Below are 57671 nucleotides of genomic sequence, written 5' to 3' on the forward strand. Positions count from 1 at the left end.
TTATTGAAGATTTTGCCGGTCACAATTATCTCGATGAGGGAAAACGTGGAAAAGCACAGCTTGCCAAGTACTACGAGTACAAGGCAGAGATCATTAACCACAATACGCATCCTCGAGAAGCAGCCAAGGTTTTTCCCACGGGCCTGTACGAGAACTATCCCAACTACAACAACTTCAAGCCCAATGGTGAGCATAAGGGATTCATGCATGCACACATGCGTGTGACGTGTGAACACCGTGCTTTTTTTCTGGTGAATGACAACACCAAACAAATCATCATCAAGCAAGTCGGCGCTCACGACCCGCAATGGTGATTAGCGGTGTGGTCCCGTTTTCGTAGCACAGTCTACGGGTCACCCGTTCCGTCCGTTGGCAATGTAGTGGCCTGGGTATGGATTAGAGCCGAATGCTGGCTTAACGCCCATTCCACGTGTTCTCTAACCAACTCTGACGGATAATCCCGTCGCGCCTTCAACGCTTCCAGCACCGGAATCGTTGAAGGCGCATTTCCCAGCCCCACCGCCAGATTGCGCAACCAGCGCTCATACCCGGCGCGCCGCAATGGCGAACCTTCGGTGCTGCTTAGAAACTTATCTTCATCCCACAAAAACAACTCGGCCAACTGTGCGTTATCCAGATTGTGCCGTGGCTTGAAATCGTTTTCCCCGGTCGGCCGGGCGAAACGGTTCCACGGGCAGACGATCTGGCAATCGTCGCAGCCAAACACGCGATTGCCAATCAACGGCCGCAACTCTTCTGGAATCGCGGTTTTCAGCTCGATGGTCAGATAGGAAATGCAGCGCCGAGCGTCCAGCACATAGGGGCCGACGAAGGCGTTGGTCGGGCAGATATCCAGACACGCAGTGCAACGGCCGCAATGTTCGCTGCTATGCGGTTCATCCACCGGCAACGGCAGGTCGACGAACAACTCGCTGAGGAAGAAATAACTGCCGGCCTTGCGATTCAGTACAAGGGTGTTTTTGCCGATCCAGCCCAGCCCGGCCTGTTCGGCGATGGCTTTTTCCAGCACTGGCGCACTGTCGACAAAGGCACGAAAACCGAACGGGCCGATCTCTGCCTGGATCCTGTCGGCCAATTGTTGAACGCGTTTACGGATCAATTTGTGGTAATCGCGGCCCAAGGCATAACGCGACACGTAAGCCTTTTCCGGTTCAGCCAGGCGTTTGGCCATTTCGGTATCGCCCGGCAAGTAGTCCATGCGCAGGGAAACCACGCGCAACGTGCCCGGCACCAGTTCTTCCGGGTGCGAGCGTTTGCTGCCATGGGCGCCCATGTAGTCCATTTCGCCGTGATAGCCGGCGTCGAGCCAGCGTTGCAGATGCTGCTCGTGCTCGGCCAGGTCCAGACCGCTGATGCCGACTTGCTGGAAGCCCAGCTCGCGGCCCCAATCCTTGATCGATCGGGCGAGGGCGGGCAGGTCTGTGGTGATGGCGGACATGAGGCGAGAGAAACCGGAGCTGAGGTGCGTATAATTCTGCCAGACATCGGAGCCCGAAGACGCATGCCGCAGACGAAAGATGAATTACCCGACGCGCTGTACCGTGCCGCGCAGGTGCGCGAACTCGACGCGCGGCTGATCGCCGCCGGCACGCCGGGCTTCGAATTGATGCAGCGCGCCGCCCGCGCGACGTGGCGCGCACTGGTGCGCAAGTGGCCGGCAGCGAACGAACTGACGGTGCTCGCCGGGCACGGCAACAACGCTGGCGACGGTTATCTGGTGGCCGGGCTGGCGCTGCGGGCCGGTTGGACGGTGCGCGTTCTCGCCGTCGGCGATCCGCAGCGTTTGCAGGGCGATGCCGCACTGGCCCATGCCGAATCGGTGGCTGCTGGTGTTGTGGTGCAAGGCTGGCAGGGGCAAAGCGAGCTGCGCGGTGTCGTCCTCGATGCCTTGCTCGGCACTGGCCTGAGCGGCGAAGTGCGTGAGCCCTATGCCTCGACGATCAAGGCGATCAACGCCTGCGGTTTGCCGGTAGCGGCGGTCGATATCCCTTCCGGGCTATGTGCCGATACCGGGCGTGAACTGGGTGTCGCGGTCCACGCCGATCTAACGGTGACATTCATTGCTATGAAGATCGGGCTGTTGACCGGCGATGCGGCGGATCATATCGGCGAACTGGTCTTCAGCGATCTGCAAGCCGCCGACGAAATTTTCAGTGACATTCCTGTCTGCGCTCAGCGCCTGAGCGCCGCTAATCTCCCAGCACTTGCGCCGCGTGCGCCGACCTCGCACAAGGGGCGCTTTGGTCATGTGTTATTGATCGGCGGCGATCACGGTTTCGGCGGAGCGATTGTGCTCAGCACGGAAATGGCCTTGCGCGGCGGCGCGGGCATGGTTTCGCTGGCGACTCGCCCAGAGCATGTGCCGGCGGCGCTGACTCGGGTGCCGGAGGCGATGGCGCTCGGCACCTCGTCAGCCAATCAGCTGATGAGTCTGCTGGAAAAGGTTTCGGTATTGGTGGTCGGGCCGGGACTCGGTCAGGCCAGTTGGGGCCGTGCCCTGTTGTCGGCTGCCGCCAATGCACCATCGCCGCAGGTGTGGGACGCTGACGCGTTGAACCTGTTGGCCAGCGATTTTGTCCAGTTGCCCAAGGATTGCGTGATCACCCCGCATCCGGGTGAAGCGGCGCGCTTGCTTGGCGTCAGCACCACTGAGGTGCAGGCCGATCGCCCGGCCGCTGCTCTGGCGTTGAGCAAAAAGTATTCAGCGGTAGTGGTTCTGAAAGGTGCCGGCAGTCTGATCGCCCATCCAGACGGGCGTCTGGCCCTCTGTCATCAGGGCCATCCGGCGATGGCCACAGGCGGGTTGGGTGATGTACTGGCCGGTCTCACCGGCGCATTGCTGGCCCAAGGCATGGGCGCGTTCGATGCGGCATGCCTGGCCGTCTGGCTGCACGCCAACGCGGGTATGCAACAAGGCAAATTCGGCCGTGGGCTGGCGGCCAGTGATCTGATTCCAGCCATTCGTCAGTTGTTGGAGGAGCAAGCACCGTGTCTGAAGTAACCCTGTACCTGGCCGATGAACAGGCGATGAGCGACTTTGGCGCACGGATCGCCCGCGTCACCCAGGGCCATGGCCTGATTTTTCTCGAAGGCAATCTGGGTATGGGCAAAACCACCCTGTCGCGGGGCATCATTCGCGGTTTGGGGCATGTTGGCGCGGTAAAAAGTCCGACATTCACATTGGTCGAGCCTTACGAGATCGGTGACATTCGTGCCTTCCACTTCGACCTGTATCGCCTGGTCGATCCCGAGGAGCTGGAGTTTCTCGGCATCCGTGACTACTTCGAAGACGATGCCCTGTGCCTGATCGAGTGGCCCGATAAAGGTGCAGGCTTTTTGCCAAAGCCCGACCTGACCATTACCATTAGCCCGCAAGACAGCGGGCGTTCGCTGAAAATTTTAGCCCAGGGCTCGCGTGGCGAGGCCTGGTGTGCCGCTTTGGCATTGGAATCCAATTAAATGATGGGGTTTGGTATGCGCTTTCGCGCGTTGGTGGCTGCCGCTGGACTGATGTTGATGGCAGTAACCGTCAACGCTGTGGCCGATTCAAAGGTCAACAGCGTGCGCCTGTGGCGGGCGCCGGACAACACGCGACTGGTCTTTGACCTCAGCGGCCCGGTGCAGCACAGCGTTTTCACCCTGACAGCCCCGGACCGGCTGGTAATCGACATAAACGGCGCCACCCTCGGCGCGCCGTTGAACGTGCAGACCGCGAACACGCCGATCACTGCGATGCGCTCGGCCCAGCGCACCCCGACCGACCTGCGCGTGGTCATTGACCTGAAAAAAGCCGTCACTCCGAAAAGCTTCTCGCTGGCGCCGAACGCGCAGTATGGCAACCGTCTGGTGGTCGATCTGTTCGACAACCCGGCCGATGCCGCGCCGCCGCCGGCCCCGACGCCATCGGTGGCAACCGTGCCGGCAGTGCCGGTGACCCCGACTGAACCGGCGATCAAGCTGCCGCCAGCCCCGGCCGGCAAACGCGACATTATCGTGGTGATCGACGCCGGCCACGGTGGCGAAGACCCGGGCGCGTCCGGCTCGCGCGGCCAGCGTGAGAAAGACGTGGTACTGCAGATCGCTCGCGAGTTGCAGCGTCAGGTCAACGGCATGAAAGGCTTCCGCGCCGAGCTGACCCGTACCGGCGACTACTTCATTCCATTGCGCGGGCGTACCGAAATCGCCCGCAAGAAGGGCGCCGACCTGTTCGTCTCGATCCACGCCGACGCCGCGCCGTCCGCAGCCGCGTTCGGGGCGTCGGTGTTCGCCCTCTCTGATCGTGGCGCTACGTCCGAAACCGCCCGTTGGCTGGCCGACAGTGAAAACCGGTCCGACCTGATTGGCGGTGCCGGCAACGTCAGCCTCGACGATAAGGATCGTATGCTGGCGGGCGTGTTGCTCGATCTGTCGATGACCGCGTCGCTGACCTCCAGCCTCAACGTCGGGCAAAAAGTGCTGACCAACATCGGTCGCGTCACGCCGCTGCACAAACAACGTGTGGAACAAGCCGGGTTCATGGTGCTGAAGTCGCCGGACATTCCGTCGATCCTGGTCGAAACCGGCTTCATCTCCAACGCCAACGAAGCGAACAAACTGTCCGCCTCGAGCCACCAGCAAGCGCTGGCCCGTTCGATCAGCAGCGGCGTGCGCCAGTTCTTCCAGCAGAATCCGCCACCGGGCACTTACATTGCCTGGCTGCGTGATTCCGGCAAGATCGCCCAAGGCCCGCGCGACCACCGTGTCGGCCCGGGGGAAACCCTGGCGATGATCGGCGTGCGCTATCAGGTCTCGCCGGCCACCTTGCGTGCTGCAAACAACCTGAAAAGTGACGAGTTGAAAGTCGGTCAGCACCTGACCATTCCAGGCACCGAACTGGCGTCCAAAGAATGAACCAGGTAATGAACACGGCGCGCATCGAGCTGCTCAGCCCGCGGCTGGCGAACCAGATTGCCGCCGGTGAGGTGGTTGAGCGCCCGGCTTCGGTGATCAAGGAGTTGCTGGAAAACAGCCTCGACTCCGGCGCCAAGCGTATCGACGTCGATGTCGAGCAGGGCGGCGTCAAGCTGCTGCGCGTGCGCGATGACGGCAGCGGTATTTCCGCCGATGACCTGCCGCTGGCCTTGGCCCGTCACGCCACCAGCAAGATTCGCAACCTCGAAGACCTCGAACAGGTGATGAGCCTGGGTTTCCGTGGCGAGGCGCTGGCGTCGATCAGCTCCGTGGCGCGTCTGACCCTGACCTCGCGCACCCGCGATGCCGATCAGGCCTGGCAGGTCGAAACCGAAGGCCGGGACATGGCGCCGCGCGTGCAGCCGGCGGCGCATCCGGTCGGCACTTCGGTGGAAGTCCGCGACCTGTTCTTCAACACCCCGGCCCGGCGCAAATTCCTCAAGACCGAAAAAACCGAGTTCGATCACCTGCAAGAAGTGATCAAGCGTCTGGCGCTGGCGCGCTTCGACGTGGCGTTTCATCTGCGCCACAACGGCAAGACCATCCTCAGCTTGCACGAGGCCCACGATGATGCGGCCCGCGCCCGGCGTGTGGCGGCGATTTGTGGCTCGGGTTTCCTTGAGCAGGCGCTGCCGATCGAGATCGAGCGTAACGGCTTGCATCTGTGGGGCTGGGTCGGTTTGCCGACCTTCAACCGCAGTCAGGCGGACTTGCAGTATTTCTTCGTAAACGGCCGAGCAGTGCGCGACAAACTGGTAGCCCATGCGGTTCGTCAGGCTTATCGCGACGTGCTTTTCAATGGCCGGCACCCGACCTTCGCGCTGTTTTTCGAGGTCGATCCCGCAGCGGTAGACGTCAACGTCCACCCGACCAAACACGAAGTGCGTTTCCGTGACGGGCGCATGGTCCACGATTTCCTGTATGGCACGCTGCACCGTGCGCTGGGCGATGTGCGTCCGGAAGATCAACTGGCCGGTTCGGTGACCACGGCGATCGTTCGGCCGAGCGGGATCGAGGCGGGCGAATTCGGCCCACAGGGCGAGATGCGTCTGGCCGCCAATGCGCTGCTGGAGCAGCCGCAGGCGCAACCGGCGTTCAACACGTCATCCGGGGCCAGCGCTGGCGGCGCTTATCAGTATCAATACACGCCGCGTCCGCAATCGGCGTTGCCTGCTGCCGAGGCGCAAGCCGCTTACAAAGAGTTTTTCGCGCCGCTGCCTGAAGCCAATGCCAGCGCGCTGCCAACCGGTCAGGAAGATATCCCGCCGCTCGGCTATGCACTGGCGCAGCTCAAGGGCATCTATATCTTGTCCGAAAACGCCCATGGCCTGGTGCTGGTGGACATGCATGCCGCCCACGAGCGGATCATGTACGAGCGCCTGAAAATCGCCATGGCCAGCGAAGGTCTAAGTGGCCAGCCGTTGCTGGTGCCGGAGTCGCTGGCCGTGAGTCAGCGCGAGGCCGATTGTGCTGAAGAACACGCCGCTTGGTTTCAGCGCCTTGGTTTTGAATTGCAGCGCCTGGGGCCGGAAACCTTGGCGATCCGGCAGATTCCCGCATTGCTCAAGCAGGCCGAAGCCAATCGACTGGTCGGCGACGTGCTTTCGGATTTGATGGAGTACGGCACCAGCGACCGTATCCAGGCGCACCTCAACGAATTGCTCGGCACCATGGCCTGCCACGGCGCGATCCGCGCCAACCGGCGCTTGGCCCTGCCGGAAATGAACGGCCTGCTGCGCGATATGGAAAACACCGAGCGCAGCGGTCAATGCAACCATGGCCGACCGACCTGGACCCAATTGGGCTTGGACGATCTGGACAAACTGTTCCTGCGCGGTCGTTGATGAGCCAGCTTCCTCCAGCGATTTTCCTGATGGGCCCGACCGCTGCGGGCAAGACCGATCTGGCCATCGAGCTGACCAAGGTGCTGCCGTGCGAATTGATCAGTGTCGATTCGGCACTGGTCTACCGCGGCATGGACATCGGCACGGCCAAGCCTTCGAAAGAGTTGCTGGCGCAATACCCGCACCGGCTGATCGACATCCTCGACCCCGCTGAAGCGTATTCAGCCGCCGATTTCCGTCGCGACGCGTTGCAGGCCATGGCCGAAATCACTGGGCGAGGAAAGATCCCGCTGCTGGTCGGCGGCACCATGCTCTATTACAAGGCTTTGATCGAAGGTCTGGCAGACATGCCGGCGGCCGATCCCGAGGTCCGTGCGCAGATCGAGGAAGAAGCTGCACGCCTCGGCTGGCAAGCCCTGCACGATCAACTGGCGCAGATCGATCCGGTGTCGGCGGCGCGCATTCATCCCAATGATCCGCAGCGCTTGAGTCGGGCACTGGAAGTGTATCGAGTCAGCGGGCAGAGCATGACCGCCCTGCGCGAGCAACAATCTGCGCAAAGTACTGAAGCAGCCGCTTCGGGACGCCAACAATTGCCCTATACTGTCGCGAACCTGGCCATTGCTCCGGCGAATCGTCAGGTTTTGCACCAGCGAATTGAACAAAGATTCACAAATATGTTGGAACAGGGATTCATCGACGAGGTCGTAGCCCTGCGTAAAAGAAGTGACCTGCATTCGGGGTTGCCGTCTATACGTGCGGTAGGCTACCGCCAAGTCTGGGATTACCTGGACGGCAAGCTGACATTGGCCCAGATGCAGGAGCGGGGCATCATCGCCACGCGCCAATTGGCCAAACGCCAGTTTACCTGGCTGCGCAGCTGGGACGATTTGCACTGGCTGGACAGTCTTGATTGCGACAATCTGCCACGCGCCTTGAAATACCTTGGGACCATCTCCATATTGAGCTGAGTCCTTGCAATTGCCGTCTATCCTTGGGGGTGTGACGGCCGAAGCCATCTGAATTTACCTGTTTTTATTATTGAATCCTTAAAGGAGTGCGGCACATGTCAAAAGGGCATTCGCTACAAGACCCTTACCTGAACACTTTACGTAAAGAGAAAGTCGGGGTTTCCATCTACCTGGTCAACGGTATCAAGCTGCAAGGGACGATCGAGTCGTTCGACCAGTTCGTGATCCTGCTGAAAAACACCGTAAGCCAGATGGTCTACAAACACGCTATCTCGACCGTCGTGCCGGTTCGTCCAATTCGTCTGCCTAGCGCAACCGAAAACGAACAGGGCGATGCCGATGCAGCGCCGGGTAACGCCTGATAGGAGTCTCCTTTGTTCTTTGAGCGCCACGGTGGTGGTGAACGAGTCATCCTCGTTCACTTGGATGGACAGGACCCTGAGGCGCGCGAAGATCCGCAGGAGTTTCAGGAGTTGGCAAATTCGGCTGGCGCCGAGACCGTCGCGTTTTTTAACGTGCCGCGTCATCGGCCAACCGCCAAATATCTGATCGGCAGCGGCAAGGTCGAGGAACTGCGCGACCTGGTCAAGGCTGAAGAAGCCGATCTGGTGATTTTCAATCACATCCTCACCCCCAGTCAGGAACGCAACCTCGAACGTGTTTTCGAGTGTCGCGTGATCGACCGCACCGGGCTGATTCTCGATATTTTCGCCCAACGCGCACGCACCCATGAGGGCAAGCTGCAGGTCGAACTGGCCCAGCTTGACCACATGAGCACGCGGCTGGTTCGCGGCTGGACTCACCTTGAACGTCAGGGTGGCGGTATCGGTATGCGCGGCCCGGGTGAAACCCAGCTGGAAACCGACCGCCGTCTGCTGCGGGTTCGCCTGCGTCAGATCAAGGGGCGGCTGGAGAAGGTGCGCAGTCAGCGCGAGCAGTCGCGCCGTGGCCGATCCCGTGCGGACATTCCTACCGTTTCGCTGGTGGGCTACACCAACGCGGGCAAATCGACACTCTTCAACAACGTGACGAAGTCCGAGGTGTACGCGGCCGATCAACTGTTCGCCACGCTCGACCCGACCCTGCGCCGGCTGGAGCTTGACGACCTCGGTCCGATCGTCCTCGCCGATACCGTGGGCTTCATTCGTCACCTGCCACACAAGCTGGTCGAGGCATTTCGGTCTACGCTCGAAGAGTCGAGCAATTCCGACCTGCTGCTGCACGTGATCGATGCGGCCGAACCGGATCGCATGTTGCAGATCGAGCAGGTGATGGTGGTGCTGGGCGAGATTGGTGCCCAGGACTTGCCGATCCTCGAGGTCTATAACAAACTCGATTTGCTCGAAGGCGTCGAGCCGCAGATCCAGCGCGATGCCGATGGCAAGCCGCAACGGGTCTGGCTCTCGGCGCGTGATGGCAGCGGTCTGGAATTGCTTGAACAGGCCATCGCCGAGTTGCTCGGCAGTGATCTGTTCGTCGGTACCTTGCGCTTGCCGCAACGCTTCGCTCGACTGCGTGCGCAGTTCTTCGAACTCGGTGCGGTGCAGAAAGAAGAATACGATGAAGAAGGTGTCAGCCTGCTGGCCGTTCGTTTGCCCCGGATCGAGTTGAATCGATTGGTAAGCCGCGAAGGATTGCAGCCGATGGAATTCATCGAGCAACACACTTTGCAATAAAAGCCTGACAAAGCGGTTGTGCCGCAACGGCAGGCATTCTGTAGCATTGGTCGGCGCGCCGTGGGTGCGTCTTTGCTTTATCAGATGGAGAGCGCTATGGCTTGGAATGAGCCGGGTGGCAACTCGAATAATCAGGATCCCTGGGGTGGCAAGCGCCGCAATAACGGCGACCGCAAGGGGCCACCGGATCTCGACGAGGCCTTCCGAAAGCTGCAGGAAAGCCTGAACGGGTTGTTCGGTGGTGGTAAGAAACGCGGTGATGACGGCGGCGGGTCGGGGCGCAGCAGTGGCGGCTTCGGCGGTCTGCTCGGCATCGGCCTGGTCGTGCTCGCGGCTGTCTGGCTGTACAGCGCGGTCTACGTGGTGGACGAGCAGGAGCAAGCCGTGGTGCTGCGCTTCGGCAAGTACTACGAGACTGTCGGCCCGGGTCTGAACATCTACTTCCCGCCGATCGACAAGAAGTACATGGAGAACGTGACGCGTGAGCGTGCGTACACCAAGCAGGGCCAGATGTTGACTGAAGACGAGAACATCGTCGAAGTGCCGCTGACCGTGCAGTACAAGATCAGCAACCTGCAGGACTTCGTGCTGAACGTCGATCAGCCGGAAATCAGCCTGCAGCACGCGACTGAAAGTGCGCTGCGTCACGTGGTCGGTTCCACCGCCATGGATCAGGTGCTGACCGAAGGTCGTGAATTGATGGCCAGCGAAATCAAGGAGCGTCTGCAACGTTTCCTCGATACCTATCGCACCGGTATCACCGTCACCCAGGTCAACGTACAGAGCGCAGCGGCACCGCGTGAAGTACAGGAAGCCTTCGATGACGTGATCCGCGCCCGTGAAGACGAGCAGCGTTCGCGCAACCAGGCTGAAACCTACGCCAACGGCGTTGTGCCGGAAGCCCGTGGTCAGGCCCAGCGCATCATCGAAGATGCCAACGGTTACCGCGACGAGACCATCTCGCGCGCCAAGGGTGAGGCCGATCGCTTCACCAAACTGGTCGCCGAGTATCGCAAGGCACCTGAAGTCACCCGTGAGCGTCTGTACCTGGACACCATGCAGGAAGTCTTCAGCAATACCAGCAAGGTCCTCGTGACCGGCAACAAGAACGGCCAGAGCAATCTGCTCTACCTGCCGTTGGACAAGATGATCCAGAACAGTTCGGGTAATGCACCGGTGACCGGTTCGGCCGCCAGCAACAACACGGACGTCACGCCGCATGTCACCGACGTGCCGCAGACGCGTACAAGGGAGACCCGCTGATGAGCAATAAATCGCTGATCGCCCTGATCGTTGGCGTCGTTGTGGTACTGGTGGGCTGGAATTGCTTCTACATCGTCGCTCAGACCGAGCGCGCGGTGCTGCTGCAATTCGGTCGTGTGGTTCAGGCCGATGTCCAGCCGGGTCTGCATGTGAAGGTGCCTTACGTCAACCAGGTGCGCAAATTCGACGCGCGTCTGCTGACGCTGGATGCACCGACGCAGCGCTTCCTGACTCTGGAAAAGAAAGCCGTGATGGTCGATGCCTACGCCAAGTGGCGGGTGAAAGATGCCGAGCGCTTCTACACCGCGACTTCGGGTCTGAAGCAGATCGCCGACGAGCGTCTGTCCCGTCGTCTCGAATCGGGCCTGCGTGACCAGTTCGGCAAGCGCACCCTGCACGAAGTGGTGTCGGGTGAACGTGATGCGCTGATGGCTGACATCACTGCGTCGCTGAACAAGATGGCGGAAAAGGAGCTGGGTATCGAAGTGGTCGATGTCCGGGTCAAGGCCATCGATCTGCCGAAGGAAGTGAACCGCAGCGTGTTCGAGCGTATGAGCACCGAGCGTGAGCGTGAAGCTCGCGAGCACCGCGCCAAGGGTAACGAGCTGGCCGAAGGCATCCGTGCCGACGCCGATCGTCAACGCCGCGTGCTGCTGGCCGAAGCCTATCGTGAATCCGAAGAGGTTCGCGGTGACGGTGACGCCCAGGCTGCTGCGATCTACTCCAAGGCCTACGGCCAGGACCAGGAGTTCTACGGTTTCTACCGTAGCCTGCGTGCCTACCGTGAAAGCTTCGCGAACAAATCCGACGTCCTGGTCCTCGACCCAAGCAGCGACTTCTTCCGTTATCTGGAAAAAGCCAAACCTTGATACGACGTTGACCTGAATCAGTCCGCCCGGCGGCTAAAACCTCGGGCGGGGTGATCCTTTCGGAAAACGTGTGTATGATGCGGCAGCCGGGAAATTCCCGGCTTTTTTGCGTCTGCACGTTTGATTGCTGTTTTTGTTGCAGACATCGGGTTTGAATAGCCCGGGCGTTTTTCGAGGAAAGTGATGGGCGAAGCCGCCAGCCGGCCTTTCGCTGCGTCGTTCATGCGCGTGCGTTTTGAACGCCCCGGTCATTTTCTGCTTCACTCAAGGCTCGCCTAGTGCTGGCCGCCCGGATCAAAGGGGAATGGCGTAATGGCAACGGTAGACCGCTGGCTGCTGCCAGATGGCATCGAAGAAGTACTGCCACCGGAGGCGGCGCGCATTGAAGTCGCGCGTCGTCAGGTGTTGGATCTGTTCCAGAGCTGGGGTTACGAGTTCGTCGTGACTCCCCATATCGAGTACCTGGAATCCCTGCTGACCGGCGCGGGCCAGGACCTGGATCTGCGTACCTTCAAGGTCATCGACCCGCAATCGGGCCGGCAGATGGGTTTCCGCGCCGACATCACGCCGCAAGTGGCGCGCATCGATGCGCACACCCTGCGTCGCGAAGGCCCGAGCCGTCTGTGCTACGCCGGCAGCGTCCTGCATGCTCAGCCGCGTGCATTGTCGTCCTCGCGCAGCCCGATCCAGCTGGGCGCCGAGCTGTACGGCGACGCCAGCCCGAGCAGCGATGTCGAAGTCATCAGTCTGATGCTGGCCATGCTGCAACTGGCCGATGTGCCGGACGTGCACATGGACCTCGGCCATGTCGGCATCTACCGTGGTCTGGCGCGCGCCGCCGGTCTGTCTGGTGAAGTTGAACAGCAGTTGTTCGATGCCCTGCAGCGCAAGGCCATCGATGAAGTGATTACCCTGACCGAAGGCCTGCCGGCCGATCTGTCGGGCATGCTGCGCGCACTGGTTGATCTGTGTGGCGGCCGTGAAGTGTTGAGCGCTGCCCGCGAGCGTCTGGCCAATGCGCCGGCGCCGGTGCTGGCGGCGCTGGAAGATCTGCTGGCGATCGCCGAGCGTCTTTCCGTGCGCTTCCCGCAGCTGCCGCTGTATTTCGACCTCGGCGAGTTGCGCGGCTACCACTACCACACCGGTGTGGTGTTCGCGGTGTTCGTGCCGGGCGTTGGCCAGTCCATCGCTCAGGGCGGTCGTTACGATGACATCGGTGCCGACTTCGGTCGCGCCCGTCCGGCGACTGGTTTCTCTACCGATTTGAAAACCCTGGTGACCCTGGGGCGTGCTGAGATCGAGCTACCGTCTGGCGGTATCTGGATGCCTGACAGTACGGATGCGGCACTCTGGCAGCAGGTTTGCCAGTTGCGCAGTGAGGGTCAGCGTGTCGTTCAGGCCTTGCCTGGACAACCTTTGGCCGCTGCCCGTGATGCGGACTGCGACCGGCAATTGATTCAGCAGAACGGGCTTTGGCAAGTATCGCCACTGGCTTCTTGAGTTTTCCTGCCGGCCATCGCCGGCACCAAGTTTGCGCGAATGAGGACAAGTGTTATGGGTAAGAATGTCGTAGTCCTGGGCACCCAGTGGGGTGATGAGGGCAAAGGCAAGATCGTTGATCTGCTGACCGAACATGCTGCCGCCGTAGTGCGCTACCAGGGTGGCCACAACGCGGGTCACACGCTGGTGATCGACGGCGAGAAAACCGTCTTGCACCTGATTCCGTCGGGCGTGCTGCGCGAAGGCGTGCAATGCCTGATCGGCAACGGCGTGGTGGTTGCACCTGACGCTCTGCTGCGCGAGATCACCAAGCTGGAAGAGAAAGGCGTACCGGTGCGCGAGCGCCTGCGTATCAGCCCGTCCTGCCCGCTGATCCTGTCCTTCCACGTCGCGCTGGACCAGGCCCGTGAAAAGGCCCGTGGCGAGCTGAAGATCGGTACCACCGGTCGCGGCATCGGCCCGGCTTACGAAGATAAAGTTGCCCGTCGTGGCCTGCGTGTCGGCGACCTGCTGAACATGCCACGCTTCGAAGACAAACTGCGTGAACTGGTGGATTACCACAACTTCATGCTGGTCGGTTACTACAAAGAACCAGCCATCGAATTCGAAAAGACCCTGGCCGAGTGCAAGGAATACGCTGAGCTGCTCAAGCCGCTGATGCTCGACGTGACTGCCGAGCTGCACGATCTGCGTCGTGCCGGCAAGGACATCATGTTCGAAGGCGCGCAAGGTTCGTTGCTCGACATCGACCACGGCACCTACCCGTACGTGACCAGCTCCAACACCACCGCTGGTGGCGTGGCGACCGGTTCGGGCGTGGGTCCGATGTTCCTCGACTACATCCTGGGCATCACCAAGGCCTACACCACTCGCGTCGGTTCCGGCCCGTTCCCGACCGAGCTGTTTGACGAAGTCGGTGCGCACCTGGCCAAGCAAGGTCACGAGTTCGGCGCCACCACTGGTCGCGCCCGTCGTTGCGGTTGGTTTGACGCCGTCATCCTGCGTCGCGCTATCGACGTGAACAGCATCTCGGGCATCTGCCTGACCAAGCTGGACGTACTCGACGGCCTGGAAACCATCAACATCTGCGTCGGCTACAAGGACGCGCAGGGCAATGCCGTTGCGCCGACCGATGCTGACAGCTACGTCGGCCTGCAGCCGGTGTACGAAGAAGTACCGGGCTGGAGCGAATCGACCGTGGGTGCCAAGACCCTGGAAGAGCTGCCGGCCAATGCTCGTGCCTACATCAAACGCGTTGAAGAGTTGATCGGCGCGCCGATCGACATTATTTCGACGGGCCCGGACCGCAACGAAACCATCGTTCTGCGTCATCCGTTCGCTTGATAAGTTGTTGATGTAAAAAACAAAGGCCCCTTAATCGGGGCCTTTGTCGTTTATGCCTGTTGGACGGCATGACCTTTGCTGTGAATCTGCCTACAAGAGTGCCATCAAATTAATGGCGTCAGAAGTAGAGGGATTTAAAGTGTCAGCCGTTCTCTCACTGTTACAAAGCCGTTTGTTGCGGCCGGTGTTCGTTACCCTTGGTATCGCCCTTTTGGTGCAGGTGTTGGTGGCGGTTGCCCTGACGCGGAGCACGGTGACCGCGCTGGAAGCCGATCTGGCCGTGCGCCTGGGTGCCGACAGCCAGAAACTCTCCGGTGAGCTGGAGCAGGCGGGGCGTGAAGTCACTTCAAGTCTTGATGCGTTATCGGCCAGCACTCGTCAGCGCCTCACGGCTGGCCTGTCCGCACGCCTCAAAGAAGAGCAGGCGCAACTGCGGGCGACGCTGGAAAAGGATCTGAAGGATTCGGCCAACGACATGGCGCAGTTGCTTGCATCCGTAGCGCCGCGTGCCATGTGGGACAGCGACGTGCCGACGCTCTCGGAGTTCGCTCGTCGCGCCCAGCGCAATCCCAACGTGCTGTTCGTGGTGTATGACGACGCCACCGGCCAGCATTTGACTCGTTACCTCAACCGTGAAAACCCGATCAACAAGGCCTTGCTGGAAAAAGGTCAGGGCGAGCGTGCGCTGGATAAGGTGCTGGATGCGGCGAAAAACGATCCTTCGGTTTACTACCTCGAAGCCTCGATCAATCCCAATGGCGTGGAGATCGGCAAAGTGCTGATGGGTGTGTCCACGGCCTCGGTGGAAACCGATCTCGCCGAGCTCGACAAGCGCTTCCTGGCGCTGATTGCCAGCAGCGATCAATTGGTCGGTGACAGCCTCAAAGGCGCAGCGGCGGACAGTGCCAAGGCGATGCAGGCGCGTCTGCAATCGGCGCAGGGCACCGCTGGCGAAATGAAAGCCAACACCGCACAAACCGTTCAAGACGCTGCCGCGACACTGCGCTGGCGTATCGGCCTTGGCCTTGCGCTGGTCGGTTGCGGCGTTCTGCTGTTGCTGGCCGTGGTGCTCGGTCATCGCGTGGTCAATCGTCTGAAAATGCTCAATGCAGCGATGGGCGATCTGGCAGCAGGCGAGGGTGATCTGACCAAGCGTGTGCAGATCAACAGCAAGGATGAAATCGGCGACATGGCTTCGGCGGTCAATCGCTTTGTGGATAAATTGCAGCCGATCGTACGCGAGGCGGGTGATGTCGCTCAGCGCACTGGCGTGGAAATCGGCGCGATGACTTTGCGCAACGCTGGCGCCGATGCGGCTGCCGGAATGCAGCGCGATGAAGTGGCGGAAAGCCTTCGCGCGCTGTCGCAAATGGCAGACGAGGCGCAGTCGGAAAGTCAGGCAATGCAGGCGGCGCTGAAGCAGGTTGTCGATATTCGTCAGGCCACCGATGAGAACACCCGGACTTCGGCGAAAGTTGGCAGCCTGATCGAAGCGCTGGCCGGGCAGGTCGATACCGGGGCGAAGGTTATCGAGCGACTGGCGCAGCAGAGCGAGCAGATCGAGGTGGTGTTGACGGTGATTCACGGCATCGCCGAACAGACTAACCTGCTGGCATTGAACGCTGCGATCGAGGCGGCGCGCGCCGGTGAAACCGGGCGTGGGTTTGCCGTGGTCGCGGATGAAGTGCGTGCACTGGCGAGCAAAACGCAGAGCTCGACGGGTGATATTCAAGCGCACATCGTTGCTCTGCAGCAAGGCGCACGTGAGGCAGTCGAGGCGATTGGTCAGGCCGGACGACAGGCCAGCGAAGGTTTGCTGGTGTTGCGCGACAGTGCGCGTTTGCAGCAATCGGTGCAGGCTTCGGTCGAGCAGGTGCATGCGGCGATCGGTCTGGCGACGCAAGCAGCAGCGCATCAGGCGCAGGGTGCACAGGCAGTGCGTGGGCGCGTCGAGACGATTCACGCCCAAGCCGAGAAAGCGGCGCAGGCAGTGGTGGAGACCACGGCCAGTGGCAAGGTGCTGGATGGTCTGGCGGCGCAGTTGAAGGCTAGCCTGGGACAGTTCCGCGCTTAAGATCAAAAGATCGCAGCCTGCGGCAGCTCCTACAGGGAAACGCAAATTCCGATGTAGGAGCTGCCGAAGGCTGCGATCTTTTAGCGGCTGAGATACATCCGCGTCGTCAGCAGATAAACCGGCAACCCCGAGACCACAATCAACAACGCCGCATAAGGCGCCGCCGCCGCAAACTCGACATTCGCCGTATGCGCCCAGACTTCGGTCGCCAATGTATTGAGTCCGGTTGGGCTGAGCAGCAACGTTGCCGTCAATTCCTTCATCGCATCAAGAAATACCAGCGCAAACGCTGCGCCCAGTGCCGGGAAAATGATCGGCAAGGTCACCCGGCAAAACGCGGTGAACGACGATGCGCCTAATGTCCGCGCCGCTTCTTCCAGCTGCGGTGCAGCCTTGTTCAGCGCAGTACGGATCGGCGCCTGCGCCAATGGCAGGAACAGCAGCGCATAGGCGATCAGCAGCAAGCCCGACGTCTGATACAGCACCGGCACGTAATGCAGGGCGAAATACACCAGCGTCAACGCAATCACCAGGCCCGGCAGCGCGTGCAACAGATAAGGCAGGCGTTCGGCCCAGATTGCCAATCGGCCTTTATAGCGCACCACCAGCAACCCGACCGGCACCGCCAGCACCAGGCACAGCGCCGCGCCGCCCAATGACAATGCCAGCGATGACAACAGCGCCTCGGTGATCGCCGCTACCGGGAACGCCGCCGATGAGCCGACCGCCAGCCAATACGCCAACATCCCCAACGGAATGCCGCTGCCGATAATCGCCAGCAACAGGCAATACAACTGACCAAGCGCCGCCCACGGTCCAAGCTTTACCTGTTCAGCTTGCCGCGCCGCGCCCTGGCCGGTGCGCACATGCCGGCCCTTGCCACGCACGCGCAGCTCCAGCCACAACAGCAGCAGACACAGCGCCAGCAACACCGCCGAAAGCATCGCGGCGTTGGCATTGCTGAATTCCAGTTCGAATTGCTGGTAGATCGCCGTGGTGAAGGTTTGCAGGCCAATGATCGACAGCGCGCCGAATTCCACCAGCATGTGCAGGGCAATCAGCAGCGAACCGGCCAGCAGCGATGGCCACAGCAGCGGCAGGGTGACGCGGAAAAATACGCCCCAGCGATTCTGTCCCAACGTGCGGGCGGATTCTTCGAGGGAGGGATCGAGATTGCGCAGGGTCGCCGCAACTGGGAGGAAGATCAGCGGATACTTCGACAGGCTCATCACCAGAATCGCCCCGCCGAGGCCTTCGAATTGCGCGCTGAGCGAGACCCAGGTGAAGCTGCTGACAAACGCCGGCACCGCAAACGGCAGGCACAGGATCACGCCCCACAGGCGCCGCCCCGGCAGATTGCTACGCTCCAGCAGCCACGCCAGCGACAGACCTATCACGGCGCAGGTAACCGTCACGCCGACCATCAGTGCCAAGGTGTTGCGCAACAGGCCGAACACATACGGGCGCCACAGCAAATGCAGCGCCTCGGCCCAGCCGGCCTGCCAGGCTTTCAGTCCGACATAGGCCAGAGGCAGCAGGCTCATGACCACCAGTAGCAATACCGGCAGCACCAGCCAGATTGACGGTCTTTTGCGTCTTGGCACGTAACCCCCGCGCGCGGCGGGGGCCGATAACGATGCTGCCATCAGTTCAGGCCAACTTCGCGTTCCAGCTCCAGCGCTTCTTCAGCATTGCCCAGATCCGCCGGAGTGACGTTCGGCGCTTCCAGTTCGCTGAACGGCTTGAGGCCGCGATCCGACTCCATGCCTTTGTGCAGCGGGTATTCGGCGGTGGTCTGAGTGATCACGCGCTGACCTTCTTCGCTGGCCATGAAGGCGAGGAATTGCTGGGCTTCTTTTGGATGTTTGCTGGATTTCAGCACGGCAGCGCTGGACACGGTGATCAAGCCGCCAGCGTCGCCGCCGGTGAAATAATGCAGCTTGGAGTCGAGCTTGCCTTTCTCGCGTTGCAGGGCGAACCAGTAGTAGTTGTTCACCAGTACGGTAGCGACTTCGCCGTTTTCCACAGCTTTGAGTGCGACCATGTTGTTGCTGTAGGTCTTGCCGAACGCGCGCAGGCCGGTCAGCCATTCTTCGGCGGCGTCACGACCGTGCAGCTTGATGATTGCTACTGCCTGTTCCTGGAAGGCGCCACTGGTCGGCACGAAGCCGACCTTGCCTTGCCACTGCGGCTCGGAGAATTCCATCACCGATTTCGGCAGGTCTTTTTCATCGATCAGTTTCGGATTGAACGCGACCACGCGCACGCGCGCGGTAACGCCGATCCAGGTACCGTTGGCGGCGACGTATTTTTCCGGCAAAACCGCTAGGGTGGCGTCATCGGCCTTGGCCAGCAGACCCTGTTCGCCGAGGTTGTTCAGCGGCGGCGACTCTTCGGTGTAGATCACATCGGCGGGCGAGCGGTCGCCTTCTTCGATGATCTGGCTCGCGAGCTGGTTGCTGCTGCCTTTGCGCACGTTGACGTGGATGCCGGTCTTGGCTTCGAAAGCCTTGGCAATCGCGTCGCCGACTTCCTTGTGCTGGCCGTTGTAGAGAGTCAGGGAAACCGCATCGGCAGCCTGGGTGAGGGGAGTGGCGAGTGCCAGGCCGAGGAGGGTGAAGGTCAGGCCTCGGCGCAGGGTATTTCGAAACGTCATTCGCAGGGTTCCTCACTGTCGCATTGCAAAAACTTGCAACAATGATAAACGATATTGTTTCTCAAGTGCGCCTTGTGGGGCGACTGGTGATTGTGTAGGAGCTGCCGAAGGCTGCGATCTTTTTGATCTTGCTGTTAAACGGTAGGGGTCAAAAGCAAGATCAAAAGATCGCAGCCTCGTTGCACTCGTCAGCTCCTACACGCTCCTACAAGACCTGCGGAAATTCAGGAAGCCAGAAACGCAAAAACCCGCTTTCGCGGGTTTTTGTGAAATCCAAGGCGTGAACCTTGAATTTGAATTGGTGCCCAGAAGAAGACTCGAACTTCCACGACCGTAAGGTCACCAGCACCTGAAGCTGGCGTGTCTACCAATTTCACCATCTGGGCAATCATCGCAAGCGTTGCCGCTGTTGATGTGGCGCACTATACGGAGGCCTTTTTGATCTGTAAACCCCTGATTTGGTTTTAATAAATCAGTGTGAGCAAAAGCTTTCCCGCAAATGCAAAAAACCCGCTTTCGCGGGTTTTGTGTGAGTGTTGAAACTGATCTAGTCTCAAACTCGAAATTGGTGCCCAGGAGAAGACTCGAACTTCCACGACCGTAAGGTCACCAGCACCTGAAGCTGGCGTGTCTACCAATTTCACCACCTGGGCATCATCGAAAGCGCTTGTGCGTCGTCGATGGCGCGCACTATACGGAGCGTCTTTTTAACTGTAAACCCCTGCCGCAGAAAAAACTGAATTTTTTTACCAGCGGCGTTCAAAACGGTGTCCGAGCGTCGATACAAGGCCTTGCACAGCCTTATAGAAGCGGAAATTTCCCGTTTCCCGGCGCCTATGCCAAACTAACCCGCATATAGACAAGGTGAAAACTCTCTAATGGCCGATTGGCAGTCCCTCGATCCCGAGGCCGCTCGTGAAGCGGAAAAATACGAAAACCCTATTCCCAGCCGCGAACTGATCCTGGCGCACCTCGCCGATCGGGGTTCGCCTGCTGCCCGCGAGCAACTGGTCGAAGAGTTTGGTCTGACCACAGAAGACCAGATCGAGGCCCTGCGCCGCCGCTTGCGCGCCATGGAGCGCGACGCTCAACTGATCTACACCCGCCGTGGCACTTACGCGCCGGTCGACAAGCTCGACCTGATCCTCGGCCGCATCAGCGGTCACCGTGACGGTTTCGGCTTCTTGGTGCCGGACGACGGCAGCGACGACCTGTTCATGAGCCCGGCGCAAATGCGTCTGGTGTTCGACGGTGACCGTGCGCTGGCCCGGGTTTCCGGTCTCGACCGTCGTGGTCGCCGTGAAGGCGTGATCGTCGAGGTGGTGTCCCGCGCTCACGAAACCATCGTTGGTCGCTACTTCGAAGAAGGCGGCATCGGTTTCGTGGTTGCCGACAATCCGAAGATCCAGCAGGAAGTGCTGGTGACGCCGGGCCGCAACGCCAACGCGCAGATCGGTCAGTTCGTCGAAGTGAAAATCACCCACTGGCCAACGCCGCGCTTCCAGCCGCAAGGCGATGTGGTCGAAGTGGTCGGCAACTACATGGCCCCGGGCATGGAAATCGATGTTGCCCTGCGCACTTACGACATTCCGCACGTCTGGCCTGAAGCGGTTGTGAAAGAAGCCGCCAAGCTCAAGCCGGAAGTTGAAGAAAAAGACAAAGAGAAGCGCATCGACTTGCGCCATCTGCCGTTCGTCACCATCGACGGCGAAGACGCCCGCGACTTCGATGACGCGGTCTACTGCGAAGCCAAGCCGGGCAAGTTGCGTCTGTTCTCCGGTGGCTGGAAGTTGTACGTGGCGATTGCCGACGTTTCCAGTTACGTGAAGATCGGCTCGGCGCTGGACAACGAAGCTCAGGTTCGCGGCAACTCGGTGTATTTCCCCGAGCGCGTGATTCCGATGCTGCCGGAGCAACTGTCCAACGGCCTGTGCTCGCTGAACCCGCAAGTCGATCGTCTGGCCATGGTTTGCGAGATGACCATCTCCAAGTCCGGCGAAATGACCGACTACTGCTTCTATGAGGCGGTGATCCATTCCCACGCCCGTCTGACCTATAACAAGGTCAGCGCGATGCTGGAAACGCCGAAGGCGACCGAAGCGCGCAAACTGCGCGGTGAGTACACCGACGTCGTGCCGCACCTCAAACAGCTCTACGCGTTGTACAAAGTATTGCTGGCTGCCCGTCACGTACGTGGCGCGATCGATTTTGAAACCCAGGAAACCCGGATCATCTTCGGCTCCGAGCGCAAGATCGCCGAAATCCGTCCGACCGTGCGCAACGATGCGCACAAGCTGATCGAGGAGTGCATGCTGGCCGCCAACGTGGCCACTGCCGAATTCCTCAAGAAGCACGAAATTCCTGCGCTGTATCGTGTTCACGCCGGTCCGCCGCCAGAGCGTCTGGAAAAACTGCGCGCGTTCCTCGGTGAGCTCGGCCTGTCCCTGCACAAAGGCAAGGACGGTCCGTCGCCGAAGGATTATCAGGCCCTGCTGGCGAGCATCAAGGATCGTCCGGATTTCCACCTGATCCAGACCGTCATGCTGCGTTCGTTGAGTCAAGCGGTGTACAGCGCTGAAAACGATGGCCACTTCGGCCTGAATTACGAAGCCTATACCCACTTCACCTCGCCGATCCGTCGTTATCCGGACCTGCTCACGCACCGCGCGATCCGCAGCGTGATCCATTCGAAACAGGACACCCCGCACGTTCGTCGTGCCGGGGCGATGACCATTCCGAAAGCGCGCATCTATCCGTACGACGAAGCGGCACTGGAGCAGCTCGGCGAGCAGTGCTCGATGAGCGAGCGCCGTGCCGACGAAGCGACCCGCGACGTGGTGAACTGGCTCAAGTGCGAGTTCATGAAGGATCGCGTCGGCGAGTCGTTCCCGGGCGTGATCACCGCAGTGACCGGTTTTGGTCTGTTCGTCGAGCTGACCGATATCTACGTCGAAGGCCTGGTGCATGTCACCGCACTGCCGGGCGATTACTACCACTTTGATCCTGTGCATCACCGCTTGGCGGGCGAGCGCACCGGTCGCAGTTTCCGTCTTGGCGACACCGTTGAAGTACGCGTCATGCGCGTCGACCTAGACGAGCGCAAGATCGACTTCGAGATGGCCGAGAAAACCATCAGCGCGCCGATTGGTCGCAAAAAACGTGGCACCGAAACCGCTGCGCCTGCTGCGAAGGCTGCGGAAGAAAAGGCTCCAGCGAAAACCGCCAGCCGTCGTCCGGCCAAGGAAAAGGTCGCCGAAGCCTATCGCCCGAGCGACGCCGTGGCGAAAAACGCCGAGCTGCGCAAAAGCCGTGAATTGAAGAAGGCCTTGCTGGCCGATGCGAAAAACGGTGGTAAAGCGGCGTCCGGGGGAAAGACCGGACGGTCGGCGCCTGACAGGGCGACCGACGGCAAGCCAGCCAAGCCGAGCAAACACCGTAAGGGCCCGCCAAAAGCGGGTTCCGCTCCAGCCAAAAGTGGCGGAGCGCGTAAACCGAAGGCGAAGTCATGAGTCAGTTGGAAAAAATCTACGGCGTTCATGCGGTAGAAGCGTTGCTGCGTCACCACCCAAAGCGCGTCAAGCAGATCTGGCTGGCGGAAAGCCGTAACGATCCGCGCGTGCAGACGCTGGTCGAGCTGGCTAATGAAAACCGTGTTCAGGTCGGCCAGGCCGAGCGTCGCGAAATGGACGCCTGGGTTGAAGGCGTGCACCAGGGCGTGGTCGCGGAAGTCAGCCCGAGTCAGGTCTGGGGCGAAGCGATGCTCGACGAGTTGCTTGATCGCACCGAAGGCGCGCCGCTGTTGCTGGTGCTCGACGGTGTGACCGATCCGCACAACCTCGGCGCCTGCCTGCGCTCGGCCGATGCGGCCGGTGCGCTGGCGGTGATCGTGCCGAAGGACAAGTCGGCCACGCTGACCCCGGTGGTGCGTAAAGTCGCCTGCGGCGCCGCGGAAGTGATTCCGCTGGTGGCCGTGACAAACCTGGCGCGCACGTTGGAAAAACTCCAGCAGCGCGGTTTGTGGGTAGTCGGCACCGCAGGTGAAGCCGAGGTCAGCATTTATGACCAGGACCTCACCGGCCCGACCATCCTGATCATGGGCGCCGAAGGCAAAGGCATGCGCCGCCTGACCCGCGAGCATTGCGACTATCTGGTGAATCTGCCGATGGCCGGCAGCGTCAGCAGCCTCAACGTGTCGGTCGCCACCGGCGTGTGCCTGTTCGAAGCCCAGCGCCAGCGCGGTGCGAAGGCCAAGGCTGCCGCAAAGAAATAAGCTTCACGCAATCAACTGTGGGAGCGAGCCTGCTCGCGAAGAGGTGTGTCAGTCGACGTCATTGTTGCCTGACAGGCCGCATTCGCGAGCAGGCTCGCTCCCACATTCGGTTACGGTGTCTGGAAGATCGGTGGTTGTTCAAATAATCACCAATTGCCTTGCGCCCCCGCAGTCCCTTCTCTACAATTGCGCCCCTTGCTGTGACGGCAGGCACGCATGTGCCCCGCGCCAGCAAGTCCATAAGTGTCATTCACTCCTTGTCTGACCGTTTTTGAGCGGCAGGCTACAACCCGTAAGGAGCATTCATGCGTCATTACGAAATCATCTTTCTGGTCCACCCGGATCAGAGCGAGCAAGTCGGCGGCATGGTTGAGCGTTACACCAAGCTGATCGAAGAAGACGGCGGCAAAATCCACCGTCTGGAAGACTGGGGCCGTCGTCAACTGGCCTACGCAATCAACAATGTTCACAAGGCTCACTACGTGATGCTGAACGTTGAGTGCACTGGCAAGGCTCTGGCCGAGCTGGAAGACAACTTCCGCTACAACGATGCAGTGATCCGTAACCTGGTCATCCGTCGCGACGAAGCCGTTACCGGCCAGTCCGAGATGCTCAAGGCTGAAGAAAACCGCAGTGAGCGCCGTGAGCGTCGCGACCGTCCTGAGCACGAAGGCGCCGAAGGCACCGACAGTGATGACAGCGACAACAGCGATAACGCTGACGAGTAATCCACGGACCTTATTAAGGAGCCTATCAAATGGCACGTTTCTTCCGTCGTCGTAAATTCTGCCGCTTCACCGCTGAAGACGTGAAAGAGATCGACTACAAAGATCTCAACACTCTGAAAGCTTACGTATCCGAGACCGGCAAAATCGTTCCAAGCCGCATCACCGGTACCAAAGCTCGTTATCAGCGTCAGCTGGCCACCGCTATCAAGCGCGCCCGCTTCCTGGCCCTGCTGGCCTACACCGACAGCCACGGCCGCTGAGACCGGGCAGTCGACAAGTAGCAAAGGATTGAATGCATGCGCGCCTTAGCTGAGTTCATCATGCGAGGCCGAATGCAGGCCACTCTCGTGGTGGCCGGATGTGCAACATTGCCGTTGTTGTATTGGTTGGGTGCTGCCGCCGGGAGCCTTGTGCTGCTGCGGCGCGGATTGACGGACGCCCTTGGCGTTCTGTCACTGGGACTGCTGCCGGCATTGATCTGGTGGCTGTATGCCGACGACCCACGGGCACTTCTGGTGCTGCTGGGGTCTTCGGGGCTTGCGTTGGTTTTGCGCGCAAGCGAATCCTGGGTCCGCACGCTGCTGGTCAGCGTAGTGATCGGAGTGGTGTTTTCAGTGGTGCTCGGGGTCGCGTTTGCGGCCCAGATCGAGATGCTTGCACAGGCCCTTATAAAGGTCATGCCGGCACTTCTTGGTGAGACCTACAAGCAATTGTCGGTCGATGAGCAAGCGCGTTTCGCGTCCCTGATTGCACCAGTCCTGACCGGACTGATTGCGGCCTTGTTGCAGATCGTCAGCGTGCTGAGCCTGATTGTCGGGCGGCATTGGCAGGCGTTGTTGTACAACCCGGGTGGTTTCGGTCGCGAGTTTCGCGCCATCCGCATCCCGCTGGGGCCGGCGATGTTACTGCTGGCGTTGATGCTTCTGGGCCCGAATCTCGGTGCACAGATGGCCATGTTGACGCCGTTGTGCAGTGTACCGCTGGTGTTCGCCGGGCTGGCCCTGATTCACGGGCTGGTCGGGCAGAAGCGACTGGCCGGTTTCTGGCTGGTGGGGTTGTACGTCACGCTGCTGTTGTTCATGCAGCTGATCTATCCGTTGCTCGTGGTTCTGGCCATTGTCGACAGCCTGATTGATTTTCGCGGTCGTCACGTGTCGAAAGACACCGACAGCGCGAACGGTGAAGGTTAAAAGTTAGAGGATTTTCACATGCAACTGATCCTTCTGGAAAAAATCGCCAACCTGGGCAACCTGGGCGACAAAGTAAACGTTAAGGCCGGTTACGGCCGTAACTACCTGCTGCCTTTCGGCAAGGCTACCGCTGCGACCGCTGCCAACCTGGCTGCGTTCGAAGAGCGTCGCGCCGAGCTGGAAAAAGCCGCCGCAGACCGTAAGGCATCGGCTGAAAGCCGTGCTGCCCAACTGGCCGAGCTGGAAGTGACCATCACTGCCACCGCTGGCGACGAAGGCAAGCTGTTCGGTTCGATCGGTACTCACGACATCGCTGACGCACTGACCGCTTCCGGCGTTGAAGTGCAGAAGAGCGAAGTTCGTCTGCCGAACGGCACCATCCGCAACGTGGGTGAATTCGACGTGGCCGTGCACCTGCACGCCGAAGTTGAAGCCACCGTACGCGTTGTCGTGGTAGCAGCTTAAGCAACACGGATCGGCTGGCGGCTTGTCCGTCAGGCGGTTAACATCGGGCACGATCCTGTTTACAGGTCGTGCCCTTTGTCTTTCTGAATTCCCTGCTTTTCACTAATACTCAAGTGGCCATGAACGATATCTCCGCTCCCGAGCAATACGATCTGCAAACCGCTGCCCTGAAGGTGCCGCCGCATTCCATCGAGGCTGAACAGGCCGTACTCGGTGGTCTGATGCTGGACAACAACGCCTGGGAACGCGTGCTCGATCAAGTCTCCGACGGCGATTTCTATCGACATGACCACCGCCTGATCTTCCGCGCGATCGCCAAACTGGCCGATCAGAACTCGCCGATCGACGTCGTGACCCTTGCCGAACAACTCGACAAGGAAGGCCAGACGTCGCAAGTCGGCGGCCTCGGCTATCTTGGCGAACTGGCGAAAAACACCCCGTCCGTCGCCAACATCAAGGCCTATGCGCAGATCGTCCGCCAGCGTGCGACGTTGCGCCAATTGATCGGCATCAGCACCGAGATTGCCGACAGCGCCTTCAACCCGGAAGGTCGCACCGCTGAAGAAATCCTCGACGAAGCCGAACGGCAGATCTTCCAGATCGCCGAAGCGCGGCCGAAGACCGGCGGCCCGGTCGGCGTCAATGAGCTGCTGACCAAGGCCATCGACCGCATCGACACGTTGTTCAACACCGCCGACGCGATCACCGGTCTGTCTACGGGTTACACCGACCTCGATGAGAAGACCAGCGGCTTGCAGCCGTCCGACCTGATCATTGTCGCCGGCCGACCGTCGATGGGTAAGACCACCTTCGCGATGAACCTGGTGGAAAACGCCGTGTTGCGCAGCGAGAAGGCTGTCCTGGTTTACTCCCTCGAGATGCCAGGCGAATCGCTGATCATGCGTATGCTGTCTTCGCTCGGCCGAATCGATCAGACCAAGGTGCGTTCCGGCCAACTCGAAGACGACGACTGGCCGCGCCTGACATCGGCGGTCAATCTGCTCAACGACCGCAAACTGTTCATCGATGACACCGCCGGCATCAGCCCGTCGGAAATGCGCGCGCGAACCCGGCGTCTGGTGCGTGAGCACGGCGATGTCGGCCTGATCATGATCGACTACCTGCAACTGATGCAGATTCCCGGGTCCAGCGGTGACAACCGCACCAACGAGATTTCCGAGATCTCGCGATCCCTGAAAGCCCTGGCCAAGGAATTCAACTGTCCGGTAGTGGCGCTGTCGCAGCTCAACCGTTCCCTTGAACAGCGCCCGAACAAACGCCCGGTGAACTCCGACTTGCGGGAATCCGGAGCGATCGAGCAGGACGCCGACGTGATCATGTTCGTTTACCGCGACGAGGTGTATCACCCGGAAACCGAGCACAAGGGCATCGCCGAAATCATCATCGGCAAGCAGCGTAACGGCCCGATCGGTTTCATTCGGCTGGCGTTCATCGGTAAATACACGCGCTTCGAAAACCTCGCACCAGGCAGTTACAACTTCGACGACGACGAATGACAGCAGGCCGGATCATCCGGCTGCTGTCTTGGCCTGCTTCAATCGGCCGAAACTGCCGTCTCGCTGCTGGCAGGCTTTTCAACTGCCTCACCGGGGCGAATTTCCTCGCGCGTCAGTGACTGGATCAGCGTCGCTTCGATAATGGCCAACTGTGCAGTGACGTCATTGGTTTGCGCGTCGTATTCGGCCTGGGTCAGTACTTTTTTCGCGAATTGCTCGTCCAGTGCCGCCTGTTTCTGCTGATAAGGCTGACGTGCGGCGTCGAACCGGGACGGATATTTGTGCGTGATGAAGTCCTGCCAGAATTCCATCGACACCAGAGCCTGAAACTCTTCGGGAGAGCCGTTCAAGGCGATGACTTTACGGTAGGCGACTTCCAGCATGGGCGGTGTGACGCCGGCCATGCCGATAAAGGACAGCGTCTGCGGCTGAAACGGCAACTGCAGCCGATCCTTGAGGCCAAAGCGGTAGGCCATGGTCATTTCATGCGGGTCGCTCAGGCGCAGGCGCTGGGTATTGCGCTCACGCGCTGGAGCCTGTGGATCGTTGGCGATTGTCCTGCTCGCAGCGATATCTGCTGCGGCCAGTTCATCGACCTGCCTTAGCCTGAACAGACTTCTGGACAGATCCACCAGGCGAGTGCCATCCCCGTCTTGCCTTGCCTGCACTCTGGCCGTATGCGTCATGGTCAGCACTTGCAGGTCAGTAAACGTGGCGGCGGCAAGGTCAGTGCAGCCGGCTTCGCAGGCGCGATCGAAAACATCTCTGCGCAGAGCGCGTGATTGCACGTTGTTCTCGCTGATGGCATCGACCACGTCCCAGACCTGCCGACGGAAATCGGCGTGGTGGCCGAGTCTGGAAATGATGTTGAAAAAGCCATCCGAGCCGTCCTGTGCTTTCAGTCTGTCCAGCTGCGCGGTGCGTTTCGTCGCCTCGGTTGCCGTCATACCGATGGTCAACTGCGGATAGGCCGACGCAGCGTTCATCAGCACCGGCTGTGGGCGGGCTGCCGGGGCAGAAGTAGTCAGCAGGTTCAGAGGATTGTAAAGCGATGTTGCGGAGTGGCGCAGCCGCTCACTGTAGCCGGCCAGGCGTTCTCGAGTGTATTCGTTCAGGGGGTTATCGCTTATCTGAGTGCCGCTGTTGACCTGAATCGAATGCCTCAGGCGATCCGCTGCCGGTGCGACGACAAAGCTGGGCAGGTTCGTGATCCGGTTGTTGTTCAGAAGTATCCTGCCCAACAGGGGCTGATCGAACAGTCCGGCTGGCCAGCTTCCGATGCCGGTGTTTGACATGTCGACTTCGCGGATATCAGTGATCGCGCTGAAATCCGGGCTCACGTTCAAGTGCGGGTTGTCGTGTATCCACAAGGCCCTCAAGGTCGTTCTACCGGCCAGTATCTGCGCGGTCTCGGCGGTCAGTTCGAGTTGATTCCCCTGCAGGAACAGACGGGTCATCCCGTGCATTTCGCCGATGGCCGGCGGGAGATCCCTGAGACGATTGTTGGCCATGTTCAGCCACCGCAGATGGCGGAAGCGGGTCAGAAAACCTTCCGGGGATTCGGTGAGATTCATGTTGTTGAGTTTGAGCGAGCCGACATGGCTGAAATCGGTGTTCAGATCCGGCAGGGTCGGCAACGTGAGGCCGCTCAAATCCAGTTCCAGACCTATCGGCGTGCCGTCGAAGGCGTGTTTCTGCGGCGTTTCACGTCGCCAGCAACTGATGATCCGATCCCGTGCCTCGATGCGCTCATTGCGGGTTTGGGTGTTGATCTGCAACTGATTGACGCGGATATAGCGCAGAGGATTGCTGCCTCCTGAAAAAACCCAGTTATCCAGCTGGTTTTTCAACACGGCGAAATCCTGCTCGAGCTCCAACAGCCTGGTCGCGACAGTGGCCTTGTCATGGTTCCAGATAAACTCCCGGCATTCCTTGATGCTTTTGCTCGGAAACAGTTTTCGGTAGCGCTGCGCGCGCGAGTTCTCACTGTCGAATACAGCGGGGTGGGCCGGAGTCATCAACTGCGGATGCAGTTCGTTGAGTTTTCGCCAGTAGCGATCGAACTTCCTCCAGTAAGGCGAAGGGAAGTCATTGCCTTCAAGCAGCGTGTGGTTGTTGATCCGCGCGACCACAGCCAATTGATCGGCTGGCGGGTTGATGTGTGCGTCGGGGACTTCGCGCAGTTTATTGTTGCTGAGGTCGAGGCCGGTCAAGGTGATCTTGTCAGCCAGGCCGATGGGCCACTCACTGATGCCGGTGTTCTTCAGGCCCAGTGTCTGCAGCCCGGACATCGCACTGAAATCGGGCAGCATCTGGAGTGGGTTGTTCGACAGGTCGATGCTGACCAACTGATGCAATGCACTCAATGCACCAGCGCTGTTCTCATCGAGTTTTATCTGGTTTGAGGTCAGATTCAGGTGGGTGAGCCGGCTCATCGCGCTGATCTCTGCGGGCAATTTTTCCAGACCGCAATGGCTGATCGTCAAGTTCTCCAGATTCGGCAACCGCGACAGGAACGTGTCGGCAGTGTCGGACCAGCCGACGCTATCAAGAGTGAGCAACGTCAACCGACTGAAGTCGGCAGTCAGTGGCGGTAGCGGTCCTTTCAGTGGTGGCAGCGCAAGGTGCGGCGATTGCTGGAGCCAGCAGTCCTTGATGATCCGGGCAATGTGTTCTGCCCGAGCCTTTTCCCGGCCGGCCACGCTGGATGTTCCCGGCTGGCTGTCGGCGACGTAGGCCAGCAGTTGCGCATCGAGCGCCTTGAACTCTGCGAAACGCTGGCTGATCGTGGCTTCTGCACTGTCCCCCAGGCCAATCAGGTATTCCCGGGCGGTTTGTGGCGTTTTGTCCGGATACATCTGCAGCAGCATGGCGACTTCAGGGATGTCGCCATCAATCCGGAATGCACCTGTGCGTGCGCTGGTGATCAGTGCCGGATATTCCGCCGTAACCCGCTGCCAGTAGACTTCCAGCCGCCGCCAATAGCCGCTGGCAAAAGGGTTGCCTTCGATCAGGGTGATGCGGTTGATGTTGGCTATGGCGAGCAATTGATCACTCGCCGGGCTGATGACTGTCTGCGGAATTTCACGCAATCGGTTATTGCGCAGATCGAGCGACTCCATCGCCAATTGATGCTGCAATCCGGTTGGCCAGTCATCCAGTTGTGCATTGCGCAGACCCACGGACTTGAGCTCAGGCATGCCGCTGAAATCCGGGGCCTTGCCCAGCGGGTTGTCCGACAGGTCGAGTTTTTCCAGTTGGCTGAGCGAAGCCAGCTCGCTGGCGGTCTGGTCGCTCAGTTCAATGTGGTTGGCTCGCAGGTCCAACTCCTTGAGGGCTGGCATTTGCGCAAGGTTCGCCGGCGGCCTGGCGAGCGCCGAGGCATTGATTTTCAGACGCTCCAGGGCAGTGAACCCCTTGAGGAAGTTTTCGCCCCCCTCCGACCAGGCGACCGCCTGCAAGTGCAGCGTGCGGACATGGCTGAAATCTGCGGACAGCGGAACAATGCCTGCGTCGCCAAGATCCAGTTGCAACGTTGTACCTGTCTGACGTTTCCAGCAGCGCTTGATCTCTTGCGCGGCGCGCTCCACCGAGGGATGGGCCGCCCCGCCGGCCAGCTCACTGGTTTTCAACCAGGTCGCCAGCTCCAGCTTCAGGGTCTTGTATTCATTCTCGAGACGGGTCAAAAAGCTTGGTACATCGTCACCCTGGGTGCGCAACAGCGTGCGGATTTGCTCGCTGTCCAGAGATGGGTAGAGTTTTCGCAGTCGCGACTGGGGCGTTCGCAGTCGGTTGACCGCGGCATTGAGCCGCTCGCGCAGCCCCGGTGAAGCAGGTTGGTCGGCACTGCCGCGCTGCATCCCGCCGGCCCCGCCGACCACGATGCCCTGCCAGCCCTGATCGGCATCGAATACGACAGGCTCTGATCTGCCCGGGCGCGTAGCGCTGTAGATGTTGTCGACGTCGGCGGCGACAGGATCTTCAGGGCGGACGATGCGCATCACCTCGGTCAGAGGCGTCGAAGCATCGTGATCGTGCAGGACCTGATAGCTGTGATTGTCGATCACTGCGTAGAGTTTGCCGTCATGGCGGTACAGCCCATCGCTGTCGCGTGAGCTATGACTGAAGTCGAACGGCGTGCGAAACGCTTGCAGGCGTGTCACCGATAAAGCGAAGGTGCTCGGCGGCGAGAACTCCAGCGCATGCCACCTGCCACTCTCCGGATCGTGCAGCATCAGCGGTCCGGAGGGCTTCGATTCGCTCGCCAGCCCGGCGCGCCAGAGGCCGCTCGGCGAATCCTTGCTCACCTGCACGAAACCGCCGTCGGCCATTTCCACGTAGTGACGACCCTTGAATGTCCTCAGGCCTTCGGCGTCGGCGTCAGGCAAGCCGGTTGCGACAGCGAGGCGGTAATGCTCGACGGGGTGGCCTGTGTTGACCACGGTTTGCAGCGCTGATGCAGCCGCATGCACTGTGACATTCGGCGCCGGGATGATCGCATCAGGATCGTTGCTGTCCGTGCGCCGGTTCGCGCGGATTGGCGGGCCGCTCAACGCGGTTGGGTCAAGACTGGGGCGCGGCGTGAGGAGTGGGCGCTGCGGGATGGCATCGGCGGATGTATCCGGTCGAAGATGAAAATTACCGGGGGGACTAACTGGGTGCGGCGTTTTGCTGCGCATGTCTTACGTTCCTTGTAGTGATTGAGCGGTCGCGTCCGCAACGGACGCTGCCGGCCGGTTCGGCGTCATGCCTGATGATGTGTCTCGGGATGGAAAGAGGTGGCGGCGAGGTCGAAAATTTTCTGTGCTGCGTGGCCATCGAGGGCGGCGCGCCAGATAGGTTTGTGTGGCCGCTGCGCCCGTTCTTCCCGGCGCTGCGAACGCACACCCATGCGGCTTTGCTCAAGGGTTTTCAGGTGCGCGCCGGAAACATTGAAGTTGAGATCGGGCGTATCCGGTTTCGCGTAATGAAAGTGCGCGTGCCAGAGGGGGTCGTAGGTATGCGCATCCGTCAGTAGATAGACGTCGATAAAGTCTCGATTCTGCCCCTTGCCGCGTTTCAACCGGGTCTCGATTTTCTGCGCACGTACTTCGCCCTTGTCGATCAGATACAACAATCGGTCGGGGCTCAGAAAATGTATGTCCTTGTAGATCCGGACACGAATGTTTTCGCCCTCGCTGCGCAGGCGTTCACTGGTGTCCTGCAGGCGTTGGATCAGCGCATCTGTTTCGCCATCGGTCGGCTCCTGTCGCCGAAGCTGGAGTGCGATCTCATCCATTGCCCCGGCCTTGCGCTCAAGCATCTCGACAATGTTGTCCGGATGGTTTTTGCGCAACTCTTCGCGCCGGGCTTCGCGCACATGTGCGTCGGTTTGCTCAAGGTGCTGATTGGCTCTGAGAGTCAGGTCGGGCAGGGTTGTGTCCTGCGTTGCGCGGACGGGGTGCCACTCACCAGCTCTTTGTTCATAGGTCTGCACTGGCTGTTGCGGGTCGTGCAGACTGCGTACATCGATGACTTCTTCGTTGTGCGCGGTACGTCGGGACTCGCCGACATGGATCTTGTAAATACCGTGTTTCTTTGCCTTGAAAATGCGCTTGGGTCGCGGTTGGAAGCCGGATCTGTCCTGCTCCGGAACATACTCGAAATCAATGGCCTGATCGTTGATCGGCAGCGCCGGGAGATCAGGCTGGCGTTGATATTGGAACAGGCGATGAGTCAGCGTCTCTTCGAATATTTTCAGCTCGGCAGTGATAGCCGTGCGTGACGTTGCGTGCTGCTCATCGGGTGTCAGATCCAGGCGCTCGTACCAGTAGCGAAGGGCTGTGCATTCCTGGAGCAGATCACGCAATATCGCAGGGTGCGAAGTCTCCGGAATTTTACCCAGCGCTCCATACACGAAAGTTACCTGACCAAATCTGGTCGCCAGTTCGGAGGCCTGAGGGTAGTTTCCGCCTGATTGATGGTCGTCCAGCATCAGGCTTTTGGCCAATACCCACGAAGCCACGACGTCGTGAGTGTCCATGGGTGTCAGAGCGTATGCACTGAATTCGTCCGGCGCGACCCGCCATGTGTTCACCAGATTGTCGGCAATGTGCTGGCGCTCTCGCATATGGCCGAGAATTTTCCCCAGGACGTTGACTGTTCGCGGGAGCCTGTCGATGTCGATCAATGGACCTCCCAGCGCATGGCGGGTCAAGCCGCATTCGACCAATTGATCGTAAAAGCTCATTTGGATCTTGTGCATCGCAATCATTTTTTTGTCGTAGTCTTCCTTCTTTATGAAGTGCCGTACCGCGGGTTTTTGCTGCTTATGGAATTTTATTGCTTTTGCAAGGGACCTCAGCGCCTGATGGCTGTGTAATTCACGATCAAGCAGCGCCATCGTTTCGCGTTTGATCGCGTCTGAGCGCTCGCCCCCCGCTTCCCTGATGCTGCGCCACACCTCCTTCAGGTGTTCACTTTTAGCGGTGTCCTGCTCGATTCGCTTGTTGAAGTGGCCAAGTCTGATTCCGACTTCCACCCGCGGCCATAGCTCTGAGGGCGCCACTCCTGTCCCTCTCTGCATCCCGGCTGCCCCCGTTACACTGGTCCCTCGCCAGCCGTAGCGAGCGTCGAAAATGATCGGTTCCGACCTGCCTGGACGGGATGCGACGTAAACATTCGTGGCATCGCTGGCGATGGGATCGTCGGGGCGAACGATACGCATGACCGCCCTCTGCGGCGCTGATGCATCAAGATCATGCAAGACCTGATAGGCCTGATTCTCGATCTGCACATAGAGTTTGCCGTTGAAGCGCAACAGGCCATCGCCGTCCGGCTCGGCCGTGCTGAAATCCAGATCGGTGCGAAACGCCTCGAGCCGGCTCTGGGATAGCGGGTAGGTCGATGGCGCCCAGGTATCGACGGGTTGCCAGAGACTGCTCTCGGCATCGAACTGCAACAGCGGACCGGACGGGTGCAATTCGCTGGGCAATTTCGCCCGGTAAAGACCGCTGGCGGGGTCCAGACCGACCTGCACGGTGCCACCCTCAGGCACTTGGACATACTGACGTCCCTTAAGCGTCGAAATGCCTTCGGCATTGGCTGACGGCAACACGACCAGCGAAGTGATCCAGTAATCTCCCAAGGGCCGCTCATGCACAACTGCAGCCGATTCGGCGGCCGCTGTCGTGCTGACCGTTGCCCGCGCAGGCACGGAGGTAATGCGGTTGAGTCCGTGATCGATCGATGTCGATACCGTTGTCGGAGTCGGGCGTGTAGGAATTCTGTGCCCCGGTCCGCCATCGAAAAGCGCCGTGAAACCAGGCCGGGTGATCGAATAATCGGGTCGCGGGTTATGAACCGAGACGGTAGTGATGCCTCTGGTTGGCGGTTTGGGTGCCATTGCCTGTCTTCCTTTGCGTTTAATGCCCCGCTGCTCTTGGGAGTGCGACGGGCGGGCGGCTTCCTTGCCGTTTCGTGCGTCGTGCGTTCAACAAAAACGCGTAATGTGTGGCGGGTTGGCGGCGCGAGAGCAGCGCACAGAGAAACCGACCACCGTCGTCGGAATTGGTCAAAATTTGTGCTATATTCCGCGCCCGCGATTTTTCACTTCAACACCGGTCGTCGACATGCAAGCAGCCAAGCCGTTATTTGACTATCCAAAATATTGGGCCGAATGTTTCGGGCCAGCGCCATTCCTGCCGATGAGCAGGGAGGAGATGGATCAGCTCGGCTGGGATTCGTGCGACATCATCATTGTTACCGGTGATGCCTACGTCGATCATCCGTCGTTCGGCATGGCGATCATCGGCCGGCTGCTGGAGTCGCAAGGCTTCCGCGTCGGGATCATCGCGCAGCCGAACTGGCAGTCCAAAGACGACTTCATGAAGCTCGGCGAGCCGAACCTGTTCTTCGGCGTCGCGGCGGGCAACATGGACTCGATGATCAACCGCTACACCGCGGACAAGAAAATCCGTTCCGATGACGCGTATACGCCCGGCGGCATGGCCGGCAAGCGTCCGGATCGCGCCAGCCTGGTTTACAGCCAGCGCTGCAAGGAAGCCTACAAGCACGTGCCGATCGTGCTCGGCGGCATCGAAGCCTCGCTGCGCCGCATCGCCCACTACGACTATTGGCAGGATCGCGTGCGCAACTCGATCCTGATCGACGCCAGCGCCGACATTCTGCTGTACGGCAACGCCGAGCGCGCGATTGTCGAAGTTGCCCAGCGCCTGTCGTGGGGCCACAAGATCGAAGACATCACCGATGTGCGCGGCACCGCGTTCATCCGTCGCGACACGCCGCAGGGCTGGTACGAAGTCGACTCCACGCGCATCGACCGTCCGGGCAAGGTCGACAAGATCATCAACCCGTACGTGAATACCCAGGACACCCAGGCCTGCGCCATCGAGCAGGAAAAAGGCCCGGTCGAAGATCCGCAGGAAGCCAAGGTCGTGCAGATCCTGGCCAGCCCGCGCATGACCCGCGACAAAACCGTGATCCGCCTGCCGTCGATGGAGAAGGTGCGTAACGACCCGGTTTTGTACGCCCACGCCAACCGCGTGTTGCACCTGGAAACCAACCCGGGCAACGCCCGTGCGCTGGTGCAGAAGCATGGCGAGCTCGATGTCTGGTTCAACCCGCCGCCGATTCCGATGACCACTGAAGAAATGGACTACGTGTTCGGCATGCCTTACGCCCGTGTGCCGCACCCGGCGTACGGCAAGGAGAAGATCCCGGCGTACGACATGATCCGTTTCTCGGTGAACATCATGCGTGGCTGCTTTGGTGGCTGCACCTTCTGCTCGATCACCGAGCACGAAGGCCGCATCATCCAGAACCGTTCCGAAGAGTCGATCATTCGCGAAATCGAAGAGATCCGCGACAAGGTGCCGGGTTTCACCGGGGTCATTTCCGACCTCGGCGGCCCGACTGCGAACATGTACCGCATCGCCTGCAAGAGCCCGGAAATCGAATCCGCCTGCCGCAAGCCGTCGTGCGTGTTCCCGGGCATCTGCCCGAACCTCAACACCGACCACTCTTCGCTGATTCAGCTGTATCGCAGCGCCCGTGCCCTGCCGGGTGTGAAGAAGATTCTGATCGCCTCCGGTTTGCGTTACGACCTCGCCGTCGAGTCGCCGGAGTACGTCAAGGAGCTGGTGACCCACCACGTCGGCGGTTACCTGAAGATCGCCCCGGAACACACCGAGGAAGGTCCGCTCAACCAGATGATGAAACCGGGCATCGGCAGCTATGACAAGTTCAAGCGCATGTTCGAGAAGTACACCAAGGAAGCGGGCAAGGAGCAGTACCTGATTCCGTACTTCATCGCCGCCCACCCGGGCACCACCGACGAAGACATGATGAACCTCGCCCTGTGGCTCAAGGGCAATGGCTTCCGCGCCGACCAGGTGCAGGCGTTCTATCCGTCGCCGATGGCCACCGCTACGGCGATGTACCACTCGGGCAAGAACCCGCTGCGCAAGGTGACGTACAAGAGCGACGGCGTGACCATCGTCAAGAGCGAAGATCAGCGTCGTCTGCACAAAGCATTCTTGCGTTATCACGACCCGAAAGGCTGGCCGATGCTGCGTGAAGCGCTGATCCGCATGGGCCGCGCCGATCTGATCGGCCCGGGCAAGGATCAACTGATACCGGCGCATCAGCCAGCCACCGACAGCTACCAGAGCGCCCGTCGCAAGAACTCGACGCCGGCCGGCAGCCACAAGGTCGCCAAAGAGAAGACCACCAAGATTCTCACCCAGCACACCGGTCTGCCGCCGCGTGCCAGTGATGGCGGTAATCCGTGGGACAAGCGTGAACAGGCCAAGGCTGCGGCATTCGCCCGCAACCAGCAGGCGGCCAAGGAGCGCAAGGATGCGGCGAAAGGCAAAGGGCCGAAGCCGACACGCAAGCCGGTCGTGCCGCGCTAGATACTGCTTGAGCTGAACAGAACGCCAACCTTCGGGTTGGCGTTTTGCTGATCGTTCCCACGCTCCGCGTGGGAATGCCTCTCGGGACGCTCCGCGTTCCAGCCGTTACTTGCAGTATTGTCGAACATGGTTGTGACGCGGAGCGTCACGGGCTGCATTCCCACGCAGAGCGTGGGAACGATCAAGTTGTTGCCGCTGGCCTCTTCGCGATCAAACACAGCAAGAATCAGCGTTCGCAACATTTGCGTGCAACTGAGTCCAAGCATTTCCTCGCATCGCCCGGTTTTGGTGCTGTACTGCCTTGAGCATTTCGCGAAAGCGCGCAAGCCTGTGCATGGCATAAGTCTTGCGCGCTTTCCCATACGCCCAAGGCTCGCAGGAGGCACGCCGTGTCGATTCATGTCGCATTGCATCACGTCACGCATTATCGCTACGACCGCGCTGTCGAACTCGGCCCGCAGATCGTCCGCCTGCGCCCGGCGCCCCACAGCCGCACGCGAATTCTTTCCTATGCGCTGAAAGTCTCGCCCGAGCAGCATTTCATCAACTGGCAGCAAGACCCCCAGGGCAATTACCTGGCACGTCTGGTGTTCCCGGAAAAAACCGCAGAGCTGCGCATCGAAGTCGATCTGGTCGCGGAAATGGCGGTGTTCAATCCGTTCGATTTCTTCCTCGAACCGTACGCCGAGCGAATCCCGTTCAGCTACGCCGCCGACGAGCGCAAGGAGCTGGCGCCGTACCTCGAAACCCTGCCGCTGACGCCAACGTTCAAGGCTTACCTGGACAGCATCGACCGCACGCCACTGCCGGCGGTGGATTTTCTGGTGGCGCTCAATCAGCGCCTCAGCGAAGACATCGGCTACCTGATCCGCATGGAGCCCGGCGTGCAGACTCCGGAGCACACACTGCAACACGCCTCCGGTTCCTGCCGTGATTCGGCATGGTTACTGGTGCAGCTGTTGCGTAATCTCGGTCTGGCGGCGCGGTTTGTTTCCGGCTACCTGATTCAACTGACCGCCGACGTGAAAAGCCTCGACGGCCCGTCGGGCACCGAAGTCGATTTCACCGACCTGCATGCCTGGTGCGAGGTGTATCTGCCGGGGGCCGGCTGGATCGGCCTCGATGCCACGTCCGGGTTGTTCGCCGGGGAAGGGCATATTCCGTTGGCGTGCAGTCCCGATCCGTCCTCGGCGGCGCCGATCAGTGGTCTGGTCGAACCTTGCGAGACACAGTTCAGCCACGAAATGTCGGTCGAGCGAATCTGGGAAGCGCCACGTGTCACCAAGCCCTACACCGATGAACAGTGGCGGGCGATCCAGGCGCTGGGGCGGCAGATCGATGCCGACCTGCTTGAAGGCGATGTGCGCCTGACCATGGGCGGCGAACCGACCTTCGTCTCCATTGACGACCCGGACGGCGCCGAATGGAACACTGCCGCGCTGGGGCCGGACAAGCGTCGGCTGTCCGCCGAACTGTTTCAGCGCATGCGCAAGCAATATGCACCGCAGGGGCTGGTGCATTTCGGTCAGGGCAAGTGGTATCCCGGTGAGCAATTGCCGCGCTGGTCGCTCAATTGTTACTGGCGCCGCGACGGTCAGCCGATCTGGCACAACGACGCATTGATCGCCGACGAACAGCAGGACTATGGCGCCGACGGCGAACTGGCCGGACGCTTTCTCGCCAGCGTCGCCGAGCGCCTGAAGTTGCCAGCACGCTTCGTTTTCCCGGCTTACGAGGATCATCTCTATTACCTCTGGCGTGAGGGCGCGTTGCCCGGCAACGTCAGCGCCGAAGATTCGCGTCTGGAGGAACCGCTGGAGCGCGCGCGGTTGCGCAAGGTCTTCAGTCAGGGCCTGAACAAGGTGATCGGCCAGGTGCTGCCACTGGCGCGCACGGCCAAGGGCGATCAATGGCAGAGCGGGCGATGGTATCTGCGCGATGAGCACTGTCGCTTGGTGCCCGGGGATTCGCCGCTGGGTTATCGCTTGCCGCTGGCGTCGCAGCCGTGGGTGAAAGCGGCGGAATATCCGTTCATCCATCCCAACGATCCGAATCAGGACTTCGCTGAACTACCGGATGCCGCGCAGCTCGGTGTGCACGGCGAACCTGCTGCGCTGGATGAGCGGGTGCCGAAAATCGATGAGTCCGCTGACTGGCTGACCCGTACCGCATTCTGCGCCGAGGCCCGCGAAGGGCGGCTGTATCTGTTCATGCCGCCGCTGGAGCGGGTCGAGGATTATCTGGAACTGGTCTCGGCCATTGAGGCCACCGCTGAAGAACTGCATTGCCCGGTGCTGCTGGAAGGCTATGAGCCACCGAGTGATCCGCGCCTGAGCAATTTCCGTGTCACTCCGGACCCGGGCGTGATCGAGGTCAACGTGCAGCCATCGGCGAGCTGGGACGAGTTGGTCGAGCGCACCGAGTTTCTCTACGAACAGGCACGGCAAACCCGGCTGACCACCGAGAAGTTCATGATCGACGGACGCCACACCGGCACCGGCGGCGGCAACCATTTCGTCCTCGGCGGCGCGACACCGGCGGACTCACCGTTTCTGCGGCGGCCGGATCTGCTACGCAGTCTGATCAGTTACTGGCACAACCATCCTTCGCTGTCGTACCTGTTTTCCGGCCTCTTCATCGGCCCGACGTCCCAGGCGCCACGGGTCGACGAGGCGCGTAATGACGCCTTGTACGAACTGGAAATCGCTTTCGCGCAGATGCCGGAACCGGGCGAGGAATGTGCGCCGTGGCTGGTTGATCGACTGTTGCGCAATCTACTGATCGACGTCACCGGCAATACCCATCGCGCCGAATTCTGCATCGACAAACTGTATTCACCGGACGGCGCCACCGGGCGTCTTGGCTTGCTGGAACTGCGCGCTTTTGAAATGCCGCCCCATGCGCGCATGAGTCTGGCTCAGCAGTTGCTGCTACGGGCGCTGGTCGCGCGGTTCTGGCGCGAGCCTTATGCGCCGGCGAAACTGGCACGCTGGGGCACCGAGCTGCACGACCGCTTTCTGCTGCCGCACTTTATCGAAGAGGATTTCGCCGACGTCATCGTCGAGCTCAACAACGCCGGCTATCCGTTGCGTGCGGAGTGGTTCGCGGCGCATCTGGAGTTTCGTTTTCCCAAGGTCGGTGACTACGCCGTCAATGGCATCGAGCTGGAGCTGCGTCAGGCGCTCGAACCCTGGCACGTGCTGGGCGAGGAGGGCTCGGCGGGCGGCACGGTGCGCTACGTCGATTCATCGCTGGAGCGCTTGCAAGTCAAGCTCAACGGCTTGCCGCCACAGCGCTATCTGCTGACTTGCAATGGCGTCGCGGTGCCGTTGCACCCGACCGGGCGGGTGGGTGAGTTTGTCGCCGGGGTGCGCTTTCGAGCCTGGCAACCAGCCAACTGTCTGCATCCGACCATACCGGTGCACGCGCCGTTGGTGTTCGACCTGCTCGATACCTGGATGGGGCGTTCGCTGGGTGGTTGCCAGTACCACGTCGCCCATCCCGGTGGGCGCAATTACGAGACCTTGCCGGTCAATGCCAATGAAGCGGAGAGCCGGCGTATGGCGCGGTTTTTCCGCCTCGGACACACGCCGGGGAAACTTCCCGTACCCAAGGTAGAAATCAATGACGAGCTACCGATGACCATCGACCTGCGCCGTTACTAGAGCCTACGCAACACGCGGATTTTTCGTATATCCGCGTGTCATGTGCCTGCGTTAGTCTGACCGTTCCCTGCTGTCTGCCGAGCTTTCCATGCCTGACCTGTTAGACCGCTACCCGCTGACTGCGGGCACCTATCACGAACTGCTCGACGGCAGCGGCGCAGTGCGTGTGCATTGGCAGCGCCTGTTCGATCAATTGCAGCGCAGCAGCCCGGCGCAACTTGTGCAGCGCCAGGCCTTGCTGGCGCGGCAGATTCAGGAAAACGGCGTCACCTACAACGTCTATGCCGATCCCAAGGGCGCTGACCGACCGTGGGAGCTGGATCTGCTTCCCCATGTGATTGCGGCAGATGAGTGGCAGCAGTTGTCCGCCGGCATCGCTCAGCGTGCGCGCTTGCTCAATGCAGTGCTGGCGGATCTGTACGGTCCGCAGCGGTTGATCAGTGAAGGCCTGCTGCCCGCCGAGCTGGTATTCGGGCACAACAATTTTCTCTGGCCCTGTCAGGGCATTGCCCCGCCCGAGTCAGCCTTTCTGCATTTGTATGCCGTGGATCTGGCGCGCACGCCGGATGGCCGCTGGTGGGTGACCGCCGATCGCACCCAGGCGCCGTCCGGGGCCGGCTATGCGCTGGAAAACCGCACCATCGTCTCCCGCGCCTTTCCCGATTTGTACCGTGATCTGAAGGTTCAGCATCTGGCCGGTTTCTTCCGCACCTTGCAGGAAACCCTGGCGCGTCAGGCACCGCAGGGCGATGACGCACCGCTGGTGGTGCTGCTGACACCGGGGCGGTTCAATGAAAGTTATTTCGAGCACCTGTATCTGGCGCGCCAGCTCGGTTATCCACTGGTCGAGGGCGGCGATCTGACGGTGCGCAATGCCACGGTGTACCTGAAAACCCTCAGCGGCCTGCGCCGGGTGCACGCGATCATGCGCCGCCTCGACGATGATTTCTGCGACCCGCTGGAACTGCGTACCGACTCGGCGCTCGGGGTCCCCGGTCTGCTGGAGGCGGTGCGTCAGGGGCGGGTGCTGGTGGCCAATGCGCTCGGTAGCGGCGTGCTGGAATCGCCGGGGCTGCTGGGGTTTCTGCCGAAGATCAATCAATTCCTGTTCGGCGAAGAACTGATCCTGCCGTCGATCGCCACCTGGTGGTGCGGTGAAGCGCCAGTGCTGGCGCAGGCGCTGGAAAAACTTCCGGAGCTGTTGATCAAACCGGCGTTCCCGTCGCAGAGCTTCGCGCCTGTTTTCGGCCGTGACTTGAATGAAAGCCAGCGCCTCGAGCTGGCGCAGCGTATGCAGGCACGGCCTTATGCCTACGTCGCGCAAGAGCTTGCGCAACTGTCGCAGGCGCCGGTCTGGCAAGCCGAGGACGGTCATCTGCAACCCCGCGCGATCGGCATGCGCATGTATGCGGTGGCCAGCCACGATGGCTACCGCGTGTTGCCGGGCGGTCTGACCCGAGTGGCGGCCGACGCCGATGCCGAGGTGGTGTCGATGCAGCGCGGCGGGGCGAGCAAGGACACCTGGGTGCTCAGCGACCGTGCGCCGAGTGGCGAGCAGTGGAAGGCGCAGCGCAATGTCGGCGTGCACGATCTGGTCCGCCGCGATCCATATCTGCCGTCGCGGGTGGTGGAAAATCTGTTCTGGTTCGGCCGCTACTGCGAGCGCTGCGACGACAGCGCGCGGCTGCTGCGCATCATGCTCACGCGTTACGTCGATGGCGATGATCCGCAGGCGCTGCAAGCAGCGGTCGATCTTGGCGAGCGGCTGGCGCTGTTGCCGGATGAGGGCGAACTGCCGGAGCGCCTGCTCGCTGCGTTGCTGGGCGAGGACTGGTCGTTCAGCCTGCGCTCCAACTTGCAACGCCTGCAATGGGCCGCCTCGCAAGTGCGCGGCAAGCTGTCCCGGGAAAACTGGCAGGCGCTGGTCGAATTGCAGCGCGAGGCGCTGGAGCTGGAAGTCGATGAACCGGACTTCGGCGAACTGCTGGATTTTCTCAACCGTCTGGTGATGTCGCTGGCAGCGCTGTCGGGGTTTGCCCTGGATGACATGACCCGTGACGAAGGCTGGCGCTTTCTGATGATTGGCCGGCGCATCGAACGCCTGCAATTTCTCAGCAGCAGTCTGGCGGCGTTTCTGCGCGGTGCGGGTGCGTTCGATCAGGCCGGGCTGGAGTGGTTGCTGGAGTTGGGTAACAGCAGCATCACCTATCGCTCGCGCTATCTGGCGGTGGCGCAACTGATTCCGGTGCTGGATTTGCTGCTGCTGGATGAGCAGAACCCCCACGCGGTGCTGTTTCAGCTGAAACTGGTAACCCGCACGCTGAAACGCCTGAACGACGATTTCGCCGCGCCTCGGGAAACCGCGCTGCCGCAACTGGTCGAACGCCTGTCGCGGTTTGATCTCGGTTGTCTGGAAAATCCTTTGTTCGGCAAATCCAGCGTACGTGCCGCGCTGGATGGTCTGGCCGATCTGTTGCAGGACATCGCCGAAGCCAGCGGCCAGGTATCGGATCGTCTGGCCCTGCGCCATTTCGCCCATGTCGATGATGTCAGCCAGCGAACGGTGTCCGTGTGATAAGTGCTCAATATCAGATCTTCCACGACACCTGTTATCACTACGACAGCCCGGTTTCCCTCGCGCAGCAACTGGCGCACCTGTGGCCGCGCGAATGCAGCTGGCAGCGCTGCACCGAGCAGCAACTGTTGATCAGTCCCGAGCCGACCATGCGCCGTGATGAACTGGACGTATTCGGCAATCCGTTGACGCGTCTGGCATTTGAACGGCCCCATGACCAATTGCAGGTCAACGCCCGGCTGACGGTCGAGGTGCTGGCGCGGCCGGCGCGGGAATTCAACCAGTCGCCAGCGTGGGAGCAGACCCGCGATGCGCTGACCTACAGCAGTCAGCCGTTGTCCGCCGACTTGCTCGAAGCCTGTCGCTACCGGTTCCAGTCTCCTTATGTGCATTTGAAGCGCAGCTTCGTCGAGTTCTCGCAAAGCTGTTTTCCGCCAGGGCGACCGTTGTTGCTCGGGGTGCAGGCGCTGATGCAGAAGATCTTCAGCGAATTCACCTTCGATGCCGAAGCCACCCAGGTGGCGACGCCGCTGGTGGAAGTGCTGGAGCGTCGACGCGGCGTCTGTCAGGACTTCGCTCATCTGATGCTGGCCTGTGTGCGCTCGCGCGGTCTGGCGGCGCGTTATGTCAGCGGCTACCTGCTGACCCAGCCACCACCGGGGCAGCCACGCCTGATCGGCGCCGACGCCTCGCATGCGTGGGTATCGGTGTTCTGTCCGGTATCGGGGTGGGTGGATTTCGATCCGACCAACAATGTGCGGCCGGCGCTGGAACACATCACGCTGGCGTGGGGAAGGGATTTCTCCGATGTGTCGCCGCTGCGGGGGGTGATTCTCGGTGGCGGTAATCACGACCCGGAAGTGCGGGTTACGGTGATGCCTCAGAATTGATGAGTCTTCAAATGTGGGAGCGAGCCTGCTCGCGAAAGCGTCAGGTCAGCCAATAGATTTGTAACAGATATATCGCATTCGCGAGCAGGCTCGCTCCCACAGGGGATTTTGGTGTGTCAGAGAAAGCAGGGCTGTGAGGGCCGGCAGCAGAACTGCCAGCCCCGTCACAAATCCGCAGGGTCTGATTCGATCATCAAACCCGGTGGGGCTCAGGCGTCGGGCGTCTGATCTTTCGGTGCATCGGTTGCATCAACATCATCATCGGTCGCCACTTCACCGTCAGGGTTCAGTGCCGCTTCTTCAGCGGTTTGCTTCTTGCGCTGAAGCTTTTCCTCTTTCTTCTGTTCCTTTGCCAGGTCTCGTTGACGTTTGGCGAAGGAGTAATTGGGTTTGGCCATGGGCGATCCTCTGGGGTCGAAGGTGAGGTTGAGCGGCGCGTATTCTGCCCTGTATCGGTGTCCGGGGGTTAGCCGGGTTTTTGGTCGACCCACTTGGGCGTGACGGTCGGCTGCCACTGATCGAGGGCTTCGAGCAGGGAATCTGGCGATTCGCTCACTTGCAGCATGTCACGGTGTGGCGCGCGAACGAAGCCTTCGCCGACGATATGATCGAGAAAAGCCGTGAGTTTGCTGTAGAAACCGTTCACTTCCAGCAGCCCCAAAGGCTTGCCGTGATAGCCGAGCTGGCCCCAGGTCCAGACTTCGAACAGCTCTTCCAGCGTGCCGAGGCCGCCGGGCAGGGCGATGAACGCATCGCTCAGCTCAGCCATCCGCGCCTTGCGCGCATGCATGCCGTCGACCACTTCCAGGCGCGTCAGGCTCTTGTGGCCGATCTCCTTGTCCATCAGGCTTTGCGGAATGATGCCGATCACTTCGCCGCCAGCGGCGAGCGCGGCATCAGCGACAATGCCCATCAAACCGACGGCACCACCGCCGTAGACCAGCGTCAGATTACGCTCGGCCAATGCCCGGCCGAGGGCCACGGCAGCTTCGGTGTAAGCCGGCACGGTACCGGCGTTGGCACCGCAAAACACACAAACGGATTTCAGCGACATGCGTTACTCCTGAGTCGATCAGTCGCACAGGGTAACGGCTGGCACGCTGCGCTCCAAGGACTAGACTTCGCGTTCGGGTGATTCAAAAGTACCGCTGGCGCCACAAGCGTAGGCGGCAAGCAAGCTGCACAACAGGCCGTTAAAGAACATGACTGGCACTCCGTTTCAGTAGGTGGACCGATCATAGGCCTGGCCCAACGAAATGGCCGTTAGATTGTGTTGATGAATGTCATAGCCTGAAAGTTGTATACAATTTTTGACTCAAGTCATATGAACTTGCGATGATTTCAGGCAGTCTTTCCACCACTAGTGTTTTTGTTAACCCTGCCTTGGAGATTCACCATGTTTTCCAAAGTTGTTGCGGTATCCCTGCTGGCGCTGGCCAGCAGCCAATTGATGGCTGCCGAGTGCAAAACCACCGTAGATTCCACTGATCAGATGTCCTTCAACACCAAGGAAATCGTGATCGACAAGAGCTGCAAGACGTTCACCGTCGAACTGACCCACTCCGGCAGCCTGCCGAAGACCGTCATGGGCCATAACCTGGTGATCAGCAAAGAAGCTGACATGCAGCCGATCGCTACCGACGGCCTGGCGGCCGGTATCGACAAGAACTACCTGAAGGATGGCGACGCCCGCATCATCGCCCACACCAAGATTATCGGCGCCAAGGAAACCGACTCGGTGACCTTCGATGTGGCCAAGGTGGCTGACGGTGGCTACGGCTTCTTCTGCTCGTTCCCTGGGCACATCTCGATGATGAAAGGCACTATCGTCGTCAAGTAATCAGGGCCAATGTGGGAGCGAGCCTGCTCGCGAAGAGGCCATCCGCTTCACCGAAAGACTGATGGCCAAAGAAAAAGCCCGCTGAGGATCACTCCTCCGCGGGCTTTTTCATGCCGTTGAAAAATCAAGGCGCAAACGGCATCACGCGCTTGTGATGAGTCTTGTTGTACGTATCGACAATGATCTTCGCCGCTTCGTCCCGCACCGTTTCACCGTGCAGAAACGCATCGATCTCGGCATAGGTCACGCCGTGCGCCGCTTCGTCCGGTTTGCCCGGCGACAAGTCTTCCAAGTCAGCAGTCGGCACTTTCTCGACCAGCGTCTCCGGCGCGCCAAAGCTGCGGGCAATCGCACGCACCTGGTTTTTCACCAGACCGCTGAGCGGGGCGAGGTCGCAGGCGCCATCGCCGAATTTGGTGAAGAAACCCATCACTGCTTCCGCCGCGTGGTCGGTGCCAATCACCAGACCGCCCGCCACCCCGGCAATCGTGTACTGCGCGACCATGCGCATGCGCGCCTTGGTATTGCCCAGCACGAAGTCCACCGTCGCCGCCGGCTTGCCTTCGAACGCCGAAACCTGAGCCGCCAGTGCCTTGACCGCCGGGCCGATGTTCACGGTGTGGATTTCGTCAGGGGCGATGCAGTCGAGCGAGGCCTTGGCGTCGTGCTCGTCGAACTGGGTTTCGTAGGGCAGGCGCACGGCGATGAATTTGTAGCGGTCGTCGCCGGTCTTTTCGCGCAGTTCACGTACCGCGCGCTGGGCCAGCAGGCCGGCGGTCAGTGAGTCGACGCCGCCGCTGATGCCCAGCACCAGGGTCTTGAGCCCGGAATTGACCAGACATTCCTGGATGAACGTCAGGCGCCGGGCGATTTCCGCCTGCAGGGCCTGGTCGTCGGCGAACGGTGGTTGCACCTTGAGCTGCTCAGCAATCTCACGCTGTACGGCTTGCATGAATTCACTCCTTGCTAGATAGACTGGATTCGGCAGGAACCTGAAACACATGTCGCAAATAGGCGACGAAATTCGGATCTTTGCAGTGGGTCTTGCCAGGCTCGTCGGAGATCTTCGCCACCGGCTGGCCGTTGCAGGCGGTCATTTTAAGCACGATGCTCATCGGTTCGACACCCGGGATATCGCAGGTGAGGTTGGTACCGATGCCGAAGCTCACATTGATGCGACCGTGCAGCGCGCGGAAAATCTCCAACGATTTCGGCAGGGTCAGACTGTCGGAGAACACCAGAGTCTTGCTCATCGGGTCGATGCCGAGCTTGTGGTAGTGCGCGATGCATTTTTCGCCCCACGCCACCGGATCCCCGGAATCGTGGCGCAGGCCATCGAAGAGCTTGGCGAAGAACAGATCGAAATCGCCAAGAAACGCATCGGTGGTGATGCAATCGGTGAGGGCAATGCCGAGCAGGCCACGGTACTCGCGAACCCAGCAATCGAGCGCGGCGATCTGGCTGTCGATCAGGCGCGGGCCAAGTTGCTGATGGGCCATGATCCACTCGTGAGCCATGGTGCCCAGCGGTTTCATGTCCAGCTCGCGGGACAGATGCACGTTGCTGGTACCGACGAAACGACCCGGGAAGTCGTGCTTGAGCACGTTGACCACTTCGGCCTGCACGCCAAAGGAAAAGCGCCGGCGCGTGCCGAAATCGGCAACCTGCAGTTGCGACAGCTCATCGGCCGAAGCATTGGCGGTCAGCCAGTCGAACTTGCGATACAGCTGTTCGCGTGCCTGCTCCAGCGAAGTCTCCCGGTAGCGATAGCGATTGCGCACTTCACTGACGATCGCCAGCAGCGGCACTTCGTAGAGAATCACATGCAGCCACGGCCCGCGCAGGCGGATGAACAACTCGCCATTCTCGATGCCGGTGTGCAGGTAGCGCAGGTTGAAGCGGAACAGGCCAAGGAAGCGCAGAAAATCCGGTTTCAGAAAGCTGATGCGCTCGAGAAAACTCAACTGATCGGCACTCAGGCTCAGCTCGGCCAGACGCTCGATCTGATGACGGATCTCGGCCAGATACGGACGCAGATCCTCGGCGTTGCGGCAGCGGAACTCCCATTCGACTTCGACGTTGGGGTAGTTGTGCAGCACCGCCTGCATCATCGTCAGCTTGTAGAAGTCGGTGTCGAGCAGGTTCTGCACGATGCGATCGGCAAACACACTCTCGCTCATAAACGGGTCTCCAGTTGCGCCGCGCCTGGCGCGGTCTATATCGATGGCGCTAGTGGCGCATATCGGCGGTGGGGATTGCCAGCATTTTTTCAGAGCGCCGCAGATCCACTGTGGGAGCGAGCCTGCTCGCGAATGCGGTGTGTCAGTTAAAGATGATGTGGCTGACCCGACGCTTTCGCGAGCAGGCTCGCTCCCACAGGGATCCCGGTTGACCTCACACCGGGCTATCGATTTGTTCAAGCATCCATTTGACAAAATCCCGCACCTTCGGCACTTCCGCCGCGTGCTCCGGGTAGGCCAGGTAATAGGCATCGCTGCTGGGCATCGCATGCTGCCAGGGTATGACCAGTTTGCCTTCGGCCAATTCCTCTTCCACCAGAAACCGTGGCAGCAGCGCCACGCCACAACCGACCTGGGCGGCGCGGATGCACATGTAAAAGGTTTCGAAACGCGGCCCGTGGTAGCTGTGTTCGGTGTGGTAGCCCTGACTGTCGAACCAGTCGTGCCAGGCCTGCGGTCGCGAGGCATTTTGCAGCAGCACCAGGTCGGTGAGTTGCGTCGGGTCAGTGAATGGTGTGTCCGGCAGGCTGGCCGGGGCGCAGACCGGCACCAGTTGTTCGCCGAACAATTTCAGGCATTCGGTGCCCGGCCGCGATGCCTGGCCGAAATAGAAAGCCAGATCGCTGCGCCCCTGCAACAGATCATCGGCTTCCTGCTCGTTACACAGATCCAGATGAATCGACGGATGGCGCAGGCGCCAGCCTTTCAGGCGCGGCACCAGCCAACGGGCGCCGAAGGTGGAAGGGGTAGAGACTCGCAGGACTTCGGTCTCGCCGCCGTAGGAACGCAGGTAATGCGTCGACATCTCCACTTGGCTGAGGATTTTTCTGACCTCGACCAGATACAAATCCCCGGCCGGCGTCATCTGCAAGCGCCGACGCACGCGGCGGAACAGCAAGTGCTGCAACAGTTCTTCAAGCTGCGCGACCTGTTTGCTCACCGCACTCTGGGTCAGGTTCAGCTCTTCGGCGGCGCGGGTAAAACTCAGGTGCCGGGTCACGGCCTCGAAGCATTGCAGCGCGGTGATCGAGGGCAAGTGGCGTTTGTTCAGCATGGCCAGTCCTTTTTCTTGTCTTTCGCTAGGCAGCATGAATAAACGGAATGATATCTGGCGTAAAGGTCGTTTGTTGCATCGCCGCAGTGAGGCTACAACTAAAGGCCTGCCCGGCCATGCGAAGGATGGCCGCACACATTCTGTTTTTGCTTGAGGAGAGACCGATGGTAGCCGCATTGCTTGATCGTCTGGGAGTCAACCCGGCCCTGTACCAGAACGGCAAAGTGCCGGTGCATTCGCCCATCGATGGCAGCGAAATTGCCTCGGTGAACTGGGAAGGCGCGGCCGAAGTCGAGCAGCACATCAGTCGCGCAGATCATGCATTCGAGCACTGGCGCAAGGTGCCGGCGCCGCGTCGCGGTGAGCTGGTGCGCCAGTTCGGCGAAGTGTTGCGCGAGTACAAGGCCGACCTTGGCGAGTTGGTGTCGTGGGAGGCCGGCAAGATCACTCAGGAAGGTCTGGGTGAAGTGCAGGAGATGATCGACATTTGCGACTTCGCCGTCGGCCTTTCGCGCCAGCTGTACGGTCTGACCATCGCCTCCGAGCGCCCGGGCCACCACATGCGTGAAACCTGGCATCCGCTTGGCGTGGTCGGCGTCATCAGCGCGTTCAACTTCCCGGTCGCAGTGTGGGCGTGGAACACCACTCTGGCGCTGGTCTGCGGCAACCCGGTGGTGTGGAAGCCGTCGGAGAAAACTCCGCTGACCGCGCTGGCCTGTCAGGCGCTGTTCGATCGCGTAGTGAAAAATTTCAGTGATGCCCCACCGAGCCTGTGCCAGGTTGTGATCGGCGGTCGCGATGCCGGCGAAGCGCTGGTCGATGATCCGCGTGTTGCGCTGATCAGCGCCACCGGCAGCACGCGCATGGGCCGCGAAGTGGCGCCGAAAGTCGCCGCGCGTTTCGCCCGCAGCATTCTTGAGCTGGGCGGCAACAACGCGATGATCCTCGGCCCGAGCGCCGATCTGGACATGGCAGTGCGCGCGATTCTGTTCAGCGCCGTCGGCACCGCCGGGCAACGCTGCACGACTTTGCGCCGTCTGATCGCCCATGAATCGGTCAAGGAAGAAATCGTCACTCGCCTCAAGGCTGCCTATTCGAAAGTACGCATCGGCCATCCGCTGCAAGGCAACCTGGTCGGCCCGCTGATCGACAGGCACAGCTTCGAAAACATGCAGGATGCACTGGAACAGGCGCTGAGCGAAGGCGGCCGGGTGTTCGGTGGCAAGCGCCAACTGGAAGAGCAGTTCCCCAATGCTTATTACGTGTCGCCGGCCATCGTGGAAATGCCCGAGCAGAGCGACGTGGTCTGCAGCGAAACCTTCGCGCCGATTCTCTACGTGGTCGGCTACAGCGATTTCGAGGAAGCGCTGCGCCTGAACAACGCCGTGCCGCAAGGCCTGTCATCGTGCATCTTCACCACCGACGTGCGTGAGGCCGAGCGGTTCATGTCGGCGGTTGGCAGCGACTGCGGCATCGCCAACGTCAACATCGGCCCGAGCGGCGCGGAAATCGGCGGTGCCTTTGGTGGCGAGAAAGAGACCGGCGGCGGCCGTGAATCCGGCTCCGATGCCTGGCGCGCGTACATGCGCCGGCAGACCAACACCGTCAACTACTCGCTGGAATTGCCGTTGGCGCAGGGCATTACATTCGACTGACAGGTGGAGATCCTCTGTAGGAGTGAGCACTGTGGCGAGGGGATTTATCCCCGTTCGGCTGCGAAGCAGTCGTCGCTTTTGAAATTTTGGGGCCGCTCCGCGACCCAGCGGGGCGGTGCGACGTTTCGCTAAATCCCCTCGCCACAGGGGGCTCACTCAGGTTTGTGTGTTTGTTGGGTTTCTGTTGGAGTCTGGCAATGCCGTTACGCGAAGAATGTCTGTGGGAAACGCTCACGCCACAACGCCCGGATAACACCGCGCTCAAGGGCGAGGTCAAGGTCGATGTCTGCGTGATCGGCGCCGGGTTCACGGGGTTGTCAGCGGCGCTGCATCTGTTGGAAAAAGGCAAAAGCGTCTGCGTGCTGGAAGCGCATCGCGCAGGGCACGGTGGCTCCGGGCGCAATGTCGGGCTGGTCAACGCCGGCATGTGGATTCCTCCGGACGAGATCGAAGCCGGGTTCGGCGAGGCGGTCGGCAGTCAGCTCAACCGCATGCTCGGTGCGGCGCCGGCGCTGGTGTTCAGCCTTGTGGATAAATACGCCATCGATTGCCAATTGCGCCGCGAAGGCACTTTGCACATGGCGCATAACGCCAAGGGCGAGGCGGATCTGCGCAGTCGCGAGCAGCAATGGAAACGCCGTGGCGCGCCGGTCGAACTGCTCACCGGCAAGGCCTGCGAGCAAGCCACCGGCACGCAGAAAATCGCCGCCGCGTTGCTTGATCGCCGCGCCGGCACGCTCAATCCGATGGCCTATGTCACCGGGCTGGCCAATGCCGTGCGCGGGCTCGGCGGGCAGATGTTCGATCATTCGCCAGTGGCTCGCCTCGAGCGCATCGGGCAGAACTGGTCGGTACAGACCGCCCAGGGCTCGGTGCTCGCCGAACAAGTGGTCATCGCCTCCAACGCCTACACCGAAGGCGACTGGACCGAACTCAAGCGCAATTTCTTTCCCGGTTATTACTACCAGGTCGCCTCGGTGCCGCTCAGCGAAGACGCTGCGCAGGAAATTCTCCCGGGCGGGCAGGGCTCGTGGGACACCCGTCAGGTATTGAGCAGCATCCGTCGCGACAAGGACGGGCGCCTGTTGCTTGGCAGCCTCGGCAATGGCAATCAAAAACCGACGTGGTTTCTCAAGGCCTGGGCTGATCGGGTGCAGCAGCATTACTTCCCCAATCTGAAGCCGGTCGAGTGGGAATGCACCTGGACCGGGCGCATTGCGTTTACCCCTGATCACCTGATGCGGCTGTTCGAGCCCGCGCCCGGACTGGTAGCCGTCACCGGTTATAACGGTCGCGGCGTCACCACCGGTACGGTGGTCGGCAAAGCCTTCGCCGATTACCTGTGCAACGGCGATCCGCAGGCACTGCCGATTCCCTTCGCACCGATGCAGCCCCTGGCCGGTGTGGGCTTGCGCAGTTGCCTGTACGAAGCCGGGTTTTCCCTGTATCACGCGGGCCAGTGCCTGCGCATCGTCATTTGAGTGTTGAAATTTGTTGCCGCAAGCGGCGCTTTTGCATCCAGCGACTAGCCTGTAATGGTGCGGGTTGTAGCAGTCCCGCACCAGCAGTGTGCAGTTCGGTGACGCGGGCTGTTACAGGCTGGTTGCACGTCGTTTGCCGCTGCGGTTGCAATGATGGCGCGTGCGGGTTGCGCCTGAAAAAACAAATGGTTTTACCTTCCGCGGTTTAGACGGTTGCACGCCCAATGAAAATGGGACCGAAACAGTCGAAATAACAACAACGCAGCGACTTTTTGAAGAATAAAAAACCGATGGCACGGGCCTTGCTCTGAGCTTTGAGTGAAGTGAAGTCGCAGTGCCAACTAAAAAAAACCTTGGAGCACCACCTCATGTCCCAGACGTTTTACAAGAAAGGCTTTCTGGCCCTCGCAGTCGCTACTGCGCTGGGTGTTTCTGCGTTTGCTCAAGCTGATATCAAGATCGGTGTAGCGGGTCCGATGACCGGTGCCAACGCGGCATTCGGCGAGCAGTACATGAAGGGTGCACAGGCGGCGGCCGATGCAGTCAACGCGGCGGGCGGCGTCAATGGGGAAAAAATCGTCCTGGTCAAAGGTGATGACGCCTGCGAACCGAAGCAGGCGGTGACGGTCGCCAAGGACCTCACCAACCAGAAAGTCGCCGGTGTGGTCGGTCACTTCTGCTCCTCCTCGACCATTCCAGCGTCGGAAATCTACGACGAAGCCGGGATCATCGCGATCACCCCGGGCTCGACCAACCCGCAAGTTACCGAGCGTGGCCTCAGCGCCATGTTCCGTATGTGCGGACGTGACGACCAGCAAGGCATCGTTGCCGGCGACTACATCGTCGACATGCTCAAGGGCAAGAAAGTCGTCGTGCTGCACGACAAGGACACCTACGGCCAAGGCCTGGCGGACGCCACCAAGGCTCAGTTGGAAAAACGCGGCGTCAAGCCTGTGCTGTACGAAGGCCTGACCCGTGGCGAGAAAGACTTCAGCACCATCGTCACCAAGATCCGTGGCGCCGGCGCCGATGTCGTCTACTTCGGCGGCCTTCACCCGGAAGCCGGTCCGCTGGTTCGCCAGCTGCGTGAACAAGGCCTGAAAGACGTCAAGTTCATGTCCGACGACGGCATCGTGACCGACGAGCTGGTGACCACCGCTGGCGGCCCACAATTCACCGACGGCGTGCTGATGACCTTCGGCGCCGACCCGCGCCTGTTGCCGGAAAGCAAGACCGTAGTGGACGCGTTCCGCAAGGCCGGCACCGAGCCTGAAGGCTACACCCTGTACGCCTACGCCTCGGTTCAGACTCTGGCGGCAGCGTTCAATGGCGCGAAGAAAAACGATGGCGAAGCCGCTGCCAAGTGGCTGAAGGCCAACCCGGTGAAAACCGTGATGGGCGAGAAGACCTGGGACGCCAAAGGCGACCTGAAAGTCTCCGACTACGTGGTTTACCAGTGGGACAAGGACGGCAAATACCACCAGCTGGAAAAGCAGAAGTAAGGGCTGAAGCGATCACTCGGCTCACTTGAAACCCTGTGGGAGCGGGCTTGCCCGCGATGGCGTCAGGTCAATCGACACACAAGTTGGCTGATCCACCGCTATCGCTGGCAAGCCAGCTCCCACAGGATTCAGTGGCGATCGGGCTGATCACGCTCCGACATTGCTCCGACGTACATCTGTATTTTTCCTAGAAGAACCGCGCGCCATGGGCGCGCAGGTTCTCACTGCGTGAGATTGCGTTATGGATGGTATTTTCCTGCAGCAACTGGTCAATGGCCTGACCCTCGGGTCGGTCTATGGCCTGATCGCCATCGGCTACACAATGGTCTACGGCATCATCGGCATGATCAACTTCGCCCACGGTGAGGTTTACATGATTTCCGCTTACCTGGCGGCAATCAGTCTGGCTCTGCTGGCTTACTTCGGTATCGAATCCTTCCCGCTGCTGATGCTCGGCACGCTGATCTTCACCATCGTCGTCACGGCGGTGTATGGCTGGGTCATCGAGCGTGTTGCCTACAAACCCCTGCGTAACTCGACCCGCCTGGCGCCGCTGATCAGCGCTATCGGTATTTCGCTGATTCTGCAGAACTACGCACAGATCGCTCAGGGCGCCAAACAACAGGGCGTGCCTACGCTGCTGACCGGTGCCTGGCGTGTTGAAGTCGGCACCGGATTCGTACAACTGACCTACACCAAAGTCTTCATCCTGATTGCCGCGTTCGTCGGCATGGGGCTGCTGACCTACGTCATCAAATACACCAAGCTCGGCCGCATGTGCCGTGCGACCCAGCAAGACCGCAAGATGGCCTCGATCCTGGGGATCAACACCGACCGGGTGATTTCCTATGTGTTCATCATCGGTGCAGCCATGGCGGCACTGGCCGGTGTGCTGATCACCATGAACTACGGCACGTTCGACTTCTATGCCGGCTTCATCATCGGCATCAAGGCGTTCACCGCAGCGGTGCTGGGCGGCATCGGTTCACTGCCCGGCGCGATGCTCGGCGGGATCATCCTCGGCATCTCCGAGTCGCTGTTCTCCGGTCTGGTCAATTCCGACTACAAAGACGTGTTCAGTTTCTCGCTGCTCGTCCTCGTACTGGTCTTCCGGCCGCAGGGCCTGTTGGGCCGTCCTCTTGTGTCGAAGGTGTAAGCGATGTCTGCAACCACTGAAAAATCCATCGATATCAAAAAAAGTCTGGTCGAGGCGATTCTTGCCGGCCTGATTGCGCTGATCGTGTTCGGGCCGATTGTCGGCGTGGTCCTCGACGGCTACAGCTTCAACCTCGAAGCGACTCGCGTGGCGTGGATCATTGCCATCGTCATGGCCGGTCGCTTTGCCCTGAGCCTGTTCCTGCAAACCCCCAAGGGCCTGAAGATCCTCGACGGGTTCGAGAGCACCGGCTCCGGTGTGCACGTGCTGCCGGCGGACTACAAATCACGGCTGCGCTGGATCATCCCGCTGATTATCGTACTGGCGATCATCGTGCCGTTTGTCTCCAACTCCTATCTGCTGGGGGTGGTCATCCTCGGTTTGATCTACGTGCTGCTGGGGCTGGGGCTGAACATCGTGGTCGGTCTGGCCGGGCTGCTCGACCTTGGTTACGTGGCGTTCTACGCCATCGGTGCCTACGGTCTGGCATTGGGTTATCAATATCTGGGTCTGGGCTTCTGGACCGTGCTGCCGCTGGCGGCGATCACCGCAGGCCTGGCCGGTTGCATTCTCGGTTTCCCGGTGTTGCGTCTGCACGGTGACTATCTGGCGATCGTGACCCTGGGTTTCGGTGAAATCATTCGTCTGGTGCTGAACAACTGGCTGTCCCTGACCGGCGGCCCGAACGGCATGCCGGCGCCACTGCCGACGTTCTTCGGCCTGGAGTTCGGCAAGCGGGCGAAGGATGGCGGAGTACCGTTCCATGAGTTCTTCGGTCTGACCTACAACCCCGACGTGAAGTATTACTTCATCTACGCAGTGCTGTTCCTGGTGGTGCTGGCGGTGTTGTACGTCAAGCATCGGCTGGTGAAGATGCCGGTCGGTCGCGCCTGGGAAGCCCTGCGTGAAGATGAAATCGCCTGCCGCTCGATGGGCCTCAACCACGTGCTGGTCAAGCTCTCGGCGTTCACCATCGGTGCGTCGACGGCGGGTCTGGCCGGGGTGTTCTTCGCCACTTATCAAGGCTTCGTCAACCCGACCTCGTTCACCTTCTTTGAATCGGCGCTGATCCTCGCCATCGTCGTGCTCGGCGGCATGGGCTCGACCATTGGCGTAGTCATCGCCGCATTCGTGCTCACCGTCGCTCCGGAACTGCTGCGCGGCTTCGCTGAATACCGCGTGCTGCTGTTCGGCATCCTGATGGTGTTGATGATGATCTGGCGACCACGCGGGCTGATCCGCATCAGCCGCACCGGGGTCAAACCACGCAAAGGTGCCATTCACTACGAGAGGACTGCGCCATGAGTGAAGTCGTACTCTCTGTTGAAAAACTGATGATGCATTTCGGTGGCATCAAGGCGTTGAGCGATGTCAGCCTGAAGGTCAAACGCAATTCGATCTTCGCCCTGATCGGCCCCAACGGCGCCGGCAAGACCACGGTGTTCAACTGCCTGACCGGGTTCTACAAGGCCACGGGCGGCAAGATCGAACTCAATGTGCGCGGCCAGCAGACCAACGTCATCCAGTTGCTGGGCGAGTCGTTCAAACCGACCGATTTCGTTTCGCCGAAATCCTTCCTCAGCCGCATGTACTACAAAATGTTCGGCGGTACTCACCTGGTGAACCGTGCCGGTCTCGCCCGTACGTTCCAGAACATTCGCCTGTTCAAGGAAATGTCGGTGCTGGAAAACCTGCTGGTGGCGCAGCACATGTGGGTCAACCGCAACATGCTCGCCGGCATCCTCAACACCAAGGGCTATCGCAAGGCCGAGAGCGATGCGTTGGATGTCGCGTTCTACTGGCTCGAAGTGGTCGATCTGGTCGACTGCGCCAACCGTCTCGCCGGTGAACTCTCGTACGGCCAACAACGCCGTCTGGAGATTGCTCGGGCCATGTGCACCCGCCCGCAGATCATCTGCCTCGACGAACCGGCCGCCGGCCTCAACCCTCAGGAAACCGAAGCGCTCAGCGCGATGATCCGGCTGCTGCGTGACGAGCACGATCTGACCGTGGTGCTGATCGAACACGACATGGGCATGGTCATGAGCATTTCCGATCACATCGTGGTTCTCGACCACGGCATCGTCATCGCCGAAGGCGGGCCGGAAGCGATCCGCAACGATCCGAAAGTGATCGCGGCCTATCTGGGCGCCGACGAAGAGGAGCTGGTATGAGCCAACCGATCCTCGAACTGCGTAATCTGGACGTGTTCTACGGCCCGATTCAGGCGCTCAAAGGCGTTTCCCTGCAGATCAACGAAGGCGAAACCGTCAGCCTGATCGGCTCCAACGGTGCCGGCAAGTCGACCTTGCTGATGTCGATCTTTGGCCAGCCACGGGCGGCGGGCGGGCAGATTCTCTA

At 60.6% G+C, this 57671-nt stretch carries 42 protein-coding genes and 2 tRNA genes (2 of these 44 only partly in view); 32 read left to right on the forward strand and 12 right to left on the reverse strand.

Features of this window, described 5'->3' with window-relative positions; translation table 11 throughout:
- Positions 1–314, forward strand: the 3' end of a protein-coding gene (locus tag OK411_RS03670) for an RHS repeat domain-containing protein (RefSeq protein ID WP_264364438.1). It extends 4459 nt beyond the left edge of the window; only the last 314 of its 4773 coding nucleotides appear in the window; the start codon falls outside the window, past its left edge; the stop codon is at positions 312–314.
- Between the two features lie 32 nt (positions 315–346).
- Here OK411_RS03670 and queG read toward each other — a convergent pair whose 3' ends face one another.
- Positions 347–1459, reverse strand: a complete 1113-nt coding sequence (gene queG / locus OK411_RS03675) for a tRNA epoxyqueuosine(34) reductase QueG (RefSeq protein WP_264364439.1) — start codon at positions 1457–1459, stop codon at positions 347–349.
- A gap of 63 nt (positions 1460–1522) precedes the next feature.
- Between queG and OK411_RS03680 the strand changes: the two genes are divergently transcribed.
- The 12 genes from OK411_RS03680 (at position 1523) to OK411_RS03735 (ending at position 16512) form a co-directional block, all read left to right on the forward strand.
- Positions 1523–3022: an NAD(P)H-hydrate dehydratase gene (locus OK411_RS03680; protein WP_264364440.1), complete on the forward strand. Its 1500-nt coding sequence runs from the start codon at positions 1523–1525 to the stop codon at positions 3020–3022.
- Positions 3010–3480, forward strand: coding sequence for a tRNA (adenosine(37)-N6)-threonylcarbamoyltransferase complex ATPase subunit type 1 TsaE (gene tsaE, locus OK411_RS03685; protein WP_016771950.1), 471 nt, complete (start codon positions 3010–3012; stop codon positions 3478–3480). Before OK411_RS03680 ends, tsaE begins: the two co-directional genes overlap by 13 nt.
- Positions 3481–3531: 51 nt before the next feature.
- Positions 3532–4911 (forward strand): N-acetylmuramoyl-L-alanine amidase, encoded by a 1380-nt coding sequence (locus tag OK411_RS03690; protein WP_370593506.1) that lies wholly within the window; start codon positions 3532–3534, stop codon positions 4909–4911.
- Positions 4908–6815, forward strand: a complete 1908-nt coding sequence (mutL, locus tag OK411_RS03695) for a DNA mismatch repair endonuclease MutL (protein WP_024011367.1) — start codon at positions 4908–4910, stop codon at positions 6813–6815. The genes OK411_RS03690 and mutL overlap by 4 nt, the downstream gene beginning before the upstream one ends.
- Positions 6815–7786, forward strand: a complete 972-nt coding sequence (gene miaA / locus OK411_RS03700) for a tRNA (adenosine(37)-N6)-dimethylallyltransferase MiaA (protein WP_073471677.1) — start codon at positions 6815–6817, stop codon at positions 7784–7786. Before mutL ends, miaA begins: the two co-directional genes overlap by 1 nt.
- Positions 7787–7881: 95 nt before the next feature.
- Positions 7882–8148 (forward strand): RNA chaperone Hfq, encoded by a 267-nt coding sequence (gene hfq, locus OK411_RS03705; protein WP_016771947.1) that lies wholly within the window; start codon positions 7882–7884, stop codon positions 8146–8148.
- Positions 8149–8160: 12 nt separating this feature from the next.
- A complete protein-coding gene (gene hflX / locus OK411_RS03710; protein ID WP_016771946.1) occupies positions 8161–9462 on the forward strand; it encodes a ribosome rescue GTPase HflX in 1302 nt (433 codons plus the stop codon).
- 96 nt (positions 9463–9558) lie between these two features.
- A complete protein-coding gene (gene hflK / locus OK411_RS03715) occupies positions 9559–10725 on the forward strand; it encodes an FtsH protease activity modulator HflK (protein ID WP_024011368.1) in 1167 nt (388 codons plus the stop codon).
- Positions 10725–11594, forward strand: coding sequence for a protease modulator HflC (gene hflC / locus OK411_RS03720; RefSeq protein ID WP_016771945.1), 870 nt, complete (start codon positions 10725–10727; stop codon positions 11592–11594). Before hflK ends, hflC begins: the two co-directional genes overlap by 1 nt.
- Before the next feature lie 312 nt (positions 11595–11906).
- Complete coding sequence (locus OK411_RS03725; protein WP_016771944.1) at positions 11907–13094, forward strand: ATP phosphoribosyltransferase regulatory subunit; 1188 nt, start codon at positions 11907–11909, stop codon at positions 13092–13094.
- 54 nt (positions 13095–13148) lie between these two features.
- Positions 13149–14438: an adenylosuccinate synthase gene (locus OK411_RS03730; protein WP_016771943.1), complete on the forward strand. Its 1290-nt coding sequence runs from the start codon at positions 13149–13151 to the stop codon at positions 14436–14438.
- 139 nt (positions 14439–14577) lie between these two features.
- The gene (locus OK411_RS03735) at positions 14578–16512 is read left to right on the forward strand and encodes a methyl-accepting chemotaxis protein (protein WP_264364441.1); all 1935 of its coding nucleotides are present in this window, start codon (positions 14578–14580) and stop codon (positions 16510–16512) included.
- 80 nt (positions 16513–16592) lie between these two features.
- Here OK411_RS03735 and OK411_RS03740 read toward each other — a convergent pair whose 3' ends face one another.
- The 4 genes from OK411_RS03740 to OK411_RS03755 form a co-directional block, all read right to left on the reverse strand.
- Entirely contained in the window at positions 16593–18158 is a 1566-nt protein-coding gene (locus OK411_RS03740) for an ABC transporter permease (RefSeq protein ID WP_122601479.1), read from the reverse strand.
- Positions 18158–19168 carry an extracellular solute-binding protein gene (locus tag OK411_RS03745; protein WP_016771941.1) on the reverse strand — a complete coding sequence of 337 codons (1011 nt, stop codon included), beginning with the start codon at positions 19166–19168 and terminating at the stop codon, positions 18158–18160. Before OK411_RS03745 ends, OK411_RS03740 begins: the two co-directional genes overlap by 1 nt.
- A 299-nt stretch (positions 19169–19467) precedes the next feature.
- Positions 19468–19554, reverse strand: a tRNA-Leu gene (locus OK411_RS03750).
- 180 nt (positions 19555–19734) lie between these two features.
- A tRNA-Leu gene (locus OK411_RS03755) sits at positions 19735–19821 on the reverse strand.
- Positions 19822–20046: 225 nt separating this feature from the next.
- Between OK411_RS03755 and rnr the strand changes: the two genes are divergently transcribed.
- The 7 genes from rnr to dnaB all read left to right on the forward strand — a co-directional run bounded on the left by rnr (position 20047) and on the right by dnaB (position 27338).
- The gene (rnr, locus tag OK411_RS03760) at positions 20047–22677 is read left to right on the forward strand and encodes a ribonuclease R (protein WP_122610363.1); all 2631 of its coding nucleotides are present in this window, start codon (positions 20047–20049) and stop codon (positions 22675–22677) included.
- Positions 22674–23438 carry a 23S rRNA (guanosine(2251)-2'-O)-methyltransferase RlmB gene (gene rlmB / locus OK411_RS03765; protein ID WP_024011372.1) on the forward strand — a complete coding sequence of 255 codons (765 nt, stop codon included), beginning with the start codon at positions 22674–22676 and terminating at the stop codon, positions 23436–23438. The genes rnr and rlmB overlap by 4 nt, the downstream gene beginning before the upstream one ends.
- A 305-nt stretch (positions 23439–23743) precedes the next feature.
- Positions 23744–24166, forward strand: a complete 423-nt coding sequence (gene rpsF / locus OK411_RS03770; protein ID WP_016771938.1) for a 30S ribosomal protein S6 — start codon at positions 23744–23746, stop codon at positions 24164–24166.
- A 29-nt stretch (positions 24167–24195) separates the two neighbouring features.
- Positions 24196–24426: a 30S ribosomal protein S18 gene (rpsR, locus tag OK411_RS03775; RefSeq protein ID WP_002551829.1), complete on the forward strand. Its 231-nt coding sequence runs from the start codon at positions 24196–24198 to the stop codon at positions 24424–24426.
- 36 nt (positions 24427–24462) lie between these two features.
- On the forward strand, positions 24463–25356 hold the full coding sequence (locus OK411_RS03780) for a hypothetical protein (RefSeq protein ID WP_016771937.1): 894 nt from the start codon (positions 24463–24465) through the stop codon (positions 25354–25356).
- A gap of 18 nt (positions 25357–25374) precedes the next feature.
- The gene (rplI, locus tag OK411_RS03785; RefSeq protein ID WP_003221136.1) at positions 25375–25821 is read left to right on the forward strand and encodes a 50S ribosomal protein L9; all 447 of its coding nucleotides are present in this window, start codon (positions 25375–25377) and stop codon (positions 25819–25821) included.
- Positions 25822–25940: 119 nt separating this feature from the next.
- Positions 25941–27338, forward strand: coding sequence for a replicative DNA helicase (dnaB, locus tag OK411_RS03790; protein WP_016771936.1), 1398 nt, complete (start codon positions 25941–25943; stop codon positions 27336–27338).
- Between the two features lie 38 nt (positions 27339–27376).
- Here the strand turns inward: dnaB and OK411_RS03795 are convergent, their stop codons facing one another.
- Positions 27377–31891, reverse strand: a complete 4515-nt coding sequence (locus OK411_RS03795) for an NEL-type E3 ubiquitin ligase domain-containing protein (protein ID WP_264364442.1) — start codon at positions 31889–31891, stop codon at positions 27377–27379.
- A gap of 191 nt (positions 31892–32082) precedes the next feature.
- Entirely contained in the window at positions 32083–34722 is a 2640-nt protein-coding gene (locus OK411_RS03800; protein WP_264364443.1) for a hypothetical protein, read from the reverse strand.
- Positions 34723–34948: 226 nt separating this feature from the next.
- Between OK411_RS03800 and OK411_RS03805 the strand changes: the two genes are divergently transcribed.
- The 4 genes from OK411_RS03805 (at position 34949) to OK411_RS03820 (ending at position 44382) form a co-directional block, all read left to right on the forward strand.
- The gene (locus OK411_RS03805) at positions 34949–37252 is read left to right on the forward strand and encodes a YgiQ family radical SAM protein (protein WP_016771932.1); all 2304 of its coding nucleotides are present in this window, start codon (positions 34949–34951) and stop codon (positions 37250–37252) included.
- A 389-nt stretch (positions 37253–37641) separates the two neighbouring features.
- Complete coding sequence (locus OK411_RS03810; protein WP_264364444.1) at positions 37642–40917, forward strand: DUF2126 domain-containing protein; 3276 nt, start codon at positions 37642–37644, stop codon at positions 40915–40917.
- 88 nt (positions 40918–41005) lie between these two features.
- Positions 41006–43492 (forward strand): circularly permuted type 2 ATP-grasp protein, encoded by a 2487-nt coding sequence (locus tag OK411_RS03815; RefSeq protein WP_264364445.1) that lies wholly within the window; start codon positions 41006–41008, stop codon positions 43490–43492.
- Positions 43492–44382 (forward strand): transglutaminase family protein, encoded by an 891-nt coding sequence (locus tag OK411_RS03820; protein ID WP_264364455.1) that lies wholly within the window; start codon positions 43492–43494, stop codon positions 44380–44382. The genes OK411_RS03815 and OK411_RS03820 overlap by 1 nt, the downstream gene beginning before the upstream one ends.
- A gap of 209 nt (positions 44383–44591) precedes the next feature.
- Here the strand turns inward: OK411_RS03820 and OK411_RS03825 are convergent, their stop codons facing one another.
- Both OK411_RS03825 and OK411_RS03830 read right to left on the reverse strand, forming a co-directional pair.
- Positions 44592–44780, reverse strand: a complete 189-nt coding sequence (locus OK411_RS03825; protein ID WP_130910695.1) for a hypothetical protein — start codon at positions 44778–44780, stop codon at positions 44592–44594.
- 68 nt (positions 44781–44848) lie between these two features.
- The gene (locus OK411_RS03830) at positions 44849–45436 is read right to left on the reverse strand and encodes a TIGR00730 family Rossman fold protein (protein WP_264364446.1); all 588 of its coding nucleotides are present in this window, start codon (positions 45434–45436) and stop codon (positions 44849–44851) included.
- 342 nt (positions 45437–45778) lie between these two features.
- Here OK411_RS03830 and azu point away from each other — a divergent pair, with 342 nt between their 5' ends.
- Positions 45779–46222 (forward strand): azurin, encoded by a 444-nt coding sequence (gene azu, locus OK411_RS03835; protein WP_024011380.1) that lies wholly within the window; start codon positions 45779–45781, stop codon positions 46220–46222.
- A gap of 124 nt (positions 46223–46346) precedes the next feature.
- On the opposite strand, the gene nadE is transcribed toward azu, so the two are convergent.
- The 3 genes from nadE to OK411_RS03850 form a co-directional block, all read right to left on the reverse strand.
- Positions 46347–47174: an ammonia-dependent NAD(+) synthetase gene (gene nadE, locus OK411_RS03840; protein WP_024011381.1), complete on the reverse strand. Its 828-nt coding sequence runs from the start codon at positions 47172–47174 to the stop codon at positions 46347–46349.
- Between the two features lie 4 nt (positions 47175–47178).
- Entirely contained in the window at positions 47179–48402 is a 1224-nt protein-coding gene (gene pncB, locus OK411_RS03845) for a nicotinate phosphoribosyltransferase (RefSeq protein ID WP_024011382.1), read from the reverse strand.
- Positions 48403–48616: 214 nt separating this feature from the next.
- Positions 48617–49516, reverse strand: a complete 900-nt coding sequence (locus OK411_RS03850; RefSeq protein WP_016771921.1) for a LysR family transcriptional regulator — start codon at positions 49514–49516, stop codon at positions 48617–48619.
- A gap of 164 nt (positions 49517–49680) precedes the next feature.
- On the opposite strand from OK411_RS03850, the gene OK411_RS03855 reads away from it, so the two are divergent.
- The 7 genes from OK411_RS03855 to OK411_RS03885 all read left to right on the forward strand — a co-directional run.
- Positions 49681–51171: an aldehyde dehydrogenase family protein gene (locus OK411_RS03855; RefSeq protein WP_024011383.1), complete on the forward strand. Its 1491-nt coding sequence runs from the start codon at positions 49681–49683 to the stop codon at positions 51169–51171.
- 197 nt (positions 51172–51368) lie between these two features.
- On the forward strand, positions 51369–52652 hold the full coding sequence (locus OK411_RS03860; protein ID WP_024011384.1) for an NAD(P)/FAD-dependent oxidoreductase: 1284 nt from the start codon (positions 51369–51371) through the stop codon (positions 52650–52652).
- Positions 52653–53020: 368 nt separating this feature from the next.
- Positions 53021–54154: an ABC transporter substrate-binding protein gene (locus OK411_RS03865; RefSeq protein WP_041480713.1), complete on the forward strand. Its 1134-nt coding sequence runs from the start codon at positions 53021–53023 to the stop codon at positions 54152–54154.
- 241 nt (positions 54155–54395) lie between these two features.
- Complete coding sequence (locus OK411_RS03870) at positions 54396–55310, forward strand: ABC transporter permease subunit (protein WP_016771918.1); 915 nt, start codon at positions 54396–54398, stop codon at positions 55308–55310.
- Between the two features lie 3 nt (positions 55311–55313).
- The gene (livM, locus tag OK411_RS03875; RefSeq protein ID WP_024011385.1) at positions 55314–56615 is read left to right on the forward strand and encodes a high-affinity branched-chain amino acid ABC transporter permease LivM; all 1302 of its coding nucleotides are present in this window, start codon (positions 55314–55316) and stop codon (positions 56613–56615) included.
- A complete protein-coding gene (locus tag OK411_RS03880; RefSeq protein ID WP_016771916.1) occupies positions 56612–57484 on the forward strand; it encodes an ABC transporter ATP-binding protein in 873 nt (290 codons plus the stop codon). The genes livM and OK411_RS03880 overlap by 4 nt, the downstream gene beginning before the upstream one ends.
- On the forward strand, positions 57481–57671 hold the beginning of the coding sequence (locus OK411_RS03885; protein ID WP_016771915.1) for an ABC transporter ATP-binding protein. Its footprint extends 526 nt past the window's final position; only the first 191 of its 717 coding nucleotides appear in the window; it begins with the start codon at positions 57481–57483; its stop codon lies beyond the right edge, outside the window. The genes OK411_RS03880 and OK411_RS03885 overlap by 4 nt, the downstream gene beginning before the upstream one ends.

The organism is Pseudomonas sp. RG1 (genome assembly GCF_025910115.1).
Taxonomy (GTDB): Bacteria; Pseudomonadota; Gammaproteobacteria; order Pseudomonadales; family Pseudomonadaceae; genus Aquipseudomonas; species Aquipseudomonas atacamensis.

Excerpts from the sequence above, each read along its gene's own strand:
- queG (WP_264364439.1), bottom strand. The coding sequence starts at position 1,459 with ATGTCCGCCATCACCACAGACCTGCCCGCCCTCGCCCGATCGATCAAG.
- OK411_RS03680 (WP_264364440.1), top strand. The coding sequence starts at position 1,523 with ATGCCGCAGACGAAAGATGAATTACCCGACGCGCTGTACCGTGCCGCG.
- OK411_RS03690 (WP_370593506.1), top strand. The coding sequence starts at position 3,532 with ATGTTGATGGCAGTAACCGTCAACGCTGTGGCCGATTCAAAGGTCAAC.
- mutL (WP_024011367.1), top strand. The coding sequence starts at position 4,908 with ATGAACCAGGTAATGAACACGGCGCGCATCGAGCTGCTCAGCCCGCGG.
- miaA (WP_073471677.1), top strand. The coding sequence starts at position 6,815 with ATGAGCCAGCTTCCTCCAGCGATTTTCCTGATGGGCCCGACCGCTGCG.
- hfq (WP_016771947.1), top strand. The coding sequence starts at position 7,882 with ATGTCAAAAGGGCATTCGCTACAAGACCCTTACCTGAACACTTTACGT.
- hflK (WP_024011368.1), top strand. The coding sequence starts at position 9,559 with ATGGCTTGGAATGAGCCGGGTGGCAACTCGAATAATCAGGATCCCTGG.
- hflC (WP_016771945.1), top strand. The coding sequence starts at position 10,725 with ATGAGCAATAAATCGCTGATCGCCCTGATCGTTGGCGTCGTTGTGGTA.
- OK411_RS03725 (WP_016771944.1), top strand. The coding sequence starts at position 11,907 with ATGGCAACGGTAGACCGCTGGCTGCTGCCAGATGGCATCGAAGAAGTA.
- OK411_RS03730 (WP_016771943.1), top strand. The coding sequence starts at position 13,149 with ATGGGTAAGAATGTCGTAGTCCTGGGCACCCAGTGGGGTGATGAGGGC.
- OK411_RS03740 (WP_122601479.1), bottom strand. The coding sequence starts at position 18,158 with ATGGCAGCATCGTTATCGGCCCCCGCCGCGCGCGGGGGTTACGTGCCA.
- OK411_RS03745 (WP_016771941.1), bottom strand. The coding sequence starts at position 19,168 with ATGACGTTTCGAAATACCCTGCGCCGAGGCCTGACCTTCACCCTCCTC.
- rnr (WP_122610363.1), top strand. The coding sequence starts at position 20,047 with ATGGCCGATTGGCAGTCCCTCGATCCCGAGGCCGCTCGTGAAGCGGAA.
- rlmB (WP_024011372.1), top strand. The coding sequence starts at position 22,674 with ATGAGTCAGTTGGAAAAAATCTACGGCGTTCATGCGGTAGAAGCGTTG.
- rpsF (WP_016771938.1), top strand. The coding sequence starts at position 23,744 with ATGCGTCATTACGAAATCATCTTTCTGGTCCACCCGGATCAGAGCGAG.
- rpsR (WP_002551829.1), top strand. The coding sequence starts at position 24,196 with ATGGCACGTTTCTTCCGTCGTCGTAAATTCTGCCGCTTCACCGCTGAA.
- OK411_RS03780 (WP_016771937.1), top strand. The coding sequence starts at position 24,463 with ATGCGCGCCTTAGCTGAGTTCATCATGCGAGGCCGAATGCAGGCCACT.
- rplI (WP_003221136.1), top strand. The coding sequence starts at position 25,375 with ATGCAACTGATCCTTCTGGAAAAAATCGCCAACCTGGGCAACCTGGGC.
- dnaB (WP_016771936.1), top strand. The coding sequence starts at position 25,941 with ATGAACGATATCTCCGCTCCCGAGCAATACGATCTGCAAACCGCTGCC.
- OK411_RS03800 (WP_264364443.1), bottom strand. The coding sequence starts at position 34,722 with ATGGCACCCAAACCGCCAACCAGAGGCATCACTACCGTCTCGGTTCAT.
- OK411_RS03805 (WP_016771932.1), top strand. The coding sequence starts at position 34,949 with ATGCAAGCAGCCAAGCCGTTATTTGACTATCCAAAATATTGGGCCGAA.
- OK411_RS03815 (WP_264364445.1), top strand. The coding sequence starts at position 41,006 with ATGCCTGACCTGTTAGACCGCTACCCGCTGACTGCGGGCACCTATCAC.
- OK411_RS03825 (WP_130910695.1), bottom strand. The coding sequence starts at position 44,780 with ATGGCCAAACCCAATTACTCCTTCGCCAAACGTCAACGAGACCTGGCA.
- OK411_RS03830 (WP_264364446.1), bottom strand. The coding sequence starts at position 45,436 with ATGTCGCTGAAATCCGTTTGTGTGTTTTGCGGTGCCAACGCCGGTACC.
- azu (WP_024011380.1), top strand. The coding sequence starts at position 45,779 with ATGTTTTCCAAAGTTGTTGCGGTATCCCTGCTGGCGCTGGCCAGCAGC.
- nadE (WP_024011381.1), bottom strand. The coding sequence starts at position 47,174 with ATGCAAGCCGTACAGCGTGAGATTGCTGAGCAGCTCAAGGTGCAACCA.
- pncB (WP_024011382.1), bottom strand. The coding sequence starts at position 48,402 with ATGAGCGAGAGTGTGTTTGCCGATCGCATCGTGCAGAACCTGCTCGAC.
- OK411_RS03850 (WP_016771921.1), bottom strand. The coding sequence starts at position 49,516 with ATGCTGAACAAACGCCACTTGCCCTCGATCACCGCGCTGCAATGCTTC.
- OK411_RS03855 (WP_024011383.1), top strand. The coding sequence starts at position 49,681 with ATGGTAGCCGCATTGCTTGATCGTCTGGGAGTCAACCCGGCCCTGTAC.
- OK411_RS03860 (WP_024011384.1), top strand. The coding sequence starts at position 51,369 with ATGCCGTTACGCGAAGAATGTCTGTGGGAAACGCTCACGCCACAACGC.
- OK411_RS03865 (WP_041480713.1), top strand. The coding sequence starts at position 53,021 with ATGTCCCAGACGTTTTACAAGAAAGGCTTTCTGGCCCTCGCAGTCGCT.
- OK411_RS03870 (WP_016771918.1), top strand. The coding sequence starts at position 54,396 with ATGGATGGTATTTTCCTGCAGCAACTGGTCAATGGCCTGACCCTCGGG.
- livM (WP_024011385.1), top strand. The coding sequence starts at position 55,314 with ATGTCTGCAACCACTGAAAAATCCATCGATATCAAAAAAAGTCTGGTC.
- OK411_RS03880 (WP_016771916.1), top strand. The coding sequence starts at position 56,612 with ATGAGTGAAGTCGTACTCTCTGTTGAAAAACTGATGATGCATTTCGGT.